The 56,962-nt window shown below is 62.6% G+C and carries 50 protein-coding genes and 1 tRNA gene (2 of these 51 only partly in view); 22 read left to right on the forward strand and 29 right to left on the reverse strand.

Annotated elements, in window-relative coordinates:
• Window positions 1-963, forward strand: partial view of an OmpA family protein gene (locus GMST_RS09790; protein ID WP_183354471.1) — the 3' portion only. Its footprint begins 420 nt before the window's first position; 963 of the gene's 1,383 nt are visible here — the last part of the coding sequence; the start codon falls outside the window, past its left edge; the stop codon is at window positions 961-963.
• Window positions 964-1,335: 372 nt separating this feature from the next.
• Here the strand turns inward: GMST_RS09790 and GMST_RS09795 are convergent, their stop codons facing one another.
• The 5 genes from GMST_RS09795 to GMST_RS09815 form a co-directional block, all read right to left on the reverse strand.
• Complete coding sequence (locus tag GMST_RS09795; RefSeq protein WP_183354472.1) at window positions 1,336-1,920, reverse strand: putative metallopeptidase; 585 nt, start codon at window positions 1,918-1,920, stop codon at window positions 1,336-1,338.
• Window positions 1,921-1,968: 48 nt separating this feature from the next.
• Window positions 1,969-2,268 carry a cytochrome C gene (locus GMST_RS09800; protein ID WP_183354473.1) on the reverse strand — a complete coding sequence of 100 codons (300 nt, stop codon included), beginning with the start codon at window positions 2,266-2,268 and terminating at the stop codon, window positions 1,969-1,971.
• 72 nt (window positions 2,269-2,340) lie between these two features.
• On the reverse strand, window positions 2,341-3,114 hold the full coding sequence (locus tag GMST_RS09805) for an acyl-CoA dehydratase activase (RefSeq protein WP_183354474.1): 774 nt from the start codon (window positions 3,112-3,114) through the stop codon (window positions 2,341-2,343).
• Window positions 3,115-3,474: 360 nt separating this feature from the next.
• A complete protein-coding gene (locus GMST_RS09810; protein ID WP_183354475.1) occupies window positions 3,475-4,461 on the reverse strand; it encodes a 2-hydroxyacyl-CoA dehydratase family protein in 987 nt (328 codons plus the stop codon).
• A gap of 5 nt (window positions 4,462-4,466) precedes the next feature.
• Entirely contained in the window at window positions 4,467-4,805 is a 339-nt protein-coding gene (locus GMST_RS09815) for a hypothetical protein (protein WP_183354476.1), read from the reverse strand.
• Between the two features lie 169 nt (window positions 4,806-4,974).
• On the opposite strand from GMST_RS09815, the gene gcvT reads away from it, so the two are divergent.
• The 7 genes from gcvT (at window position 4,975) to GMST_RS09850 (ending at window position 11,915) form a co-directional block, all read left to right on the forward strand.
• Window positions 4,975-6,066, forward strand: coding sequence for a glycine cleavage system aminomethyltransferase GcvT (gene gcvT / locus GMST_RS09820; protein ID WP_183354477.1), 1,092 nt, complete (start codon window positions 4,975-4,977; stop codon window positions 6,064-6,066).
• A 55-nt stretch (window positions 6,067-6,121) separates the two neighbouring features.
• Entirely contained in the window at window positions 6,122-6,496 is a 375-nt protein-coding gene (gene gcvH / locus GMST_RS09825) for a glycine cleavage system protein GcvH (protein WP_183354478.1), read from the forward strand.
• A complete protein-coding gene (gene gcvPA / locus GMST_RS09830; RefSeq protein ID WP_183354479.1) occupies window positions 6,496-7,833 on the forward strand; it encodes an aminomethyl-transferring glycine dehydrogenase subunit GcvPA in 1,338 nt (445 codons plus the stop codon). Before gcvH ends, gcvPA begins: the two co-directional genes overlap by 1 nt.
• Window positions 7,824-9,263, forward strand: a complete 1,440-nt coding sequence (gcvPB, locus tag GMST_RS09835) for an aminomethyl-transferring glycine dehydrogenase subunit GcvPB (RefSeq protein WP_183354480.1) — start codon at window positions 7,824-7,826, stop codon at window positions 9,261-9,263. The genes gcvPA and gcvPB overlap by 10 nt, the downstream gene beginning before the upstream one ends.
• A gap of 234 nt (window positions 9,264-9,497) precedes the next feature.
• A complete protein-coding gene (locus GMST_RS09840; RefSeq protein WP_183354481.1) occupies window positions 9,498-10,307 on the forward strand; it encodes a lipoate--protein ligase family protein in 810 nt (269 codons plus the stop codon).
• A gap of 100 nt (window positions 10,308-10,407) precedes the next feature.
• Entirely contained in the window at window positions 10,408-11,322 is a 915-nt protein-coding gene (lipA, locus tag GMST_RS09845; protein WP_183354482.1) for a lipoyl synthase, read from the forward strand.
• Entirely contained in the window at window positions 11,319-11,915 is a 597-nt protein-coding gene (locus GMST_RS09850) for a M23 family metallopeptidase (protein ID WP_308936490.1), read from the forward strand. The genes lipA and GMST_RS09850 overlap by 4 nt, the downstream gene beginning before the upstream one ends.
• Before the next feature lie 343 nt (window positions 11,916-12,258).
• Here GMST_RS09850 and GMST_RS09855 read toward each other — a convergent pair whose 3' ends face one another.
• Both GMST_RS09855 and trxA read right to left on the reverse strand, forming a co-directional pair.
• Window positions 12,259-12,783 carry a TlpA family protein disulfide reductase gene (locus GMST_RS09855; protein WP_183354484.1) on the reverse strand — a complete coding sequence of 175 codons (525 nt, stop codon included), beginning with the start codon at window positions 12,781-12,783 and terminating at the stop codon, window positions 12,259-12,261.
• Between the two features lies 1 nt (window position 12,784).
• The gene (gene trxA / locus GMST_RS09860; protein ID WP_183354485.1) at window positions 12,785-13,114 is read right to left on the reverse strand and encodes a thioredoxin; all 330 of its coding nucleotides are present in this window, start codon (window positions 13,112-13,114) and stop codon (window positions 12,785-12,787) included.
• Between the two features lie 170 nt (window positions 13,115-13,284).
• On the opposite strand from trxA, the gene GMST_RS09865 reads away from it, so the two are divergent.
• The 6 genes from GMST_RS09865 (at window position 13,285) to hemB (ending at window position 20,137) form a co-directional block, all read left to right on the forward strand.
• On the forward strand, window positions 13,285-13,959 hold the full coding sequence (locus GMST_RS09865; protein ID WP_183354486.1) for a precorrin-2 dehydrogenase/sirohydrochlorin ferrochelatase family protein: 675 nt from the start codon (window positions 13,285-13,287) through the stop codon (window positions 13,957-13,959).
• Window positions 13,956-14,771, forward strand: a complete 816-nt coding sequence (gene ccsB / locus GMST_RS09870; RefSeq protein WP_183354487.1) for a c-type cytochrome biogenesis protein CcsB — start codon at window positions 13,956-13,958, stop codon at window positions 14,769-14,771. The genes GMST_RS09865 and ccsB overlap by 4 nt, the downstream gene beginning before the upstream one ends.
• Before the next feature lie 63 nt (window positions 14,772-14,834).
• Window positions 14,835-16,139 carry a glutamyl-tRNA reductase gene (gene hemA / locus GMST_RS09875; protein WP_183354488.1) on the forward strand — a complete coding sequence of 435 codons (1,305 nt, stop codon included), beginning with the start codon at window positions 14,835-14,837 and terminating at the stop codon, window positions 16,137-16,139.
• A gap of 104 nt (window positions 16,140-16,243) precedes the next feature.
• Window positions 16,244-17,200, forward strand: a complete 957-nt coding sequence (gene hemC, locus GMST_RS09880) for a hydroxymethylbilane synthase (protein ID WP_183354489.1) — start codon at window positions 16,244-16,246, stop codon at window positions 17,198-17,200.
• Between the two features lie 211 nt (window positions 17,201-17,411).
• The gene (gene cobA / locus GMST_RS09885) at window positions 17,412-18,944 is read left to right on the forward strand and encodes a uroporphyrinogen-III C-methyltransferase (protein WP_183354490.1); all 1,533 of its coding nucleotides are present in this window, start codon (window positions 17,412-17,414) and stop codon (window positions 18,942-18,944) included.
• A gap of 173 nt (window positions 18,945-19,117) precedes the next feature.
• The gene (gene hemB, locus GMST_RS09890) at window positions 19,118-20,137 is read left to right on the forward strand and encodes a porphobilinogen synthase (RefSeq protein ID WP_183354491.1); all 1,020 of its coding nucleotides are present in this window, start codon (window positions 19,118-19,120) and stop codon (window positions 20,135-20,137) included.
• Window positions 20,138-20,787: 650 nt separating this feature from the next.
• Here the strand turns inward: hemB and GMST_RS09895 are convergent.
• Window positions 20,788-21,120 (reverse strand): cupin domain-containing protein, encoded by a 333-nt coding sequence (locus GMST_RS09895; protein ID WP_183354492.1) that lies wholly within the window; start codon window positions 21,118-21,120, stop codon window positions 20,788-20,790.
• Window positions 21,121-21,221: 101 nt separating this feature from the next.
• On the opposite strand from GMST_RS09895, the gene GMST_RS09900 reads away from it, so the two are divergent.
• Entirely contained in the window at window positions 21,222-22,313 is a 1,092-nt protein-coding gene (locus GMST_RS09900) for a ribonuclease Z (RefSeq protein ID WP_183354493.1), read from the forward strand.
• Window positions 22,314-22,460: 147 nt separating this feature from the next.
• Entirely contained in the window at window positions 22,461-22,826 is a 366-nt protein-coding gene (locus GMST_RS09905; protein WP_183354494.1) for a translation initiation factor Sui1, read from the forward strand.
• A 95-nt stretch (window positions 22,827-22,921) separates the two neighbouring features.
• On the opposite strand, the gene yaaA is transcribed toward GMST_RS09905, so the two are convergent.
• Entirely contained in the window at window positions 22,922-23,119 is a 198-nt protein-coding gene (gene yaaA / locus GMST_RS09910) for a S4 domain-containing protein YaaA (protein WP_183354495.1), read from the reverse strand.
• Between the two features lie 96 nt (window positions 23,120-23,215).
• Here yaaA and GMST_RS09915 point away from each other — a divergent pair, with 96 nt between their 5' ends.
• The 5 genes from GMST_RS09915 (at window position 23,216) to GMST_RS09935 (ending at window position 28,950) form a co-directional block, all read left to right on the forward strand.
• A complete protein-coding gene (locus GMST_RS09915; RefSeq protein ID WP_183354496.1) occupies window positions 23,216-23,779 on the forward strand; it encodes an elongation factor P in 564 nt (187 codons plus the stop codon).
• 132 nt (window positions 23,780-23,911) lie between these two features.
• Window positions 23,912-23,987 (forward strand) — tRNA-Phe (locus GMST_RS09920).
• Window positions 23,988-24,828: 841 nt separating this feature from the next.
• A complete protein-coding gene (locus GMST_RS09925) occupies window positions 24,829-26,187 on the forward strand; it encodes a sensor histidine kinase (RefSeq protein ID WP_183354497.1) in 1,359 nt (452 codons plus the stop codon).
• Window positions 26,177-27,316, forward strand: coding sequence for a sensor histidine kinase (locus GMST_RS09930; protein WP_183354498.1), 1,140 nt, complete (start codon window positions 26,177-26,179; stop codon window positions 27,314-27,316). The genes GMST_RS09925 and GMST_RS09930 overlap by 11 nt, the downstream gene beginning before the upstream one ends.
• Before the next feature lie 263 nt (window positions 27,317-27,579).
• Window positions 27,580-28,950, forward strand: a complete 1,371-nt coding sequence (locus GMST_RS09935; protein WP_246399387.1) for a DUF1972 domain-containing protein — start codon at window positions 27,580-27,582, stop codon at window positions 28,948-28,950.
• 68 nt (window positions 28,951-29,018) lie between these two features.
• On the opposite strand, the gene GMST_RS09940 is transcribed toward GMST_RS09935, so the two are convergent.
• From GMST_RS09940 to GMST_RS10025, 18 genes are all read right to left on the reverse strand, one after another.
• Window positions 29,019-29,993: a WD40/YVTN/BNR-like repeat-containing protein gene (locus tag GMST_RS09940; protein ID WP_183354499.1), complete on the reverse strand. Its 975-nt coding sequence runs from the start codon at window positions 29,991-29,993 to the stop codon at window positions 29,019-29,021.
• Window positions 29,994-30,550: 557 nt separating this feature from the next.
• A complete protein-coding gene (locus GMST_RS09945) occupies window positions 30,551-31,633 on the reverse strand; it encodes a glycoside hydrolase family 99-like domain-containing protein (RefSeq protein ID WP_183354500.1) in 1,083 nt (360 codons plus the stop codon).
• A gap of 12 nt (window positions 31,634-31,645) precedes the next feature.
• Window positions 31,646-32,524: an FkbM family methyltransferase gene (locus GMST_RS09950; RefSeq protein ID WP_183354501.1), complete on the reverse strand. Its 879-nt coding sequence runs from the start codon at window positions 32,522-32,524 to the stop codon at window positions 31,646-31,648.
• Window positions 32,518-33,639: a glycosyltransferase family 4 protein gene (locus tag GMST_RS09955; RefSeq protein WP_183354502.1), complete on the reverse strand. Its 1,122-nt coding sequence runs from the start codon at window positions 33,637-33,639 to the stop codon at window positions 32,518-32,520. The genes GMST_RS09950 and GMST_RS09955 overlap by 7 nt, the downstream gene beginning before the upstream one ends.
• The gene (locus GMST_RS09960; RefSeq protein ID WP_183354503.1) at window positions 33,636-34,811 is read right to left on the reverse strand and encodes a glycosyltransferase family 2 protein; all 1,176 of its coding nucleotides are present in this window, start codon (window positions 34,809-34,811) and stop codon (window positions 33,636-33,638) included. Before GMST_RS09960 ends, GMST_RS09955 begins: the two co-directional genes overlap by 4 nt.
• A gap of 10 nt (window positions 34,812-34,821) precedes the next feature.
• Window positions 34,822-36,162 (reverse strand): O-antigen polymerase, encoded by a 1,341-nt coding sequence (locus tag GMST_RS09965; protein WP_183354504.1) that lies wholly within the window; start codon window positions 36,160-36,162, stop codon window positions 34,822-34,824.
• Between the two features lie 19 nt (window positions 36,163-36,181).
• Entirely contained in the window at window positions 36,182-36,856 is a 675-nt protein-coding gene (locus GMST_RS09970; RefSeq protein ID WP_183354505.1) for a class I SAM-dependent methyltransferase, read from the reverse strand.
• Between the two features lie 18 nt (window positions 36,857-36,874).
• Complete coding sequence (locus GMST_RS09975; RefSeq protein WP_183354506.1) at window positions 36,875-38,254, reverse strand: flippase; 1,380 nt, start codon at window positions 38,252-38,254, stop codon at window positions 36,875-36,877.
• Between the two features lie 3 nt (window positions 38,255-38,257).
• Window positions 38,258-39,454 carry a GumC family protein gene (locus tag GMST_RS09980; RefSeq protein WP_183354507.1) on the reverse strand — a complete coding sequence of 399 codons (1,197 nt, stop codon included), beginning with the start codon at window positions 39,452-39,454 and terminating at the stop codon, window positions 38,258-38,260.
• A 90-nt stretch (window positions 39,455-39,544) separates the two neighbouring features.
• Complete coding sequence (locus tag GMST_RS09985) at window positions 39,545-40,411, reverse strand: hypothetical protein (protein WP_183354508.1); 867 nt, start codon at window positions 40,409-40,411, stop codon at window positions 39,545-39,547.
• A gap of 45 nt (window positions 40,412-40,456) precedes the next feature.
• On the reverse strand, window positions 40,457-42,598 hold the full coding sequence (locus GMST_RS09990) for an SLBB domain-containing protein (RefSeq protein ID WP_183354509.1): 2,142 nt from the start codon (window positions 42,596-42,598) through the stop codon (window positions 40,457-40,459).
• A 414-nt stretch (window positions 42,599-43,012) separates the two neighbouring features.
• Window positions 43,013-43,693, reverse strand: coding sequence for an FKBP-type peptidyl-prolyl cis-trans isomerase (locus GMST_RS09995; protein WP_183354510.1), 681 nt, complete (start codon window positions 43,691-43,693; stop codon window positions 43,013-43,015).
• A gap of 94 nt (window positions 43,694-43,787) precedes the next feature.
• Window positions 43,788-47,087 carry a multicopper oxidase family protein gene (locus tag GMST_RS10000; RefSeq protein WP_183354511.1) on the reverse strand — a complete coding sequence of 1,100 codons (3,300 nt, stop codon included), beginning with the start codon at window positions 47,085-47,087 and terminating at the stop codon, window positions 43,788-43,790.
• Between the two features lie 73 nt (window positions 47,088-47,160).
• Complete coding sequence (locus GMST_RS22425) at window positions 47,161-47,553, reverse strand: hypothetical protein (protein ID WP_183354512.1); 393 nt, start codon at window positions 47,551-47,553, stop codon at window positions 47,161-47,163.
• A gap of 65 nt (window positions 47,554-47,618) precedes the next feature.
• Window positions 47,619-51,257: a multicopper oxidase domain-containing protein gene (locus GMST_RS10010; RefSeq protein ID WP_183354513.1), complete on the reverse strand. Its 3,639-nt coding sequence runs from the start codon at window positions 51,255-51,257 to the stop codon at window positions 47,619-47,621.
• 87 nt (window positions 51,258-51,344) lie between these two features.
• Window positions 51,345-51,614: a hypothetical protein gene (locus GMST_RS10015; RefSeq protein WP_183354514.1), complete on the reverse strand. Its 270-nt coding sequence runs from the start codon at window positions 51,612-51,614 to the stop codon at window positions 51,345-51,347.
• Window positions 51,615-51,782: 168 nt separating this feature from the next.
• The gene (locus tag GMST_RS10020) at window positions 51,783-52,904 is read right to left on the reverse strand and encodes a glycosyltransferase family 4 protein (protein WP_183354515.1); all 1,122 of its coding nucleotides are present in this window, start codon (window positions 52,902-52,904) and stop codon (window positions 51,783-51,785) included.
• A 368-nt stretch (window positions 52,905-53,272) separates the two neighbouring features.
• The gene (locus tag GMST_RS10025) at window positions 53,273-53,596 is read right to left on the reverse strand and encodes a hypothetical protein (RefSeq protein WP_183354516.1); all 324 of its coding nucleotides are present in this window, start codon (window positions 53,594-53,596) and stop codon (window positions 53,273-53,275) included.
• 502 nt (window positions 53,597-54,098) lie between these two features.
• Between GMST_RS10025 and GMST_RS10030 the strand changes: the two genes are divergently transcribed.
• Complete coding sequence (locus GMST_RS10030) at window positions 54,099-54,731, forward strand: response regulator (protein WP_183354517.1); 633 nt, start codon at window positions 54,099-54,101, stop codon at window positions 54,729-54,731.
• Between the two features lie 451 nt (window positions 54,732-55,182).
• On the opposite strand, the gene GMST_RS10035 is transcribed toward GMST_RS10030, so the two are convergent.
• Together GMST_RS10035 and GMST_RS10040 are read right to left on the reverse strand one after the other, a co-directional pair.
• A complete protein-coding gene (locus GMST_RS10035) occupies window positions 55,183-55,815 on the reverse strand; it encodes an FMN-dependent NADH-azoreductase (RefSeq protein ID WP_183354518.1) in 633 nt (210 codons plus the stop codon).
• A gap of 131 nt (window positions 55,816-55,946) precedes the next feature.
• Window positions 55,947-56,962, reverse strand: the 3' portion of a protein-coding gene (locus GMST_RS10040; protein WP_183354519.1) for an HlyD family secretion protein. Its footprint extends 64 nt past the window's final position; the window shows 1,016 of its 1,080 coding nt (coding positions 65-1,080); its start codon lies beyond the right edge, outside the window; its stop codon occupies window positions 55,947-55,949.

The following is a 56,962-nucleotide window of genomic DNA, read 5'->3' on the forward strand; positions in this document are numbered from 1 at the left end:
ACCGACAAGATGGCCCTGCGCGGCGATGTGCGGCACCTGATCCAGAAGCACGACGAGCACAGCTACCACGACCTGCAGTACACCGTCGGGCTCGATTTCCTCTTCGGCGGCGTGAAGCCGGCGGCAGCCGCCCAGGCCCGGCCCCCCCAGGCGCTGCCCGAGCAGCCGGCGCCGGCCCCCGCGCCGGCCGAGGTGCCCCCCCCGGTGATCCCTGCCGAGCCGCAGCGCGGCCACTTCACCTACTGCGTGACCCTGCACGGCGAGTTCGACATCGACCGCGCCCTGATCCGCCCCGAGTACCGCGAGGAGATCGCGCTCGTCGGAGACTTCATGAAGAAATATCCGGACACCACGGCGGTCATCGAGGGTCACACCGACAACGTGGGGGATGCCGACTACAACCTGAAGCTCTCCCAGCGCCGCGCCGAGGCGGTGGTCAACTACCTGGTGGACAACTACGGCATCGACCGCTCCCGCCTGACCGCGAAGGGGTACGGGCTCACCCGCCCGGTGGCCGACAACGCGACCGACGCCGGGCGCCAGAAGAACCGTCGCGTCGAGGCGGTCATCGACTGCGCCTTCGACGCCACCAAGGTCGAGCCCCCCGAGCGGCTCTGCATGGGGCTCGTGCTCGATTTCGAAAGCGGCAGCGCGCAGATCAGGGCCGAGGACCGCTCCGAGATCGCCAAGGTGGCCGACTTCATGAAGCGCTACCCGACCACCACCGCGCTCATCGAGGGGCACACCGACAACGAGGGGACGCCGGAAGGGAATATGAAGCTCTCCCAGGAGCGGGCCCAGGCCGTGGTCGACTACCTGGTGCAGAACTTCGGCATCGAGCAGAACCGCTTGGCGGCGAAGGGGTACGGTGCCACCCGGCGCATCGCTTACAACGCGACCCCCGAGGGGCGCGCCAAAAACCGCCGCATCAACGCGGTGATCGACTGCGTGGTCCGGAAGTAGGGGAATGGGTGGGCTAGGCGGACTTCGGGAAGCCTCGGCAGGCAGCGGGAAGAAACGGAAAAGGGAGGAAACCAAGGTTTCCTCCCTTTTTTTCGTGCCTCGGGCAGGAAGGTCGGGGGAATCTCGTTCCCACGCCCCGGCGTCCCTGGTTTTGGCAGCGGACAAAGGCTCAATTCCGGGAAGGACGTCCGCCTGGATCCCCTCTCCCCTTGCGGGAGAGAGGGACAGGGTGAGGGGAAAGGTGCCACGTTCATTGCCGATGGCAGCTTCACCCACCCCCCCGGCCCCCTCCCGTCGAGGGAGGGGGGGATGTGGTAGTCCCGAAGCTTCCGGAAGAACCAGCGTCGGAGCAGGAGCGGTTAGGAAATGGGCTCAAGCGGGGCTTATGCTGAGGCGTGGGGCGGGAAGGCGTCTCGCCACGATGGTGCGGTGCCGCTCGCGCAGGCTGGCCAGGTTCCCCTCGAGGAAGCCGAGCGCAACGCGCTCCTCAGCGGCGCCTGCCAGGTAGGCATCGACCAGTTGTCCCATGTAGAGGTTGTAGCTTTTGGTGGAGGAGCCGTGGGCGTAGTTGCGTCCCGGGAAGCGGCGGATGTCGCCGTCGAAGTCGGGGGAGATGTGGTAGAGCTCGTGGAAGATAGTGATCAGCTTCTCGCGTGGGGAGAGTTCCAGGAAGCGGGGGACCAGGAAGTAGATGACGTAGAGCACCTCCTCGCCCAGGTGCATGATGGTCGGCATGGTGCAGACCACCCGGCGTCTGCCGCGCCGGGTGGTCATCGACTTCTCTCCCCCCGCAAAGCGCAGCGGGTGGATCTTGGCGAGGCTCCCTCCCGCGCTGGGGCGGCCGCTGGAAACGCAGATCAGGAGCCGGTCGGGGAGGACGTGGTTCAGTTCGGGGCAGCTTAGGACGATGTCCCTGATCAGCCGCTCCAATTCGCCGGTTAGATTAAGCGTGCTCACGTCCGACGAACCTCGGGTAGTGCAACAGCGGGAAACGTTACGGGCTGCCTACTTGCCGGCAGCGCTCGCCTTCAGCTTGTGGCAGAACAGGCAGCGCATCGGGCCGTCCTTGGGTTTTACCGGGTGCTTGGCCGGGAACGGCACGCCGCCCGGTTCGAAGTGGCAGGAGGGGCAGGTCTTGTCGACCTCCATCTTGCTCTGGGTTTTCTTGAACAGCTCGTAGGCGGCCTGGTGCTTCTCGTCCACCGGAACCCGCTTGGTTTTCTCTTCGCCGGAGATGGCGTAGAAGACGGCCAGTACGATGACGATGACGCCGATGAACAACCAATCCTTCTTGCTAATTTTCATCAAATCCCTCCGGATGCTTAAGGCTGCCGGTGAAAGTAAACGGCCGGCGTCGAAAATTCAAGGAAAATGTGGCTACAGCGAGGCACAGCCGATGGCGCCGTTGTGCTGCGGGAATTTGGGGATTACGAGCTCCATGGCGCAGCGTTCCCTCAAAAGGGAGACCATCGCGCCGTTTAAGGCGACGCCGCCGGTGATCACCAGGGTCTGGGACGGGAAGCGTTTCAGCATGGGGAGCACCCTCTTCACCAGGGTGAGGTTCACGCCGGCGCAGAGTTGCGGGACCGGGTGGCCGCGCAGGATCTGGCCGATCAGTTCGCTCTCGCCGAAGATGCCGCAGGTGGCGTCCAGGGCGATGGGGCCCTCGGCGTGCGAGGAGAGTTCCTCCAGGGAGACCTCGAGGACCGCGGCCATGTTTTCCAGGTAGCGGCCGCTCGAGGCCGCGCACTTGTCGTTCATGACGAAGTCGTTGAGCCGGCCGGAGACCACCTGGGCCACCTTGGTGTCCTGGCCCCCCATGTCCAGCAGGGTGAAATCGGCGAGGCCGGTCTGGGCGCGGGCCCCGGCGACGTGGGCCTTGATCTCGGAGATCACCTTGGCGCCGTGCAGGTTGATGGTGTTACGGCCGTAGCCGGTCACGGTGATGCTCGCGTTGGCAAGCTCGTCGGGGGTGAAGATGCCGCTTGCTGCCAGGTCGAGGCAGAGCTCCTCGTTCACGATGCTGCCGTACTTCTTGTAGAAGGCGATGGTGTCCAGGTCGGCGAGCCTCACGATCTCGCCCTCACGCAAGAGGGCGAACTTCGCCTTCCTGCTGCCCAGGTCGATGCCTATATGATAAATCTCTGACATGGTCTTAACCTCACAGGGATAAAGTCCTAAGCTAACAGGGATGAATGGGATTGATGGGATAAAACCTTAAACTAACAGGGATGTATGGGATTGACGGGATGTATTCTTCTAAAGGTCCAAACTCTTGAAACTTCCAGACTCGTTTTTTTGTCCTAAACCAAAATCAAAAGCTTGAATGCTCATATAGGTCTTAAAGAGCAGTTTTGCAGCTTTGAGAGGTTTAAGCCGTTATCCTCTTAATCCCCTTCTCCCTGTTGAAGGTTTAGGCCGTTATCCCTTGATCCCCTTCTCCCTGTTGAAGGTTTTAAGCCGTTATCCCGTTAATCCCATTCATCCCTGTTATTATTTGGTGCTATCTGTTTATCCCTGTCGGTCGTCCAGCAGTTCCAGGAAGCCTTCCACCCTGATCTTGGTGCGTGCGTCCACCGCGCTCGGTTTATCCCCCTCGAGGGTCAGGATGGGGAGGTCGATGCTCTTTCTCAACACCATGTCCTCGATCTGCCTGAAGCAGAAGGACTGCACGTAGTGGATCACGCCGTCCACCCGGCGCGCCTTCAGTTCGCGCACGATGTCCTCGAGCCGGTGGAAGATGTCGTAGGGGTAGGTGTAGGCACGGTACTGCTCGACCAGGTCCGGCAGGTCGTAGGGCATGGCGAACTGCCGCTGGGTCTCGTTGAAGACCACCCGCGCCCCCTGCCCCTCGAGGAAGTCGTACAGCCCGCTCAAGATGGGCGGCACCCCGAGGTAGGCCAGGCGGAGCCGGTCCCGCCGCGGCGGCCGGCGCACGGCCTCGGCCAGAAGGGCGTCCACCTCGGCCTCGAACTTGTCCGGATCGCCGTTCATGTCGGAGGTGCAGACCTGGAAGTAGTGGTTCTCCTCGCCGGTCACCTTGTCTTCCTGCCAGGTGAGCCGGTCGATCTCGCGCACCTTGACCCGGATCCGGTCCAGACGCTCCTTGGCCGCCTGCACCGCATCCCAGCCAACCCCCAGATGCCCCATGAGGGTCTCGATCTCACCCCTGAGCAGCTCCGCGCTGCGGCTGGTGGGGTAGGCGAACGGATAGACCTTCACCCCCTGCAGCGAAAGCACCTCCATGAGTGCCTTGGTGTAGCTGCAGTCTCCTTCCGTGACCGCGATCATCTCGGTGAGCCCGCTGGTCACCACGGCGCCGTAGATCCCCTTGATCCAGCCGCAGACGTTGCGGGGGAAACCGGCCAGTTCGGCATCTTCGATGAGTGAATGATTCTCGGGATTGGTGATGAAGATGTTGTTGAGGTCAACGGGGACCGCTCCCGCTGCAATCACGACTTCCAGCGGGATGGTGGAGGTGAAACCTACTTTGCGCAAAAGATTTACTCCGTCTTTATGAAGTACAGGTAGATGATGAAGGCGCCGATGGCGAGCCCGCCGAACGCGAAGGGGAGGGTGCTGGAGAGGGCGAGCGAGTCCCCTTCGGCCGGCATGGTGTAGCGCACCAGCAACAAAAGGGAGATGGCGGTGAACAGGGCGCAGAGCACGAACTTGGAGCGCACCACCACGGCGTAAAAGAGCACGACCAGGAACACCCCGACGAACCAGGGATTGCCCAGGGCGCTTTTCACCGTGAGTCCCTTGAGAAAATCTATGACGTGTGCCGTCTCAAACGGCGAGAGTTTCTCGGTCGCTTTCTCGGCGAGGCTGTTGGTATCCATGAGCTTCCTCCGGTCGAATTCCAGATTATAGACATGTGGCGGAATTTGGCAAGGTTAAAGGCGCAGCGCCGGGGTGGCCAATTCTTTTCACGTGGGAAGAATATTTGTTTACAAAGAGGGATATTTTTCTTAAATTGCGGCCAACCCTGCCAACGAGGAGAAACCGTCCATGGAAGATCTCAAAGCAACTCCGCTGCGCGAACACCACGAGGGATTGAAGGCACTTATGGCACCCTTCGGAGGGTGGCTCATGCCGATCCAGTACGCCGGCATCCTCGCCGAACACAAGTGGTGCCGGGAAAAGGCGGCACTCTTCGATATCTGCCACATGGGCGAGTTCCTGTTCCAGGGCGATATCGTCGCCGACGGCCTCGACAGCGTCTTCACCTTCTCGGTGCAGACCATCCCGGTGGGGCGTTCGCGCTACGGATTCCTGCTCAACGAGCGCGGCGGGGTGATCGACGACCTCATCGTGTTCCGGCTGGCCGAGGACCAGGTGATGATCGTGGTGAACGCCGCCACCATCGACAACGACTTCGCCGTGATCCGCTCGCGCCTCAAAGAGGGCGCGAACCTCACCGACATCTCCGAACGCACCGGGAAACTCGACCTGCAGGGGCCGCTCGCCCGCGAGGTGCTGGTCGAGCACTTCGGCCCCGAGATCGGCACCATCCCCTTCTTCAAGTTCATCAAGACCAGCATCCTCGGAGTCGAGGCCCTGGTGAGCCGGACCGGCTACACCGGCGAGCTCGGCTACGAGATCTTCATCCCCGCACACAAAGTCGTGGAGCTCTGGGAGCACCTGCTTAAGGACCCGCGCGTGGCACCGGCCGGACTGGGGGCCCGCGACCTCCTGCGCCTGGAGGTCGGCTACTCGCTGTACGGCAGCGACCTGGACGAGAACACCACGCCGCTCGCCGCCGGCCTTGCCAGCTTCGTCAACCTCGACAAGGAGTTCGTGGGGAAAAAGGCTCTCCTCGAGGAGCAGCAGCGGGGCGCCGAGCGGGTCAAGGTTGCCTTCAAGGTCAATTCGCGCCGCTCGCCCCGGCACCACTACGAGATCTGGCAGGAAGACGCGGCGGTCGGCACCGTCACCAGCGGCGCCTTCTCTCCCATGCTCGGCTGCGGCATCGGCCTCGGTTTCGTGAAGCCCGGCGCCTCCGCTCTCGGGACCAAGATCTCCATCCGCCACGAGCGCGTGGAGATGGAGGCCGAGGTGGTCGAGCTCCCCTTCTTCACCGGCGGCTCGCTGCGGGCCTAGCGTTCATTCTGAAAACGTCATCTGCACTGCACCATATTCAACCGGAGGTTCACCAATGTCCATGTATTTCACCAAAGAGCACGAGTGGGTCAAAATCGACGGCAACCAGGCAACGGTCGGCATCAGCGCGCATGCAGCGCACGAACTGGGCGACATCACCTTCGTCGAGCTGCCGCAGGTCGGCAAGACCGTGAAGCAGTTCGACACCCTGGCGGGAATCGAGTCGGTGAAGGCAGCCAGCGACATCTACGCACCGGTATCGGGCAAGGTGGTGGCGGTGAACAACAAGCTGGAGGACGCTCCGGAACTGGTCAACGAGAGCGCCGAAGAGGACGGCTGGATCTGCCGGCTCGAGGTCGCCAACGCGGGCGACGTCAGCGCGCTCATGGACGCCGCCGCTTACGCCGAGTACCTCAAAGGGCTCGAGTGATGGGATACTGTCCGAACACCCCGGAGGAGATCCGGGACATGCTCGCCGTCATCGGCGCCTCGAGCGTCGACGACCTCTTCGCGCCGATCCCCAAGGAGCTGAGGGCCAAGTCCTTCAACCTCCCCGCGGGGGTCTCCGAGTTTGAGCTCATGGCGCTGATGCGCGAGAAGGCGCGCCAGGGCGGGACCGAGATCGTCCCGTTCATCGGCGGCGGCATCTACGATCACATCATACCGGCGGCGGTCGATCACCTCTCCGGCCGTGCCGAGTTCTACACCGCCTACACCCCCTACCAGCCGGAGTGTGCCCAGGGGACCCTGCAGGCGCTCTACGAGTACCAGAGCGCGATCTGCCGGCTCACCGGGATGGAGGCTTCCAACGCCTCGCTCTACGACGGCGGCACCGCGCTCGCCGAGGCGGCGCTCATGGCGCTGCGCATCACCGGGCGCCACGCCGTGGTCTTGGACGGCTCGGTCAACCCGCTGCACCGCGAGGTGGTCTGCGGCTACCTGGCGAGCCTCGAGGCCGGCGTCTGCCAGCTCCCCCCCGCGGGGTGCGAGGTCGATCTCGACGGGCTCATGAACTCCATTACCGAAGAGACCGCCGCGGTCATCGTGCAGCACCCGAACTTCTTCGGCAGCGTCGCGGACCTGACGGCCCTCGCCAAGAAGGCCCACGACCAGGGCGCGCTGCTCATCGTCTCCTGCTACCCGATCGCCATGGGGCTTTTGAAGAGCCCGGGCGAGATGGGGGCGGACATCGCGGTGGGCGAGGGGCAGAGCTTGGGGAACCCGCTCTCCTTCGGCGGCCCCTACTTCGGTTTCATCGCGACCCGCAAGCGCTTCATCCGCAATCTCCCCGGCCGCATCGTGGGCGAGACGGTGGACACCCAGGGGCGGCGCGGCTACGTGCTCACCCTGCAGGCGCGCGAGCAGCACATAAAGCGCCACAAGGCGACCTCGAACATCTGCTCCAACCAGAGCCTGTGCGCCCTGCGCGGCCTCATCTTCGTGGCGTCGCTCGGCAAAAAAGGTTTCGCGGATCTGGCCGCCCTCAACTACGACAAGGCGGAGTACGCGAAGTCGGTGCTCGGTGCGGTGAAGGGGGTGAGCCTGGTGAATGCGGCACCCACCTTCAACGAGTTCACCCTGAGGCTCCCCAAGCCGGCCGCCGAGGTGGTGGCCCGCCTGCTCGATGCCGGCGTTGCCGCGGGCGTTCCGGTTTCCGGTTACTACCCCGGGCGCGACAACGAACTGGTGGTGACGGTTACCGAGAAGCGGACCAAGGCCGAAATCGACGCCCTGGCGGCACGACTTGAGGAGGCGTTATGGAATTGATCTACGAAAAGTCGGTGGCCGGCCGCAGCGGGGTGAGGATCCCGGTATCCGACGTCCCCAAGGCGGCACCGCTTCCCGAGGCGCTGCGCCGTACCGAAGCAGCAGGCTTTCCCGAGGTGAGCGAGCTCGACCTGGTGCGTCACTACACCAACCTCTCCCGGCGCAACTTCTCGGTCGATACCAACTTCTACCCGCTGGGTTCCTGCACCATGAAGTACAACGCCAAGGTGATGGAGCAGGCCGGTGCCCTCTTCGCCGACTGCCATCCGATGCTGGCGCTGTTGCCCGGCGGCGAGAAGCACGTGCAGGGGCCCTTGTCGCTGGTCCACGGTCTCGAGCAGCAGCTGGCCGAGATCACCGGCATGGACGAGGTGACCACCCAGCCCCTGGCCGGCGCCCACGGCGAGATGACCGGCATCATGGTGATCGCCGCCTACCATAAGGCGCGCGGCGAGAAGCGCAAGTACGTCATCGTCCCCGACTCCTCGCACGGCACCAACCCGGCGAGTGCGGCCATGGCGGGGTACGAGATCATCACCATCCCGACCGCCCCCTACGGCGACATGGACCTCGATGCCTACCGCGCCGCGATGAACAACGAGGTGGCGGCGGTGATGATGACCTGCCCCAACACCCTGGGGATCTTCAACCCGCACATCGCGGAGATCTGCGAGATCGCCCACCAGGCCGGCGCGCTTGCCTACTACGACGGCGCGAACCTGAACGCCATCCTGGGGAAGGTGCGGCCGGGCGACGTCGGCTTCGACGTCATCCACGTGAACCTGCACAAGACCTTCGGCACCCCGCACGGTGGCGGCGGCCCGGGGAGCGGTCCGGTCGGCGTGAAGAAGGCGCTGATCCCCTACCTCCCGACGCCGCGGGTGGTGAAGAACACCGACGGCAGCTTCGGCGTCGAGTCGCACCCCGAAGGGATCGGCCGCGTCTCCGACTTCTTCGGCAACTTCGGCATCATGGTGCGCGCCTTCGGCTACATCATCCTGTTGGGTGGCGAGGGGCTCATCGAGGTGAGCGAGCAGGCGGTGTTGAACGCGAACTACATGATGGCAAAGCTCAAGGGTGAGTACGAGCTTCCCTTCGACATGACCTGCATGCACGAGTGCGTTTTCTCGGCGAGCCGCCAGCTGAAGGACGGGGTGCACGCCCTCGACATCGCCAAGTACCTCATCGACCGGGGCTTCCACCCGCCCACCGTCTACTTCCCGCTCAACGTCAAGGAGGCGATCATGATCGAGCCGACCGAGACCGAGAGCAAGGCCACCATGGACGCCTTCATCGAGGTGATGCTCGAGGCGGCGCAGCTGACCCGGGAGAACCCGGACGCCCTGCACCAGGCGCCCGAGACCATGCCGGTGGGCCGCCTGGACGAGACCCGCGCGGCACGCGCCCAGCAGGTCTGCTGCGAAGGGTAACAGACGGGTTTTCAGCAAAACAGGGCTCCGGAAGGTAAACTCCTTCCGGAGCTTTTGCGTTAGGGGAGTAGGTGCAACCCAGCCAAAAACCCCTTTAACTGATCGGGTCCCCTATGGTATCAAGAATCGGAGCGGCATTTGGCCGGACAGCCCGCCCCCGACTTTTTCTGCTCTTTTTGTGTCCTTGGTGTCTTTGATGTCTTTTGTGTCTTTTGTGTCTAAGGAGAGCCGCACATGTCGCGCCCCGCGCCGCTTTGGCGACTGATAGATGAAGGACCCCTGGATGGTCCGGCCAACATGGCCCTGGACGAGGCGCTCTTGGGGTGCTTTGACCCGAAGAGTTCGCTGCCGGTCCTCAGGCTCTACGGCTGGGAGCCGCCGGCGTTGTCGGTAGGGCGCTACCAGGACGCCGCGGCGGCGCTCGATCTGGCGCTGTGTGCGGCGGACGGGGTCCCGGTGGTGCGCCGGATGACGGGGGGCGGGATCATCTTCCATGCGGATGAGCTCACCTACAGCCTGGTCTGCGCACCCGAGCAGGTGGGGGACGCCGCGGGGGTGAAGGAAGGTTTCCGCAGGTTGTGCGCCTTTCTGCTCGGGACCTATCAAAAGCTCGGACTCGATGCCGCGTTCGCCACCGACGTGAACCCGGCCGGGGCCGTTTTGGGGCAGCGCACCGCCTTCTGCTTTGCCGGGAAAGAGGACTTCGACGTTTTGGTGCGTGGGCGCAAGATAGGGGGCAACGCCCAGCGCCGGTTGCGGGGGGCCATCCTGCAGCACGGCTCGATCCCGCTCAAGAACCGGGTGCGGGACGGGCAGCGCTACCTTGCCGATCCTGTTGCCGGCCAAACCGATGCGGTAAGCCTTGCGGAACTCGGGCTTATGCCCGAAACCGGGGCACTGAAGGTGCTGCTTATTGAGGCGTTCCAGGAGCGCCTGGGGGTGGTCTTGCAACCGTCGGCGCTGACCGACGCAGAGCGCGCCCTCATGGCAGAGCTCGAACAAACGAAGTACCGCAACTCCGACTGGAACCTGGGCAAGCCCTAAGGCCGCAGGGCTGGTGGCTTCTCTTCTGCTACCTTAACCTCCGATCGGTTCCGTCCGATCTGAACTGATCGGTCCGATCAGCACTGTCAGGTGAACCTTAATGCAAATGACCCGCAAACCCGAATGGCTGCAGAAAAAGATCACCCCCTCGGCGCACGGCGCCATGGAGGGGCTGCTCAAGGAACTCAGCCTGAACACCGTCTGCCAGCAGGCGCGCTGCCCGAACATCACCGAGTGCTTCAGCAAGCACCAGGCGACCTTCCTCATCCTGGGCCGCATCTGCACCCGCCTTTGCGCCTTCTGCTCGGTCACCAAGGAGACCCCGCAGCCGCTCGATCCCGGTGAGCCGGCGAGCGTGGCGGAGGCGGTGCGGCGGCTCGGGCTCACCCACGTGGTTATCACCAGCCCGACCCGCGACGACCTTGCCGACGGCGGCGCCGCGGCCTACGCCGAGACGGTCGCCTGCATCCGGGGAGCCTCGCCCAAAACCAAGGTCGAGCTGCTCATCCCCGATTTGCGCGGCGACTTCGGTGCGCTGGCGACGGTCGTGGCCAGCGCTCCCGATATCCTGGGGCACAACCTGGAAACCGTCCCCAGGCTCTACGCGATCCGCTCCGGCGCCGACTACCAGCGTTCGCTGGAGCTCCTCGCCGAGGCGCACCGGCTCAACCCGGAGCTGAAGACCAAGTCGGGGCTCATGCTGGGGTTGGGGGAGGAGGAGGACGAGATCTTCGAGGTGCTGGAAGACCTGCTGGCCACCGGATGTTCCTACCTGAGCCTCGGCCAGTACCTCGCGCCCAGCAAGCTGCACCAGAAAGTAGAGCGCTTCGTGGAGCCTGAGCTCTTCGAGGCCTACCGGCTGCGGGCCCTGGCCATGGGGTTCTCCCACGTGGAAAGCGGGCCCTACGTGCGCAGCTCCTACCACGCCGACCAGTACGGCGCGAAGGAAGGGGCGGTCCCGGCGTCGGCCGCGCCGGCGGGATGCGGCGGAACCGGCCAGGAGGGGAAAAAGTGACCTGCGGAAGTGCCAGGGGAGGGGGGCGACGCCGGTTTTCGGTAGGGCTTGCCCTGTGCGGGGTGGCGGTGCTGCTGGCCCTGCCGCAGGCGGCGCAGGCCAGCCGCAAATCCCCGGTCGAGGGAGGCGTGGTTACCTCCGGCATCGGCTGGCGTCCCGACCCCTTCGGCACGGGGCGCATGGTCTACCACAACGGCTACGATATCGCGGTTCCGCTCGGCACCAAGGTCTATGCCGTCGAGGCCGGCACCGTGTACTACGCCGGCACCTATCGCGGTTACGGCGAGATGGTGGCGGTGGACCACGGCAACGGTTACGTCACCATCTACGGCCACAACTCGAAGGTGCTGGTGAAGGTGGGGGACAAGGTCGACAGCGACACGGTGCTGGCCCTGTCGGGGAGTACCGGCCGCTCTACCGGACCGCACGTGCACTACGAGTTGCGCCACATAGCGGGCTACCAGAAGCCGCCGCGCCCCTCGTGGGAGGATAACCTGGAAAAGGTGGTGGGAGAGGCCGTGGAAAACGCGGTGAAGAAGCAGCAGGCCCAAGGTGGCGGCGAGCCCTACCTCCCCGAGCCGGAAGGGGACTAACCCAGCTCGCTTCCCGTTCCTTGCCGTAAGTACCTGTCGGTAGAGAGCTCTTTAAAACTCCCCCCTTTGGAAAAGGGGGGCAGGGGGGGATTCGGTTTTCGCGAGAACTGCGGAAGCAGATGACTGACGCCGAACGTCAGTTCTGGTTCAAGTGTCCCAGCATTGCAGGACAGACGAATCCCCCCTGACCCCCCTTTTTCAAAGGGGGGGACGTGAGGTTGCCCCAAGTGTAAGGATTACCACAGACTGCCCCCGGAACTCCTGTCTGAACCCACAAAAAAAGGAGCGGCCCAAAGCCGCTCCTTTTTAAGTACGTCCTTTTAGTTGTCTTGGCCCGAAGCCCTTACTCAGCCAGGAGCCTCTTGATCGCCTCTTCCATGGCGTGGCCGGTCTGGTCCGAGTACCCCTGGAACTTCTCCGCCACCATCCCTTTCTTGTTGATGACGTACACCGTCGGGATGGAGCGCAGGCCGTAGTCCGTCTGCAGGTCTTCCCCGGCAATGGCTACCGGGTAGTTGATCTTGCGGTCGGCGATGAAGGTCTTCACGTCGCGCTCCGCACCCTCGTCCACGCTGACTCCCAGGACCTGCAGGCCCTGCTTGCTGTACTTCTTGTTCAGCGCGTTCAGGTGCGGGATCGACTCCTTGCACGGGATGCACCACGTGGCGAAGAAGTCCATCACCAGGACGTAGCCTTTGTAGTTGTTGAGTGTTACCGGCTGACCGGACGTCGTGGTCAACTTGATGGCGGGGGCTTTGTCGCCCTTTTGCAGGATGGCGGCTGCCGGCCGCGTGGAAAGGAGCAGGCCGGCAACCGCAAGCGGGAGTACTCTGAGCACAAACCTGTGCAACGGGATCAACCTCTTCATGTTAAAGCGCCTTCTTGATCAACGCCTCCAGCTGAGTCTTGGGAATGGCACCGACCACCTGGTCCAGCACCTTGCCGTCTTTCAGCAGAATCACGGTCGGGATGCCGCGCACGCCGTACTTGCCCGGGGTGGCGGGGTTGTCGTCGACGTTCACCTTGCCGACTTTTACACGGCCTTCGTACTCGGAGGCGATGCTATCGATGAGCGGAGCGATGGCTTTGCAGGGAGCGCACCAGGTAGCCCAGAAATCGACCAGGACCGGGATGTCCGACTGGAGCACTTCTTTTTCAAAGTTGTCGTCTGTGAATGTGCATACGTTTTCACTGGCCATTGAACCCTCTCCTTAATAAAAAAAGTGAGTACAACTATAAATGAGCGAGTAAAAAAAGCAAGGGGTAATTGGCTGCCCCGTGGCGCCGCTTCCCTGTTGACTTGAGCGCCTCACTGCGCGATAGTGGCGCCTTAGCGGAGTACCTCTTTAATTCATTAACGGACTTCTCCTTGCGCTATTATCCCATAAATCTCGACGTGAAAGATAGGGTCGTGGTGATCGTCGGCGGCGGTGCCGTGGCGGCCCGCAAGGCGGCGCGTCTGCTTGCCGCCGGCGCGCGGGTTACCGTGGTGGCGCCCACGTTGGTCCCGCGCCTGGCCGAGCTTGCCGCGCAGGGGAAACTCGTGCATCTGCCGCGCCCCTACCTGCCGGGCGACCTGGCCGGGGCGCTCCTTGCCTTTGCCGCAACCGACGCTCCCGAGGTGAACCGGGAGGTCGCCGAGGAGGCGCGCAGCCTGGGAGTCCTCGTCGACCTGGTGGCGGATCCCCGGTCCGGGGACTTCACCACGCCTGCCGTACTCAGTCGCGGTGAGCTCCTGATCACCGCATCGACCTCAGGAGCGAGTCCCGGACTGTCACGGCGGATCATCGAGGAACTTGAACCACTCTTTGATGATGAATACGCTAAGTCTGTGATGCTTTTAGGTCGGGCCCGTGAAAAGCTGTTGACTGAAAAGGGGCGTACCGCATACAATGAGCGGGTTTTTGCCGTGCTGGAAGCGCTTGATCTTCATCGGCTCGTCAAAAATGGCCAGCTGGAAGCCCTGGACCAGATACTCCTGAAACTCTCCGAATCCGGCGCCGCACCGGGTCCGGAAGGGGCGAATAAAAAGGATCCGTCATGAATGCCTTGCTCTTCAACAGTACCCTGGTCATCTATGCAATAGCGACGGTCCTCTACCTGAGCTGCCTCGTGAAGACGGAACCGAAAGTGGGACGCACAGCCCAGTTGGTCCTCGGTGTCGGCTTCCTGGTGCATATCGCCTACACGGTGGACCGCTATTTCGAGGCGGGGCACACCCCGATCACCAACCTGCACGAATCCCTCTCGTTCTTCAGCCTGGCGACCGTCGGCATCTACCTTTTCTGCGAGTACCGCTACAAGGCCTACATCCTCGGTTCCTTCGTGACGCCGCTGGCCCTTTTGATCCTCGCCGTCGCGGCGACCTTCTCCGGGATCATCGCTCCCTTGAACCCGGCGCTCAAGAGCAAGTGGCTCACCGTGCACACCGTGGTCGCCTTCCTGGGCTACGCCGCCTTCGCCATCTCCTTCGGCGTCAGCATCATGTACCTGATCCAGAGCCACTTCCTGAAGAAGCGCCGCCTGGGCCCCCTGTTCCAGAAGCTCCCTCCCCTGGATCTTCTGGACGCCATCAGCTACCGCTGCCTCACCTTCGGCTTCCCGCTCTTGACCTTTGCCATCATCTCCGGCGCCATCTGGGCGGAAACCGCCTGGGGCACCTACTGGAGCTGGGACCCCAAGGAGACCTGGTCGCTCATCACCTGGTTCATCTACGCGGCTCTTCTGCACGGCAGGCTGACCACCGGCTGGCGCGGCAGGAAGGCCGCCATGCTCTCCATCGTCGGTTTCCTCATCGTGATTTTCACCTTCCTCGGCGTCAACCTCTTCCTTGGGGGGCTGCACAGTTACAAATAGAGTTGCGACAGAAGACGCGGCAGCCGCGCTCGGTTGCAATTCTCTAGAAGGGGCAGGACGTTTATGAACATTATCGTGGTAGGGCTCTCGCATAAAACCGCCGCCGTAGAAGTCCGGGAAAAGGTCGCTTTCTCGCCTACCCAGATGGAGAAGCCGCTCCAGGCGGTGGTGGCGCTTCCGGACATCACCGAGGCGGTGATCGTCTCCACCTGCAACCGGGTGGAGATCTACGCCACCACGCGTGACGTCGCGGGCGGCATGGCGAGGCTCAAGCGCTTTCTGGCCGAGTATCACAACGTACCTCTCGAGACGCTGGAGAGCCACCTCTACAGCTACCACGGCGAGGACGCCACCCGTCACGTCTTCCGCGTCGCCTCGAGCCTCGACTCGATGGTGGTGGGCGAGCCGCAGATCTTGGGTCAGATCAAGACCTCCTACGGTTACGCCGCCGAGTACAAGAGTTCGGGGATCATCCTGAACCGCTTCCTGCACAAGGCCTTCTCGGTCGCCAAGCGCGTGCGCACCGAGACGAAGATCGCCTCCTCGGCGGTTTCGGTCGCCTTCGCCGCGGTGGAGCTCGCCAAGAAGATCTTCGGGGAGCTCTCCGACAAGACGGTCCTCTTGATCGGTGCCGGCGAGATGTGCGAACTGGCCGCCAAGCACTTCATCAACACCGGCGTGCGCGGCGTGATGGTCACCAACCGCACCTTCGAGCGCGCCGAGAAGCTGGCCGACGAATTTTCCGCCAAGGCCGTGCGTTTCGACGACCTCTTCGACCACCTCCCCAAGGCCGATATCATCCTCTCTTCGACCGGTGCGCCGCACTTCATCATCCACGAGAAGGACGTCGATGAGGTGCTGCGGCGCCGCAAGATGAAGCCGATGTTCTTCATCGACATCGCCGTGCCGCGCGACATCGATCCCAAGGTGAACAACGTAGAGAACGCCTACCTGTACACCGTCGACGACCTGAACGGCGTGGTGGCCACCAACCTCGAGCAGCGCAAGATCGAGGCTGCCAAGGCCGAGGCGATCGTCGAGCAGGAGATCGGGCAGTTCTTCAAATGGCTCTCCTCGCTGGAAGTCACCCCGACCATCGTGGCGCTCAGGAGCCGGTTCGACGAGCTGAGAAAGGCAGAGCTGGCGAAGACCCTCTCCAACTGGAAGGACCTGCCGCCGGGCGCCGAGAAGAAGCTGGACGCGCTGATGAACGCGTACATGAACAAACTGCTGCACCAGCCGACCAGCGTCCTGAAGCGGACCGATCCCGGCAACCGCAACGACCTCTACGTCGACGCCCTGCGCAACCTCTTCGACCTGGGCGACGCGGCCACCCCCCAGGAGACCATGGTCGACCTCGAGGATTAGGTATCCGCTGTTTTCCCTTAGGTCCTTGAGGTCCCTCGTGTCCCTTAGGTCCTTTACCCGAGCAAAACGACAACCGCATTATCAAAGATAAAGGAGAACCACCGATGGCGCTTAAAGAGCTGAGAATTGGAACCCGCGCGAGCCAGCTCGCGCTTTGGCAGGCAAACTGGGTGAAGTCCGAGCTTGAGAAGCGTTACCCGGATATGACCGTAACCCTCACCAAGATCAAGACCATCGGCGACAAGATCCTCGATGTGCCGCTGGCACAGGTGGGTGGCAAGGGTCTCTTCGTGAAGGAGATCGAAGAGGCGATGCTGCGCGGCGAGATCGACATCGCGGTGCACAGCATGAAGGACGTGCCGACCGAGTTCCCGGAAGGGCTCGGCCTTTACTGCATCACCGAGCGCGAAGATCCGCGCGACGCAGTGATCTCCAACGGCGTGAAGTTCGCCGACCTGCCGCAGGGTGCGAAGATCGGCACCTCGGCACTGCGCCGCCAGGCCCAGCTCCTGAAGGTGCGCCCGGACCTCGAGATGGTGATCATCCGCGGCAACGTGGAAACCAGGATGAAGAAGCTTGAGACCGAAGGGCTGGATGCCGTCATCCTCGCCGCTGCGGGCCTCAAGCGCCTGGGCTTTGCCGACCAGGTGACCGAGTACCTCGACACCGACCTGTCGCTGCCGGCCATCGGCCAGGGCGCGCTGGGGATCGAGTGCAACCTCTCCAACGAAGCGGTGAAAGAGGTGATCGCCTTCTTCAACCACCCGGACACCGCCCACGCCGTACGCGCCGAGCGCGCGCTGCTCTGGCGCTGCGAGGGCGGCTGCCAGGTACCGATCGCGGCCTTCGGCCAAGTGAGCGGCGACGAGCTGGCGCTCACCGGTTTCATCGCCTCGGTGGACGGCAAGGTCTCCGTGAAAGGGACCGTCACCGGTCCGGCCGTTGATTGCGAGAAGCTGGGCGTGAAGCTCGCCGAGCAGCTCCTTGCGGAAGGTGGCCACGCCATCCTGGCCGAGGTCTACCAGCGCGAAGTATCCCGCGAGAAGGAAATCCCGGTTTAACAACAAAAGGCATTACCACAGAGGATCACAGAGGGAAAAGCGAGGACACAGGGGGAGGCAAAGGCGGGGTAAAACCCTCAAGCTTGACTTTCCTCTGTGTACCTCTTGTTGTTCCCCGGTGTCCTCTGTGTCCAGCTTTTTTCTTTTGGTTCTTACTGCAAGAGGCTAATGGCTAACCCCTTAGCCTTTTGCTGTTTTGCTCTGAAACAGGATGGCAATGGCAGGCTCTAAAAAAGGATACGTCTACCTGATCGGCGCCGGCCCGGGCGATCCCGGCCTCATCACGGTGAAGGGGCGCGAGTGCCTCGGCAAGGCGGAAGTCGTTCTCTACGACTACCTGGCCAACGGCGAGCTGCTGCGCCTGGCTCCCAAGGGCGCCGAACTGATCTACGCCGGCAAGGTGGGGGGCGAGCACAACCGGGCCCAGAGCCAGATCAACGACCTCCTGGTCGAGAAGGCGCTGCAGGGTAAGATCGTGGCGCGCCTCAAGGGGGGCGACTCCTTCATCTTCGGCCGCGGCGGCGAGGAGTGCGAGGCGCTGGTGGCTGCCGGCATAGGCTACGAGGTCGTGCCGGGGATTACCGCTGGCGTGGGTGCTACCTGCTACGCCGGCATCCCGCTCACCCACCGCGCGGTGACCACCTCGGTTGCCTTCGTGACCGGTCACGAATCTCCGGGCAAGGCGAGCTCGGAGGTGGACTGGGAGGGGCTCTCGCTGGGGAGCGGCACCGTGGTCTTCTACATGGGGATCCGCAACCTTCCGACCATCTGCCAGAACCTGATGGCCAACGGCCGGGCTCCCGAGACTCCGGTGGCGCTGATCCGCTGGGGAACCAGGCCCGAGCAGGAGGTCCTCACCGGGACGCTGGCCGACATCGCCCAGAAGGCAGAGGCTAAAGGGTTCAAGGCCCCGGCCATCACCGTGGTCGGCGAGGTGGTGAACCTGCGCGAGCAGCTGCGCTGGTTCGACAATCGCCCGCTCTTTGGTCGCTCGGTCATGGTCACCCGCGGGGCCGACCAGGCCGGCGAGTTCACCGGAAAGCTGGAGCGCCTGGGTGCCCGGGTCTATACCTGCCCCACCATCGAAATCGACGAGGCGCCGAGCTACACCGAGCTGGACGAGGCGCTCGCCGGGCTGAACAGCTTCGAGTGGATCGTCTTCACCTCCTATAACGCGGTGAAGTACTTCTTCGGGAGGCTGCACCAGCTGGGGCTCGACACCCGCGCCCTGGGGCGCAGCAGGGTCTGCGCCGTCGGCCCCAAAACCGCCGCAGCGCTCGAGCCGTACGGGATCAAGCCCGATCTGGTCCCCGCCGACTACAAGGCCGAAGGGGTGGTGGCGGAGTTCGCCAAGCTGGACATCGCCGGTCAGTGGGTGCTCTTTCCCAAGGGGGATCGCGCCCGCGAGGTGATCCCGGAGGAGCTGGCCAAGATGGGCGCGCAGGTGATGGCGCCGGTCGCCTACCTGAACCGCACCCCCGACCGGGTCCCCGAGGAGTCGCTTGCCGCGCTCGAGGAAGGGAGGGTCGATTGCGTCACCTTCACCTCGTCCTCGACGGTGCAGAACCTCGCGCGCATCCTGGGCGAGAACCGCTTCCTGCACTTGATGCAGGGGGTCAAGGTCGCCTCCATCGGGCCGGTTACCTCGAAGACCTGCCGCGAGTTGGGCCTCGAGGTGCACATGGAACCGGCGGCGTACACCCTGGACGCTTTGGCGGCGGAGTTGGTGAAATTCGGCTGGTAGAGCGGCAAAAGGTAACAGGCGCCTAAAGGAACCAGTCCCCTCACTCTCACAGCAAGCTGGCACAGACGCGGCGCAATGGAGTACAATCAGTCATTTCAATGAAACAGTAGCATTGAACCAGCAGTATTCGGTCCAGGCGGGTCTTACAGATAACCCACTGAAAGGAGAAAGCAATGTTCTACCCTGTGTACAGAGCGAGACGGCTTCGTGGCAAAGAGATCTTCAGGAACATGGTTCGGGAGACCTCGCTCTCCACGCACGACCTGATCTACCCGATGTTCTCCGCTTTCGGTAAAGGGATCAAAAAAGAGATCTCTTCCATGCCGGGCATCTATCAGCAGTCCATCGAGTACATCGTCGAAGAAGCGCAGCAGGCCTATGAGCTGGGCGTCCCGGCGGTGATCCTGTTCGGCATCCCCGAGCAGAAGGACGCCATGGGGAGCGACGCCTACTCCGATACCGGCATCATCCAGGAGACCATCCGCGAGCTGAAGAAAAACGTCCCGGGGCTCGCGGTCATCACCGACGTCTGCATGTGCGAGTACACCGACCACGGCCACTGCGGCGTGATCAAAAACGGCGACGTCGATAACGACGAAACCCTGGAGCTCCTGGCCAAGGAAGCGCTCTCCCACGCCCGCGCCGGTGCCGACATGGTCGCTCCTTCGGACATGATGGACGGCCGCGTCGCAGCCATCCGCGAGACGCTCGACAACAACGGCTACAAGGATGTGCCGCTCATGAGCTATGCCGTCAAGTACGCTTCCGGCTACTATGGCCCGTTCCGTGAGGCTGCCGAGTCCACCCCGCAGTTCGGTGACCGTCGCTCCTACCAGATGGATCCGGCCAACCGCCTTGAGGCGATCCGCGAGGCCAACATGGACGTCGAAGAAGGCGCCGACATCCTGATGGTGAAGCCGGGCCTGCCGTACCTGGACATCGTGCGCGAAGTGCGCAACGCCTTCAACCTCCCGGTGGCCGTGTACAACGTTTCCGGCGAGTACAGCATGATCAAGGCTGCTTCCAAGATGGGGTGGATCGACGAAGACCGCGTCGTCATGGAGACCATGCTCTCCTTCAAGCGTGCCGGTGCCGACCTAATCCTCACCTACCACGCCAAAGAGGTGGCTGCCCTCCTCAAGAAGGGATACGAGGCTGCCGCCAAGGAACGCTGCGGATGCGGCTGCAAGTAGATCTCTAGAGGCTTAAAAACAAAAGACGCGGGGATCGCAGAGCAAAACCCTTTCATGGTTTCTCTGCGACTCCGCGTCTTTGTTTTTTTGTCCGTTCGTAGCGAGGTGTACCGCGCGGTTTAAAACTTCTCAACCGCTCTTGAGAAGCTACAAATCGCGGTTTAGAAGCTCTCAACCGCTCTTGAGAAGCAGTAAATCGCAATTGAGAGGCTCTCAATCGCTCTTGAGAAGCAGCACATCGCAATTGAGAGGCTCTCAATCGCTCTTGAGAAGCAGCACATCGCGGTTGAGAGGCTCTCAATCGCTCTTGAGAAGCAGCACATCGCGGTTGAGAGGCTCTCAATCGCTCTTGAGAAGCAGCACATCGCGGTTGAGAAGCTCTCTATCGCTCTTGAGAAGCAGCAAATCGCAGTTGAGAGGCTCTCAATCGCTCTTGAGAAGCAGCACATCGCGATTGAGAAGCTCTCAATCGCTCTTGAGAAGCAGCAAATCGCGGTTGAGAAGCTCTCTATCGCTCTTGAGAAGCTACACATCGCGATTGAGAAGTTCTCAACCGCTCTTGCGAAGCTACAAATCGCGGTTTAGAAGTTCTCGACTGCCCCAGACACGTTGCAGAGCCCGGGTTTGCAAGTCCTCTCGCGAACTTTCAGCTATGCCCTGATCATCACCAACAGCATCTTGAAGCGATTAACGGCGCGCAGCGAGTGCGGTTTGTTGGCCGGCATGACGATGATCTCGCCGGCACCCACCTTGTGCACGGTCCCTTCTATGTTGATGTCGGCTTCGCCATCGAGGACCTGTACGAAGGCATCATACGGCGCAGTGTGCTCGCTCAACCCTTCCCCTGCGTCAAATGCAAAGGCGGTGATGGTTCCTACCGGCTTGTCGACCACCGTCCTGCTGACAACGGCACCGTCCTGGTAGCCGGCCAGATTTACCAGATTCATCTTCTCTCCAGTTGCCACACCTTTTTTTTCTGCCATTGTCTTTCTCCTTGAGCTGTGTTCGTTGTCTATGATGGAACTGTAGCGCGCATTGACAGTGACGCAATTGATACAGATCAAGCAAATGGTAAAATCAGCGCATGCCGAGACCCTTTCGCTACCTGGAGCCGACCTTTTTCGCCGGGCTCTTCGACGACCCTCTGCTGCTGGTCCGTATCAGGCCCACCGGCCGCGCACTCCTCTTTGACTGCGGAAAGGTCCACCATCTCGCCAAGCGCGTCTTCACCTCCATCGATGCCGTCTTCATAAGCCACGCCCACATGGACCATTTCATGGGGATGGACAGTGTAATCCGGCACAGCCACGCCTCGCCGCGCACCGTGCAGGTCTTCGGGCCTCCCGGCATCTCCGCACGCATGGCCAACAAGTTCGCCTGCTACGACTGGAACCTGGCCGACTCCTACTGGGGAAACTTCAGGGTGACCGAGGTGGGCGATGCGGCGCAGGAGAGTACCCTCTACCTGGGGCCGAAGGCGTTCGGAGCGCAGCCCGACGGATTTCGCACAGGGGCAGAACTCTACACCAACCGTTTTCTGACGGTGGCGGCGGCGCGCTGCGAGCACCGGATCCCCGTACTGGCCTACAAGGTGACGGAAGGGGAGGCGTTCGTCCTGGATGAACGGCTGATGGCGCTGGAGGGGGTGGTAAAAGGGGACTGGCTGCGGGATCTGGAGCGCCTCTTCCGTGACGGAGCCATGGAGGGAGCTCCCATCGCGTATCCAAGGCAGGTGGGTGACTGTGTCGAGGAGTACCGCGAACCGGATGCCGCCGCACTCTACCGGCGCATCAAGAGGGACGAGGCGCCGGCGAGCATCGGGTACGTAACCGACGTGGGGTTTTCCCAGGAAAACATGGAGAGCCTGGTGGGGCTGCTTCGTGGAGTGGACCTGTTGGTCTGTGAGTGTGCCTTTCTGGCGGCGGACCGGGAGAAGGCGGCAATTTCGCGGCACCTCTGTACGACGGAGCTCAACATGGTGCTCGACCGTCTGCGGCCGCACTTCGTGCTCCCCATGCACCTGTCCAAAAGTTATCAGGCGCTGGGGGGCGAGGCGCTGTACCGCGAGCTCGAATTGCCGGAGGGGGCGACTTTGCTGCGCATTCCTGATCGCCTCACGCCGCGACCCATCCTGGAGAGCGAGGTACCCAATCCGCTTAAGAAGGTCACGGCGTAAAAAGAGGCCGATTTGCCACGGAGGCACGGAGCACAGAGAAAGAACAAACTGGTGCCACCACCACGTGCTGTTCTCCGCCCCCTCCGTGTCTCAGTGGCGAAACGGTTTGTCTTGAAACAGGATCTTCTTTTCTGCTATGAAGAGAGCATGAAAAAAACAGCTTCCAGTGACGCTCCCCTCGTATATTCCTCCGAATTCGGCCGGATGTGCCCCGGCTGCGGAAAACCCCTCAAGAGTTGCACCTGTCGTAAGAATGCGACCGCTCCGGCTGGCGACGGCGTCGTGCGGGTTCGGCGCGAAAGCAAAGGGCGCGGCGGCAAGACCGTGATGGTGATTACCGGACTGCCGCTCGATGCCGCGGCCCTCACCGCCCTTGCCGGAGAGCTCAAGCGGACCTGCGGCTGCGGCGGCACGGCGAAAGACGGCACCATCGAGATCCAGGGCGACCACGCCGACAAGATCATGGCGGAACTCACCAAGCGCGGCTACAAACCGAAGCGCTCAGGAGGGTGAAGCGGCGTTGTTACGTGGCAACCTCCCCGTCACCCTAACCCTCCCCCGCCAGGGGGGGAAGAGGAACCAAGTCCACAGTTAGCCTCTGCCTTTCCTTACTCCACCGAGAAGCTCTTCCCGCCCACAGCCACCCGGTCACCCGGACGCAGCTTCCTGCCGCGGCGCAGTTCCACCTCGCCGTTTACCTGCACCATCCCTTCAGAGATGATGATCTTTGCCTCTCCTCCCGAAGAGACCGCGTCGACTGCCTTCAAAAAACTGTCCAGCTTGATGAACTCGGTATCTATCTTCATGCTGCCTCCGTATCGTTTTTCGGGCCCGGAACCCTGGGCAGTTGAACTTATCACAGATTTCTGCTAAAAAAAGACAATTTCGCAAAGGAGCTACCAATGTACACTACCAACGATTTCAAAAGAGGGCTCGTCATCCAGCTCGACAACGCCCCCTGCTTGATTGTCGATGTATCCTTCCAGTCCCCCAGCGCCCGTGGTGCCAACACCATGGTGAAGACCAAGTACCGCAACCTGATCACCGGCCAGGTGCTCGAGAAGACCTTCCGCTCGGGCGACAAGGTGGACGAGGCGGACTTCGAGCGCCACAAGGGGCAGTTCCTCTACTCAGATGGCGATCGCGGCGTCTTCATGGACCTGGAGACCTACGAGCAGTTCGAGATGGAGGCCGATGCCTTCAGCGCGGTCCAGCCCTTCCTGTTGGACGGTGCCGAAGTTCAGTTGGGCATCTTCCAGGAGCGCATGGTGAACGTCGACCTCCCCTTGTCGGTGGAACTGGTGGTGACCGAAACCGCACCTGCCCTGAAAAACGCCACCGCACAGGCTCAGACCAAGGAGGCGGTGGCCGAGACCGGCCTGAAACTGCAGGTGCCGCCGTACCTGGAAGCAGGCGAGAAGATCAAGGTAGACACCAGGGATGGACGTTTCATCTCCCGGGCCTAGTCTGTCAGAACCATTTCGGGGCTGGAGCAGCGGACGCAAAGAAGTAAGCTTTCCCGCCCCTGAACAAAAAAAACACAGCTAGTAGAAAAGGGTTGACACCCGAAGTGATTCACAGTATAAAGTTGGTCTCTTGCCCAGATAGCTCAGTCGGTAGAGCAGAGGATTGAAAATCCTCGTGTCGGCGGTTCGATTCCGTCTCTGGGCACCACAAAAAATCAAGGGGTTAGCCAATTCTGGCTGACCCCTTTTTGTCATTCGTGGTCTTTCCCGTGGTCTCTGCTGCCCTGCTATCAGGGGCAATGGTCATTTCTTCAACGTTTCGACGCCTTGCGAGTTCCTCTCCCCTAATTATTTTACCTCCAACTGCCGGCTGCACCTCCGTGTCTAGTAGCACGGTTTCCCTATCGGACCATTAAACGCCCGCGCGAACTGCCGCATAAAAACGGCCGAATCCCGCCCCATTCAAGTCTCGACCTCGGTATTCCAGTTGAGGGCTCTTTGGCCCTACCCGCCATATATGGCGGTTGTGCCAGCAGTGAGCGGCCTCCCCCGCACCGTCCTTTCGGCCGGATGCCTTTTTGCCGTTCGCTATCCCCTGTACTACCAGCTTCTTCACGTCGCAAGGCTGCCTGTTTCATGGCGGCCCGTTAATTGCAATACTCACCCGTGGCTCGCCTGAGAGCTGCAGGACGGAGGGCGTCGGGTGATGCTATTGGTCGAGTATTGCAGGAATAGGTACAGTTTGAAAATCGTTACAACAATAACGTTTTGCCATGTTGTCACAGCGAGCCTGACTCCAGCGATAACAAATATTGAATGAAACCTTAAGGTGATATTGTTAATTAGGCAAAGGAAATATTGTTTGGCATCATTGGTGAAGAGTATGGTATTTATAAATAATAATTCAAGTGTGATTGTTGCGTTGATGCTTACGATGTGATGTGCTATCGCTAATGTGGTTGCGCAATGTGACTATGCGTTACAGGCTACTCTGTCTTGCGCCGAGTTCACAGGCTTCTGGCACATTGCCAAATGTAGAGGGGGTCACCATGGGGAACCTAGAGCAGAAGCCTCCGCCGGTCGAAGCAACCATACTGCGGCGCCGTGCCGAAGATCAACTGTCAGCCCGGGTTACTGAAGAGCTCCCCGCGGCAGCCGATGAAAAATCCCGCTGGCTCACCCACGAGTTGTCCGTGCACCAGCTTGAACTTGAGATGCAGAATGCGGAACTGCGCCGGACCAGGGACTCGCTGGAATCGGCGTTGGAACGGTACTCGGCCCTCTATGAGTTCGCGCCGGTAGGCTATCTGACCCTCGACCGCCATGGGGTAATCCTGGCCATCAACCTGCAGGGAGCCGCTCTGCTGCGCATCAAGCGCTCAGACTTGGTGGGGCAGATTTTCGTGCACTCTGTACCGCTCTCCGGACGAACCCTGTTTCATTCTTTTCTGGAGCGGGTCTTTGCCACAAGGAAGAAGGTTTCCTGCGAGGTGTCCTTGGCGCCGGAGCGCGATCTGCCGCGCTACCTGCAAGTTGAAGCAGCGGTTGATCCTTCGGGGGAATGCTGCAACATGGCGATCCTCGATATCACTGACCGCAGACGGACCGAGGAGATGCTGGCGGGCACACTGTGCAGGAGTGAGGAGCTCAACAAGTACCTGGACACCCGGGTGCAGAAGGCCATGGCGGATTTGCTCGAGAAGGAGAAGATGCTGATTGTGCAGGACCGACACGCAGTGATGGGCGAGATGATCAACAACATCGCCCACCAGTGGCGCCAGCCCTTGGACACGCTCGGCCTGATCATCCAGAAGTTGCCGCTGTTTTACGGCTCCGAGGAGTTCACCAGGGATTTCCTGGAGAACAATACGGGGAGGGCCATGAAGCTTGTCTCCTACCTGTCGCGCACCATCGACGATTTCAGAAACTTTTTTCGCTCCGACAAGGAGACGAGCGCCTTCGGACTAAATCAGATCGTGGAGTTTACCATCTCCCTCATCGAGCAGAGTTTCCTGGACCAGCAGATCCGGATTGTCTGTCGCCTGGAGGATGGGTTGACCGTCAACGGCTACCCCGGCGAATTTTCCCAAGTGCTGATGAACATACTGATGAACGCACGCGACACCCTGGTGCAGCGCCAGGTACCCGATGGCAGGATAACCCTGTGCGGTTTCAGCGAGGAGGGCATCACGGTCCTCAACGTCACCGATAATGCGGGCGGCATCCCGGAAGACATCATCGACAAGATATTCGACCCCTACTTTAGCACCAAGGGTCCCGGCCAGGGGGGCGGGATCGGCCTCTTCATGTCCAAGACGATCATCGAAAAAAACATGGGAGGTCGGCTCACCGCGACCAACGTCCAGGGTGGCGCCAGACTCAGCATAGAGGTCAAAAATGGCGAATGACCTGAAGTTCCATTTCTCTATCCTGTATGTGGAAGACGAGAGCGAAACGCGGGAGAACCTTGCGGAGATTATCGGCCGACAGTTTCCCGATGTGCAGCTGTACCTTGCCCAAAACGGTGCCGAAGGGATGCAGTTGTTCATAGAGCACAGGCCCGATTTGGTACTCACCGACATCAACATGCCGGTTGCCAGCGGCCTCAAGATGGCGACTGAAATAAAAGCCGTCAGTCCGGCGACCGAGGTCATTGCCCTGACGGCCTACAGCAATACGGAATATCTGCTCTCGGCCATCGAAACCGGCGTAAGTCACTATTTGCTCAAGCCGGTCGATGTGCGGCAGATTTCCGCGGTCATCGGCAAGGCTCTGGCGTCGGTGCGTTCCGGACGACTGATCGCCCAGCAAAACGAGGTGATACGAAACCTCAATGCCCAACTGTCCCAAAAGGCAGCGGATCTGGAATTTGCCAACGAGGAGCTTGAGACCTTCAATTACACGGTTGCCCATGACCTGCGCTCCCCATTGGCCAATATCAGCGGCTATGCCCAATTGTTGCTGGTAACGCATGCAGGCCAGCTTGACCCGGATGGCAAGGACCATCTTCAGGTGATAAACCGGGAAGTGGACCGCATGAAAATGCTGATCGGCGCGCTGCTGCGCTTCTCCCAGCAGACGCAGAAATTCGCACAGAAAAAGCCGACGGATCTCTCCGCCATGGTTCGTGAAATCCGGGACATCCTCCTCCAGCAGGAGCCGCAGCGGAAAGTGGCCTTCTCCATAGAGGGCGGGGTACGGGGGTTTTGCGATGCGGACCTTGTGCGCATCGCCTTGGAGAACCTGATCGGTAACGCCTGGAAGTTCTCTGCACCCAAGGGTCAGGCCCGCATCGAATTCGGTACCATCAGCAATGAAGACGACCTGGTCTATTACGTCCGCGATAACGGCGTCGGTTTCGATCTGCAACAAGCGGAGCGGCTGTTTGTCCCCTTTCATCGGCTGCACGCGGACCAGGAATTCGAAGGATGCGGCATCGGCCTGGCGACAGCAGCCAAGATCATCCAGCGCCACGGCGGCAGGATCTGGGCCGAAGCCAAGGAGGGGGAGGGGGCAACCTTCTTCTTCACCCTCTGATCCATTATCCCGACGTCAGACCAACTTTTTTGCCCGTCGGGTCGCGGGTGCCGTACCGGTTGCGGCACGCCCGGCACCCTAGGACAAGCTCCGACTGCACCCTCCCCAAACGCCTACCGTAATACCGCTCAACGCCCCCCCTGCGAAACAGACATCCACCCATCTTCAGGCGCTGCCCGGGGTGCTATCATAGCCCAAACCTGAGGCAGGATAGGTTCGTCCGCAGGCCCCGGGCAGGGGCGGGAGGTGGAGATGCAAGCACCATGGCAGATCAGATTCAGGTTGCTGTCCGAACCGAGGATACCGGTGCCGGACCGGCCGGGATGCTGCTCTGGAGGGCGCGGTGCAGTTCCGGCGCGGTTGACATGAGGCTGGCCATCCTGGGAACTCGCGGTATTCCTGCGGGGTATGGCGGCTTCGAGACCTTTGCCGAGCAGCTGTCGGTCAGGCTGGTGCAGCGGGGGGTGGAGGTAACGGTCTACTGCGAGGCCGGCAGCGGGGAGGGGGCTGCGAGCTATCGCGGTGTCAGCCTGGTGTATGTTCCGGTCTGGAGGCTCGGGCCGCTGACCACGATACTGTTTGACATCCTCTGCCTGTGGCACGCCCGGAAGAGTTTCGATGTGGTCTACATGCTGGGCTACGGCACCAGTATCTTCTGCTTCCTGCCCAGGATCTGGGGTAGCGAGGTCTGGATCAATATGGACGGGATCGAGTGGGCCAGGTCCAAGTGGAACCGGCTGGCCAAGGTCTGGTTCAAGGCAATGGAGGCAGCGGCCATGTGGACTCCCAACCGGCTGATCGCCGACGCGGAGGGGATCGAGATGCACCTGCGCTCGCGGCACCGCCGGCTGCCGCCGATAAGCGTGATCTCTTATGGCGCGCCCGTCGTAGTAGAGGAGCCCGACCCGGCACTCATCGCCCAGTGGCACCTGGTGCCACGCGAGTACCTGCTGGTGGTCTGTCGGCTGGAGCCGGAAAACTCGGTACGGGAAGTCGTCGAGGGTTACCTGGCGTCGGGGAGCGCGCTCCCGCTGGTCGTGGTCGGTAGCACCAGTCCGGCTACCGGGTACGTGCGGGAACTGCTGCAGGCGGGAGAGGGGCGGGTCCGCTTCATCGGGGCGGTGTACCACCAGGAAAGGCTGCAGGCCCTGCGCCATCACGCGCTGGCCTATTTCCACGGGCATACCGTTGGAGGGACCAACCCGTCGCTCCTTGAGGCTCTGGGATGCGGCAGCCTGATCATCGCACACGACAACATCTTCAACCGGGAAGTCGCGGGAGAACTGGGGAGTTATTTCAGGGGAGCGGGGGACGTGGTGGGGCAAATCCGCAGTCTGGAGGGGTACCCGCCGCAAACCGCACACCTCTTAAGAGCACAGGCGCGACAGCGGATCGCCGCGGCCTACAGCTGGGACGCGATCACCGATTCCTACTGTGCAACCTTCCCGGGCCGGGCGCCTGGTGAAAGAACCCCACGCGGCCTTGATCGGGCGCCGGCGGCACTCGTTTCGGGGCGTGCACTTGTCCAGGGTGGCGCCGCCGGGAAGGTGACTGCAACCTTGGAGTCGCGGGGCTATCTGCCGCAGAGCGGTGGCATTCAGGGTGCCGGCAAGCGCGTCCAGCGTGGTGTGTGAGACAGGGTGGTGGGGTGCCCCCGTCTCGATTCATCGGGAAGGGGGCAGGGGACGGCCAGGGGCACAGGTTACTGCTCCCGGGTAAGGGTGTAGATTTTATCTCCGCTGGCGGCAGCGACCAGCAGCGAGCCGTCAGCCGAAGAGGCCACCGAGGTCCAGCCTAATCCCGAAGCCTGGGTACCCCAGGTCGCACCGGAATCGGTGGAGCTGTAGAGGGAACCGCTCTCCGCGAGGGCAACCAGGCGGCTGCCGTCAGCAGTCATGGCCACCGAAGTCCACCCCTCGCCGGAAAGTGTCGCGCGCCAGGTAACGCCGTAATCGCCCGACAGATGCAGCGTGCCGGCGCTGTCCACAGCCGCGAGCTGCTTGCCGTCGGAGGCGCTTGCCACGGAGTACCATCCCGTGGCGGATTCCCGCGGCACCCAGGTAAGGCCCGCATCGTCGGAGGTGTACAGCTGCCCCAGGGAGGTAACTGCGGCGACCAGCCGGGTGCCGTCCGCGCTCGACGCCACACTCATCCAGTCCCGTGCCTCGTCCCGGGCGCTCCAGCTAATTCCCCCATCGTTTGAAGTGTAGAGAAATCCCCCCAGATCTGCCGCAACCAGTTTGAGGCCGTCGGATGAAGAGGCGAGCGAGGTCCAGTTACCCTCGACCGCGCGCGCGCTCCAGGTCGCCCCGGCGTCGATTGAGGTGTAAATCAGCCCGGCAAGTTCCGCGGCCACCAGCCTGGTGCCGTCCGCGGAAGAGGCCACCGCGCTCCAGACCCCGCTTAGCTCGCGCTTAGTCCAGGTTTGCCCGTAATCGGTCGAGGTGAAGATGCTGCCACCCTGTTCGGCGGCTACCTGCCTGGCACCGTCGGCGGAAACTGCCACGCTGCGCCAATTCCGCGCGGCATCGTGAGGGGCCAGCACCAGGGCTCGGGCCACTGACGGAGGCGGGGCAGTTGCTGCAGGTTGGCCGGAGCCCCCGGCAGAGCCGCAGGCCTGCAGGAACTGCATCACAAGTACTGCTGCAAGGGTCGCGATGAGGTGGCGGTTTTTCATAGGTAATACTCCTGACGCACTGGCCGTTGTCGGCAAATTCGGTTGATCGGTCAAAACAGCTGACCAACCACACTTTGCAAACCTGGCACCAGTGGACGTCAAGGCGCGAATAGAGTTTAACTGTCTGAAAATATGTAATTTTTACGCCTGTGGGGCTTCGGCGATTGCTGAAGGGCTGTGTGCAGTCAGCGAACAGAAATGTCCGCCGCAACGGAAAAATATCAAGGATTACGGCAGGTAAGATAGGGGGTGGCTTGCCTGAGCACCTGCGGGAAACTGAACAGGTGCCGGCCTGCGGGGGAGAGTGGGTAATCCGGGCGGAAGAGTCAACCAGGGTTCGGGCTGTTGGCGGGAGAAACAGGTCCGGCAAGGGCGCGGGTGAGCGTCCGGGCCGTTGGTCGGTGTCAGAGGGCTTGGCAGGGGAGAGTGGGGCGCGGTATAGCTGGGAGTCAGGTTTGCCGAGAAGAAACGGCAGCCTGCGGCTCCGGACGGATGGCTTTCCGGGGCGCGCAGCGCTGCCGTTGCAGCTGCCGGTTAGGGAAGGAGTTGGAGGTGCATCATTTGGCCTTTTTGGCAGTCGTTGAGCCGAATACCTTCTTGATGGCATCCAGGTAGGCCATGCCCCATTTTTTTGTCGGCTCGATGTAGCTGCCTTCCCCGAACTCGTTCCACGATTCGATCATGACGACCTTGGGGGAGCGAGCATCGGCGTCCAGCAGCTGCTTGGCGCCGCGCAGCATGGTGACGAACTTGTCCGGCGTCGGGTTACTCCGGACCACTGCGGCGCTTCCGGACCACGGGCGGGAATCCCAGCCGGGACTTGCGGGCACGAGGTAGGTGAGGCGTTTGGCTGTCTGCCCTGCGGCGCGATATGCCTCCAGGTAGCCGCTCACCATGACGTCGTAATCTTCGGTTTTGGCCCCCTTCGACTCCACGTAATTCCATCCGGTGTAGGCATCGAACCCAACGTCAAGAAGCGTGCGCTCGAGCGCGTCGCTGGGGGGAGCGTTGGTGGTGGTCACGAAATATATGCCGGGGTAACCTCGCTCCTTTGCCTTGGCGCTTGCCCTGGCCAGGAGGGATTTGGCAGACGACCCGAAGAGCCGGGCATTGGTCTCCAACTGGTCGTAGCTGTACACGAAGATGACCGGCTTGCTCTCCAGCCGGTAATAACTCGCCTGGTTGAAATAGTTGTCCAGCCAGTAGACGACCATGTCGTCGTATTCCTTCATGACCTTTGGGACCGCGAAGTGGTTCGCCCAGAGCAGGCAGAATTTCAACGGGACTTTGCTGCTGACCCTCAGGTAGTTTTTCAGGGCGTGGTCGTACTCGGGCTTGCCGCCGTCCCAGTACCAGTCGTAGGCGAAGAAGGTGATCCCGTACTGGGAGGCCCAGGAGGCGTGCTTGGCCGCGACCCAGGGCTCCTCCTCGGGATAATAGCCCAACAAGGGCTGCCGTTCCGGCCAGGGTTTGCCGGCCGACCTTGAACCGGGGAGCCCCTTGACGTCCTTCCAGTTGATGTAGTCGCTGCGCCAGCCGGGATAGTAGTACACGCCGACATCGATGGCGTTGCCAAAGGAGGCGCTCGCCGCCAGGAGCAGCAGGCACAAAAGGGTGATGCGGGTGACGCGTGTTGCCATGATCGACCTCCGTTAGTAACAGTGCACCATTACCGGTCGCGGCGTCCGGTTGCAATTGAGGATCCCCTTGACCCGGAACCGGTACCCCAGCCCCAGCCCGTCGAGGTACTCAACCATGTGCCGGGCGTCGTCGGGATTGTGATAGGCGGCCAGGGCCAGTTTGGGCCGGAATCTGCGCAGCGTCTGTTCCGCCCCGTGCAAAAGGCCCACCTCGCCCCCTTCGATATCCGCCTTGATGAAATCGAGCTGCTGCAGATTTTCCCTGCGGCAGAAGTCGTCCAGGGTGGTCATCTCCAGAAGCCGCACCCCGGCCCGCCCGGGCTCCGCTGGCCGCTCCTCCCAAATCCTGCAGACCGTGGGGTCGGCGGGATCCTCATAGAAAAGGACCTCAGCGTTCTGCTCGCCCAGAAGGCACTGATGCAGGGATACCCGGCCCTGCTGCCGGGCGTCGGCAAATGTGCGGGCCAGGCAGCGCGAGATCGCCGCGCCGGGCTCCATGCTGTACACCTTTCCCGCCCCCTGCTCCAGGGCCTGCAGCGTGAAGTATCCCTCGCAGGCGCCGCAATCGAGCACCACGTCGCCCCGGTTCACGCTCGTTTGGTCGATGTTGAAGTAGTGGTTGTTGCCGGGTTCGAAGACCTCGAAATACATGTCCACGAGCCTCCACGGGGCTGCCCGCAGCGGCCAGTAAATGACCCGTCCGTCCAGCTCGACCCGCAGCAGTTCTCCTTCCGGGACGCACTTCATGCGCCTGTCGATCTTCCTCTTGCGCCGTCCGTACCACTTGAAGGTCTCGTGGAACACGTCGCTCCAGGTCGTCTGGGGCATCAGCTCGCTGTGCCCAAGCCGCGCCCCGATGATGCGCAGCCTGTTTCCTACCGCTTCTAACATGACAACCCTCCCTGATCCAGCGCCAACCGATACCCCTCGAGGGTCCTCTGCGCGGCCCGGTCCCAGGTGTAGTGCTCCAGGATGCGCTCACTCAGGAGCGGGTCGCTAGGGGCCTCGTAGGCCTTGATGATCGCCTCACGCAGCGATGCGACCGATCCGGGCTCGCAGTAATAGGCCTGATCGCCGAAATATTCCCGGGTGTCGCCCCGGTCGGTTATCACCAGGTTGCACCCCTGTGCCCCGGCCTCCAGCGAGGAGAGCCCGGTGGTCTCCATCCAGCTTGCCAGGACGTGCACCTTGGCCGCGCGGTAGTAGGGCGGCAGTCCGGCGTGGTTCAGCTCGCCGATGATCCGCACGTTGGGCCCGGCCTCCCGTTTTACTTGCTCGAAGTAGGCCAGGTGGTTGGGGGCGGGTTTCCCGATCAGAACCAGCGGCCAGGGCAGGCCCTTCATGGCGCGCACCAGGGTGAGCTGCCCCTTCAGCCCGTCGATACGGGCGACGCTCAGGACGCAGCGGCGGTCCTCGCCGTTTGGCGCTGCACCCACCGGGGGCGGACCGAACAGCTCGTGGTCCACCGCGTTGGGCACCACCACGTAGGGCTTCAGGCGCAGATACGGCAAGTCAAGCCGTGCTCTGGCCATTTCCGACTCGGAGTTGGGCAACAGGACGCCCGCCAGCTCGACGACCCGCCGTTGCAGGGTGCCGTATCCCTTCAGGAGCAGGTGGGCGGTACCCCGGTTCAGCTCGCTGTTGCGGAGCGCGCGGGCCAGGATTTTCAGGTACTCGACCTTTCCCGGCCCCAGGCGGCGTGCCAGCCAGCCTGCCACTCCCCCCCGGGCGCAGCGCTCGTAGTCCCGGTAACTGACGTAGATGGGCGACAGCACCAGGGCGCGGCCCCGGCGACGGGCGTTGCGCGCCTGCAGGTAGAGCTCCTGGGGGCGCGTCAGGTTGAAGAGGTGCACCAGGTCGTATCCGGTGAGATCCGGCTCCAGTTCGGTGCTGATGGTGGCGTGGCAGCCCGCTCTTTCCAGCGCTGCTGCGGTTTGGCGCATCTGGACCGTGTCCCCGCCGGGCACGCTAAAGAGCGTCGTCCTCGACTGCAGCAGCACTCTCATGACGGCTCCCTTCCGGGCAGCAGCGCCTCGCTGCCGCCGGTCCCCGCGCCGGAGGGTGCCAAAAGGGCTCCTGCGGCCAGCTCCAGGCAGGCGCGCCAGTAGCGGGCCCGCGCTCGCATGAGTCCGCGCTCGGAACTGGAGACCAGGCGGGCCCGCAGGGACCAGTGCGCGATGCCGTACAGGGAGCGCACCAGGTATCCGGCGGCCACCAGGCGGAACGCCCCGGGGGAGAAATGCTTCGCGTAGTACTTGAACAGGCTCTCGGTGAAGCGACGGTTCAGCGGTTCGCCGCTTGTGCCGGAACTGCCGCCTCCCTTGTGGACCACCTCGGATTGCGGCACATAGTAACTGTCCCACCCCTGCCGCCTCAGGCGCAGGCACCAGTCGGTCTCCTCCGCATACATGAAGAAGCGCTCGTCCAACAGCCCCACCTGGGCGATGGCCCGGCTCCTGACCAGCAGGCAGGCGCCTGAAGGGTAGTCAACTGCCAGTGGCTCTGTGCAGCTCGCGTCGGGAACCACGTTGGAGCGCCTGGCCGTGCGGAACAATACCCCGGGGAGCAGCTTGTAGACCGGGAACAGGTAGGCCAGGGCGCGGCCCGGCGCAGGAAAATTGCCGTAGCAGATCTGCGGCGCGCCGTCGGGGTAGAAGAGCCGGGCCCCGCAGGCGCCGGCCCGGGGGGTTAGCTCCAGGAACCGGACCAGGTGCCCCAGTGCCTCAGCAGAGCGCATGCTGGCGTCGTTGTTGAGCAAAAGGACGTACTCGGCGCCGCGCCTTCCTGCATAGCGCAGCCCCACGTTGTTGCCCCCCGCAAATCCGAGGTTCCCGCCGCTTTGGATGATGACGAGGGGATGGGAGACACCCGTCGGCAGCTCCCCGGCCAACCGGGCCTCGCGCTCCGGGATGCCACCGGCTTCGGCGGTGGTTCTGTCGTATTCCAGGTAGGGGAGGGGCGCCGAGGCTGCGGCATGACCCGGGGGGGGCGCGGGGGCGGCGCCGCGCTCGGCCCACTCGCGTATGCGCTGCAGCGAGGCGTCCTCGGATGCGTTGTCGATGAGCACCACCTGGAAATCCCGGTAACTGCCAGCGTACAGGGACGCCAGGCAGTCCAGCGTGTCGTGCCAGCCATTCCAGTTTAGTACCAGTATGATGACTCTCGGAGTTGTTTGCATAATAGGCCCGCTAGTGGAGTCTGGGAATCGATTGGTCCGCTCCTGCGTGCAGTAAGCCCCGGCGCCGCCACAGCGAGGTACCCTCCATCCTGCAGGAGCAGAGAAAGATGATCGGATAGGACGACAGCAAAAACCAGGTAAAGCTCACCTGGGTGTACATGAAGGCATAGGGGATGAAGGTCGCCATGGAAACCAGGTATCCGTAGAAAAAGACGCTCCAGGGTGTGCCTCGTTCCCTGATGCGCAACCATGCCGTCCGGTACAATAACCCGGCCAGGAAACTGACGATCAGCACGCCGGGGAGGCCGAAGTCCAGGTAGGGTACCCCGAAAAAGGTGGAGGTCAGGGTGTAGTCCGGTTCGTTTTTCTTAAGGACCGCATTCTGGAACTGCAGTTCGGAATACGGGGTACCCGTTCCCGGGAGGTAGGCCAGCAGGTTGCCGGCCATGATGCGCCCCCCGGAATACGGCGCGAGCAGCGGCACCGTGGCGAGGTACCGGTTCAGGATCTCGTAATTGAGGGCGATGGTGAGGTAGAGCACCGACGCGTTGGCCAAAAGGCCGCGCTCCAGGCCGCTTGTCGAACTCTGTTGCCCGGTCCCGTTGTAATCGAAGCCAAAGCGCGTGACGTCGCGCAGGTACTTGACCCCCGACACGATAAAAAGGAACAAAAGTGCGACGGTAACCAGTTTCTTGAGGGTGAAGGATGCGCTGTCCAAAAGGTAATTCATGGCGATCACCGTCACGATGGGGTAGATCAGCATGCCGCGGGCCACCCAGAGCAAGAGCACCAGGAAATTCACCGCGATGACCGCCTTGAGGGTCCTGCGGGTGCCCCTGCCCAGCGACTTGCCGGTAAAGAGGATCAGGGCGCCGATGGGGATCAGGTGACCCGACAGGACGCTGAAGATGTGCAGGTAGCCGTTTTGGGAGGCCACCATCCGGGCGCGGTCGGGGTCGGCGGAGAGCATGGGAACCTGCCCGGCGATGAGAAACTGCGCCGCGTTGGTAACGAGCGCTAAGCCGGTAAGCCCCACCAGCACCTTGAGGAGCGTGGCCTCGTGCCAGCGCACCTCGAGCTCTACCGGATCAAGCGAGCTGCGGACGCCGCGCAGCGTGAAACTGCCGGCCAGGAGTGCTGCGCTGCCGGAGAGTACCAGGATGTGGGTCGAGTCGGACCAGGGGGTGATGAGGGCGGGGACCAGGCCCAGATTTGCCAGCCCCGCGCCGCACAGCATGGGTGCGGTCAGGACGACCCAGGGGAGCAGGACGGTTTTCCGCCAGGAGCCCGAGAGCATCCTGGTGCCCAGCAGTAGCAGCGCCAATAGGTAAAAGTACGAGCCGTTCAGCATGGGCACTCCCAAAGGTAGGTTAGCCCGGTGCGCCGCCCGTTCCTTTGGCGGCGACCACCAGGTACTGCACCGTCAAAAGATCGGAGAAGTATCCCAGTGTCAGGGCGTTCACTCCCCAGGCCGCCAGTCCCCATTTGCGCTGCGGCCCGGTTTGCCCCAAATGCCTGATCTGGAAGCCTGCACCCTGGAACAGATCCTCGACGGTACTGCGGACAAAGTAGCGCAGGTGGGAAGCGTCGAGGATGCCACCGTCACCATACTGCCAGCGGCCGCCAAAGAGCAGGCCCATGCTCACCTTCCAGTAGCGGACATTGGGGATGCTCGCGATCACCAGGCCGCCTTCCCGCAGCAGCAGCTTAAGTTTTGCCAGGCAGTGCCAGGGGTCCACCAGGTGCTCCAGCACGTCCCCGCACAGGATGATGTCGTAGAAGTTTTCTTCCAGCGCCCCGTCTAGGGTCTCGATGTCGCCGATCAGAAACCGGTCGATGGCGGGGTGCGACTGGCTGCCGTTCTCCGTTTTTACCAGGTCGACGCCGACCACGTAGCATCCCAGGCCGGTTTCCTTGGCCTTCACCAGGGTTTCGCCACTGCCCGCACCAATCTCCAGAATCCGATAATTGCCCAGGGCAGGAATCAACACGAGCATCTCGTCCCGGCAGTTCGAAAAGTAGCTCTCTTGTTTGTCTTGGTACATAGCGTGGCTTCCTTTGGGTTACTTGAAGATGCCGACCGCTGCAGCCGCGAGGGCACTCCTGGTAGCCGCTTCACCCGACACCCGGTTTCTCGGGATCATCCACTGCGCCAGGCGGTGCAAGACGCAGGTGTCGATCACCACCCGGGCCAGGTAGGCCAGGGCGACCCCGCCGATCCCCAGGTTCCGGGCCAGAGTCCAGAGCAGCATCAGGTAGAGCGGTAACTCCAGCAGGTGCAGCTTGGCGGTGAGGTCTGGGCGGCCCATGGCCTGGAGGGCGCTGTAGGGGACCTGACCGATCGCGTTCACCAGCGTGGCGACGGCCAGTATCCTGAAGACCGGCGTGCTCTGGGCCGCGAACTTCGGTCCGATCCAGGCGTTCAGGAAGGGGTGGGCGACCGCGGCCAGAGCGAGGCAGACGGGGGTCATCACCAAAACGACGCAGCCCAAGGTCTTCCGGTACAGCGCGACGAACCTGGGGCCGTCGGTGCTGAAGGAGGCGCTCAGGGCGGGGAACATGACACACAGCAGGCTGCCGGGAATGACCGCCAGGCGTGCCACGAAGTCGTAGGGGGTCGCGTAGTACGCCACGGCGGACATGCTGAGCAACCCGCCGATCAGAAAGCGATCCAGGTAGGTCATCAGGGGGCCCACGATGTTGGTGACCGTGAGCCAGCCTCCAAACCCGAGCAGCTGCCTGACATAGGCCCGGCCGGGCCACCGGGGCTGTCGCAAGCCGGGGACCGATCCGAGGCAAAGGCAGGCATAGGAGCCGAATTCCAGCAGTCGCATCCCCAAAAGGGCCACGGTAATGGGGTAGAGGTCAGGGGCGGTCAGCGACACCAGAAGGGGGGCCGCATACAACAGCGAGCTTACCGGGATGCGTACCAGGTTGATGGCGATGAAGCGCTGCTGGGCCTCCAGTACCCCGCGCAGCCCTGCGCTACCCAAGACCCAGGGGAGCGCCGCCGCAATGAGGTAAAAGGACCGGGTGGCCTCGGCGCGCAGGCCGGCAGGGATGTTGAACAGGTGAGACACCAAAAGCGGGTTGACGAGGGCGAGCAGCAGGGCGCCGGCCAAGCCTAGGGCGAAGAGCATGCCCAGTGAGGACCATACCAGTTTGGGCAGGGCGTCGGTTTCCCGCCGGGCCAGGTTTTCGGCGACGAACTTGGTGGTCGCGCGACCGACCCCCAGGTCGAAAAGACTGAAATAACCGACCGCGAGCCAGATCAGCGTCAAGACGCCGAAACGCTCGGTCCCTAGGTTCCCGATCAGGGCAGGAATGGCCAGGAAGGCCACCAGCAGTGGCACCAGCGATCCCGCCAGGTTGATGATCGTATTGCGTGCCAGCACCCGGCCGCCGGTCAGGGCAGGCTCTTTCAGCTCAACTGATTCGTTCATGGCTTACCCGCCCAGTGACGCGTACTGCTTCAGTTTTTCCAGCCGCTGCCGGTTTCCCGGCTGACGGAACATGGTTTCCCGCTTTTCCAGGAAAAAAGCGAGCAGGATCGAGAACAGCAGGCTTGCGCACCCGAAAACCGCGAGCAGCGACGCCATCTTGGGCTTCACGCTCTTCTCGGGCACAACCGCCGGGTCGATGACCTGGATCACGGCGGCTTCCCGTGCCTCGTCGAGTCTCGCCACCTCGTACTGCTTGAGGAGCATCTCGAAGAGGGCCTCGTTGAACTTCAGGTCCCTGAGTTTGCGCAGGTACTCGGTGCCGACCGAGGGCATGCGCCCGGCCGGCATCAGGGGGTCGCTGCCGCTCCCGGTTTTGGATTCCAGCTTGGCCAGCTGGGCCTTCATGCCGTCCAGGGTCTCCTCGGCCTTCTGCAGGTCGGGATTGCTCGGCTTGGCGTAGGTCTTCACCACTCTCAGCTCCACTTCCTTGGAGGCGATTTCCGCCCGCAACTGGGCGATGTTCTTGATGACCGCCTTGACCTGCTCGTCGACCTGCAGGGTGCCGGTGCGTTCCTGGAACCCCCGGACCCCTTCCTCCGCCTTGGTAAGCGATTCCCGGGAGCCCTTTAACTGGTCTTCGAAAAAGAGCCTGCGCTGCGCCGCTTCGGTCACCGCGAGCCCCTTGGTCAACCATCTAAGCTCCGTCACGAAGGCGTTTGCCAGGTCGGCTGCCTGCTGCGCTTCCCGGTCCTCCACTGCGATGACGATGACGTTGCTCTTGGCGTCAGCCTGGACCCTGAGGTTCTTGGTGAGCTTTTTCCGGGCCGCTTCGAAGGTCTCTTCGTGGTAGCGCTTTTTGAGGTCGAAGCGCTTGATGATGTTGTCCAATACGCTCCTGCTTTGCAGCATCCCCAGGTACAGGTCGGTCTGGCTGTTGCCGCTTAAAACGCCGCTCAAGCCCGTCAAGCTGCTTCCGACCTGGCTCAATAGCTGGGACGCCATCCCCGCGCTCCCCTGTTGAGGGGGCAGGATCCTGGTTTCGGCACGGTAGCTCTTGGGGAGCGTGAGTCCCAAAAGCGCCGCGAAGGCGAGACAGGAGAACGTCACCCCCAGGATGAGTCGTTTCCATTTCAGCAAAACGATCAGGTAGTCGAGCAGGTTGATTTCATCCTCTGCGTGTTCCAACCGTTCAGCCGGCAAGGTGTTCTCCTTGTAATACCTGAATGCTCGTCATCGACGCCCGGTGGTGTCAGCTGGACGCTGCCGCTCGTCCGGTGCCCGGTCGGTGGGTTACTGCTTCTCGATAACCTCGAGCCCGTTCCAGAGGTTCTTTCTGATCCCTTTCCCGGTGTCGATGGAGAACAGTGGAGCGGTGAGGATGCGCCCCTGTACCGCGCGTCCCGAGACGGTGGTGATGTCGTAGAGGCGCCAGTCCGATTGGTTCGCCGTCTGGCCGACCGGCAGGGGAGGGCGCGCACCCGGGTGTACGACGGCGGGCTGGATGCGTAGCAGGTCACGGATAGGCAGTTCCACCTCCTCGCCCCCCGCAGTCAGCACCATGATGGCGTCGTCGGGGCGGTACAGGTTGAGCCCTACCACGGTGCCGATGATGCTCTCACCCTCGACGCTGGAGCGGACACGGCTCCCTATGGTGAGGCCGGGAGCGGAGGAAACCTGGCCCGCCTCGATGGAAGCGATCACGCGCAAAAGGAAGCTCTGCCGTCTGCCGCCTGCCTCCACCTCGAAGCTCGGCCCGTTCAACAGGACCCCTTCGATGCTCTGCCCCTGGAGCATCTCGAAGCGCAGGATGTTGCTGGTCAGGTGCCGGGGGATGTCCGCCTGCGCGGGGGTGACGAGCATGGTCTCCCCGGTGGGCAGAATGCGCCGCACGTCCCTGAGTCGCACCAGGCGGTTGCCCGATTTGGGCGTTATGACGGTCAGGGTGTCGGTGTCGGGTACGATCCGCGTCAGGGTCCCCTCCACGCGCTGGTTCTTCTTCTTGATGATGACCGGCTTGCCGATCTCGATGCCGTCGGCCCAGGACGGGACAGCCCACAGGCAGAGGGCGGTGCAGAGCAGTCGCGCGACGAGCCGGGCCGGGGCACGCCGGTTGCGGGGTGCGATTCCAACGGCGGGTAGGGCGGTATCGGCTGGCATGGCGGGTCCTCCTTCGGGTGCTCCGGTTGACTGAAGCGTGCTGTCCTAGAATATGGTCACCAGGACCCCCGCGGAGACGGCGATCTGGAACAGGATCTGGGTGATGTCCTTCAGGTTGCGCATCCAGGCCACGCGCTCGATCTTCTCGGGGACCACCACCGTATCCCCGGAGCCCAGGCGGGCCCCCGAGCTGAAGAAGCCGCCGCCTGCCTTGAGCGCGGTGCCGTTGGCCTGCAGGATGAACGTGTTGCCCGGGTCGGCGTTGGGCGTCGCGCCGCCGGCCAGTTCGACGTAATAGCCGCTGTCCCGGTCCTTTTCGTAGACGAAGGCGCTCTGGTTGTAGACCGAGCCGATCACCTGCACGGTTTTGGGGTCCGACGGGATGGTGATGGTGTCGCCCTGCTCCAGTTCGATGTCGTAGGCGGAGCCGCGCAAACTGGAAAGCTCCGTGATATTGAGGGCGATGCGTCCCTTGGCCCGGACGGTTTTCAGCTGCTCGATGAACTGCCGCTTCTGCTCCAGTTCCAGCTGCACCAGCTTGGCTTCCTCGGCGTTCGCCGAGGTGGCCACCTGTGCGGTCCCGGAACCGCTCAACTCCCGCTGCAGCCGTTCCACCATCTCGTTGATCTGGCGCTGCTGCTGCTCCTGCACCCTTTCCCGGGAAAACTGGGCGCCGCGCAGGTAGGCCCGGCCGGTAAACCCGCCGGCCCGCTCGATCAGCGAGGAGAGCGTCTCCCCCTTTTTGAAGGTGTAGGTGCCGGGGAAGAGCACCTCGCCGTTGAGCGTTATGGTCCGGTACAGGCTCCATTCCGGGACGGTGCGCACCTGCAGGTAATCGTTCAGGCGCAGCGCCACGTTGTGCTTGGGGTCACCCGCCTGGGCCTTGACCAGGTCGACCTGGAAGCGCTCGGTCTGCGGGCCGGCCTGGGACGCCGTCACCCGGGTCACCTCGGCCTGGTCGAAGGTGTTGTAAAGCAGTCCCCCCGCCCGTGCGATGAGCTCCTTGACCGTGGTCACGCCGGAGTTAACCCCGTACTCGCCGGGGCGGGCCACCGCGCCGGCGATGGTGACGGTATTGGCCGTGTCGGTTACGGTGAAGATCTGGGCCAGGTCTCCGTCCTGCAGCAGGAAGTTCTTTGCCGGGTTCTGTTCGATGTCGCGCAGGTCGCCTTCGAACAGAACCCGGAAACTGTGCTCCTCGACCCGCTGCATCTGCAGCCGCCCGGTGAAGGCGATGCCCGTGATGCCGCCTGCCATCCTGATCAGGTCGAGCAGCCTGGTCTCCCCCTTCAGCTCGTAGATGGCGGGAGTCCTGACGGTCCCCGCGATGCCGACCAGGGGGCCCACCGGCGGGATGAAGATCACGTCCTCGGGCATGAGCCGGATATCCCGGGACTTGTCCCCCTTGAGCAGGAAGTCGTAGAGATCGAAGGTGGCCACGGTGCGGCCGTTTCTCTTGACCTGGATGTCGCGCATCGACCCGGTCTTGGAGGGTCCGCCCCCCTCGAACAGGGCGTTGATGATGCTGGAGAGCGAGGAGACGGTGTAGGCCCCCGGCCTGCGCGCGTTGCCCACCAGATAGACCTGGATGCTGCGCAAGGCACCCATGCTCACGTTCATTTCGAAGCCGGAGTAGTATTTGGCGAAGCGGTTGTGCAACAGTTCCTTCAGTTCCCGAAAGCTCAATCCGGTCACCCCGAAGACTCCGGTCTTGGGGAGGCTTATGGTGCCGTCGTTACTGACGACCACGCTCCAATTCCCTTCGACACGGCCCCAGACCTCGATCCTGATCTCGTCTCCGGGGCCGACCACGTAATCCGGGCCCACCGGCACCTGGGTGACCGGGGCGAAGGTGGAGGGGGGCCTCTGGAAGAGGTCGTAGCCGAACTGGCCGATTTCGAGGGCTGCGGGTCCCTTGCCGGTGGCGTATTTTTCGAACGCGGAGCGCTCCGCGGGCTCGCGAGACGCTTCGGTTGGGGGCAGCGAGGCGATTGGTCCGGGGCTCGGGCTGGCAGCCTTCGATTCCGGCTTGCCGGACTGGGCGGGGGCGCTGCCCGCCGCTCCGGCTGAGGCGCCCGGCGCCTGCCCTGTGCTGGCGCAGGCAGTAAGCGGGATGAGGAGCATCGCCAGGAGCAGAGTGGCGACAGTCACCAGGGAAGGGTGTCTTTTCACGACGGGTTGCAGCATAGAGATCGTCCCGATGGAGGAATGGCTGAGTGCATTGGCCCTGCATCCCTATGTGCAGGTATGATTCACATAGGGATGCGGCGGATTGTAAGAGAGAATTCCGTTAACGATTTTGTGTCGTGGGGGGGCCCGTTATGCTGAAGAAGTATAGCTGGACCTAATCCTTTCTAGAATCGGCGCGTGTCCGATATTGGAATAAGCGGTTTTTATTCAGAGATGAGAGTTCGTCCTATGGATTATCTGCGCGAGGTCGTTGCGGAGGGAATAGAATCCGGCGGGTTAACGGTGAGCCGGGAGGTAGGGAGCCTGCCTCCACGGTTGCCGTACTTGGCGCCCGGCCGCCATGTTCCAAGCAGAACTTGGAGGGATCGGCACCGGGTACAGGGTACCCGGTGCCCCGATTTCTTGAGCCGATTAGTCTAGAGGTTTGTTTTTCTTGACCTCAAGCAGCTCCACCTCGAAGGCCAGCGGGGTACCCGGCAGGATCACATTGGTCACCCCGGCCTCCCCGTAGGCGAGCGTCGCCGGGCAGACCAGCCTGGCCTTGCCGCCCGCCTTCATCTTCTGCAGCCCCTCTTTCCAGCAGGGGATCATGCCGTCCAGGCGGAACTCCGCCGGGGTGCCGCGCTGGTATGAGCTGTCGAACTCCTCCCCGGTCGGGAAGGTACCGCGGTACTGCACCTTTACCATATCGGCGGGGCCCGGCGTGGCACCGCTCCCCTCGGCCCGTGCCAGGTAGATCAGCCCAGAGTCGGTTTTCAGGGCGCCCTTTTCCCGGGCGGCCTTTTCGAGGAACTCCCGGTTCAGCGGTTCCTGCCGTTCGACCTGGGCCTTGACCCGGGCCCGGGCCAATTGCTGCATCCTTTCGCCGTAGGCGGACATTTCCACCCGGGGCTTGCTCCCCGTGACCCCGTCGCTCATCCCCTGTTTGACGATCTCGAGTTCGGCCGGGGTGAGGTTGAATGCGGTGAGCTGACGGGATACCACGAGGCCCACGGCATAGAGGGTGTTTTCGTCATCGTTTTTTGGGCCCTCCTGGGCCAAGGCGGGAGTGGCGAAAAGGACAATCAGTGCGGCAAGCGCAAATCTGTTCATGGATTAGGTTCCTTTTGGGCTAAGGGGGGGGGGAAGAGAAGGTGCGTCCCCTACGAGCGGCGTACCTTCTTGAATTACCGCAGTTCTTCAAGGATTACCATTTGCCGACGACTGGCTTGTCCCCGGGGATGCCGAAGGCGAAGATCGCGTCGGTGAGGGGAGTCCAGGCCCCGTTGCCGGTCAGATTCAGATACCACTGGCCGTTTCTGAAGACGCCGAGCTTGGTTTTGCCGCTGGCGTTCCAGTCTCCGGTAACCGGAATGTCGCCCGGAATGCCGAAGTTGTAGATGACATCCGTGGCGGGCGTCCAGCTGCCGTTGCCGGTCAGGTTCAGGTACCATTGCCCGTTTCTGAAGACACCGATCTTGGTTTTCCCGGTTCCGTTCCAGTCGCCGGTCACCGGGATGTCCCCGGCAATGCCGAAGTCGTAGATGACGTCCGTTGCCGCATTCCAGATGCCGTTACCGTCCAGGTCCAGATACCATTGATGGTTTCTGAAGACGCCGATCTTGGTGGCCCCGTTGCCGGTCCAGTCCCCGACCACCGGGACGTCTCCCGCGATGCCAAAGAAGAAGGTTTCGCCCGGATCGAGCGTGTTGTTGCCGTTTAAGTCCAGCCACCAGGTTCCGTTGCCTTTGTAGGCGCCTGCTTTGGAGGTGCCGTCCCCGGTCCAGTCGCCGCTGATCGGGGTGTCCCCGGCGGCGCCGAAGGTTAGGATCTGGTCGTTGGGAAGATTAAAGGCATGGTTGCCGTCGCTATCGAGATACCACTGCCCGGCGCCGCGGAACACGCCGAGACGGTCGTTGGGCTTAAGGATAAGCGGCCGCATCAGGTCGAATTCCTCGTGCCCCAGGATATGGCAGTGCCAGACGTACTCCCAGCCGAAGTTGGTCTGCGGGTTCATGGCCGACACCGGTATGGTGACGTCCAGGGGGCGCATGCTGTCGGGAATGGTGAAGGGGAGGATGGGTGCGGTCGGCCGCATGGCGACGACGATGTCCTCCATCGGGTTCATGCGTACCGTCTCCTTCCATCCCATCTCGCTCGGGTCGGGCGCGCTGATGGAGCCGTCCCAGGCGACGCGGTTCACCACCTGGACGTCGGTCAGGTGGAAGTGGATGGGATGGGAATCGATTCCGTTGTGGGTGACCTTCCAGAGCTGGACCTGACCGTTGCCGATGGTCTCGGTTGCGGGGGCGATGTAGGGAAGCGGCACCGCGGGGGTGAGCCCGTTGGGCGCCTCGGTGCCCAGCATGGCGCTGATCCGGCCGTAGGTGGGGTCAAAGCCCTCGTTGATCGATTTCCCCTTGAAGGGGACCGACGCGCCGGCAACGGTCAGTGCGGTGTCGGTCAGCTTCGCGTAGGTGGCCGCCGGCACGATGTGGGCCGGTTGGCCTGCCGTGTAGGCGGTTGCCAGCTTGGCCGGCAGGGTAGTGAGGTTCACCGTGGTGACCGGCGCCGTGGCGGGGGTCGCAGTTACCCGGAACTGCATGATGGTCCGGGTGTTGGGGCCGAAACCGGCCAGGGTGGTCGGCGACCCGCCGCTTAGGGTCTGGTCCGGGTTGCCCGTGTAGTAGTCGTAGCGCGGGTCGCCGCCGGGCAGTGCCGCCGGGGCGTCGTTGTAGAGGATGACGGTGGAACCCGGGGCCAGGGTCGAGAAGTCGATGAGCACGTCGGCCCGCTCGGCCGGCATCATGAGCAGCGTCTTGTTGGCGACACGCCCCGCCGGGTCGAAGGTGATCGGCTGGTTGGCAAGCACGACCGGCGCGGGCAATAGACCGCTCTCGGTTCCGATCTGGACCATCTGCGGCCCGGCGTAGAGCGGATCCGGTACTCCGCCATCCCGGCCGTCGGTGGGCCAGGTTGCCGGGAAGCAGCCAACCGGTGTGGCCGGAGGCACTGCGGCCGGATCACAGGTGCAGTTGGTGGTGACCAGCGCGCTGCAGAGCTGGCGCGGGATGGCCGGGACCATCTTCACCTCGGTGCAGCTCCCCGCGGCAGTGGCGGCGCCGGCGCAGACGGTGCCGGCTGCCGTTGACCCATAGTAGAGCTGCAGGTTGAAGGAGCGGTCGTTGGCCGCGTTCAGCAAACGGAACCGGTAGGCCTTGGGCTCGACGGTGACGAAGGGGTAGGCGGTGCCGTTTACCACCGGCGTGTCCATGAATGCCTCGGGGACCGTGGAGAGCGCAGGAAGAGTGGGGCTGGTGGCGGGTGAGGGGGGCCAGACCAACGGGCCGTAATCCCAGCGCCCGGTCGGCACCAGGCCGCCTGCAGCCGACTGGTTGGGTTCATAGACGTGCGGGAACCAGAGGTCTCCCGGCGCTCCCCAGGAGGCGGTGTTCCACAGGGCGTCCTGGACCGCTACGTCGGAGGGGACGAAGGTTTTGTCCTGGATCACCAGCGGGATCCCGTACTTGTATTCGCAGAGTACCGAAGGGGTGGTCTGGCTGCCGGCGCAGATGTTGGGGATGTCCCGTGCGGCGATCAGGGCCTCCTCCTGCGGGTCGGTGATCAGGTAGCCCGCCGCCTCGCCGGCATAGACGTTGAGACGGGTGATGCCGTAACTGTGGTCGTGATAGAACATCATCCTGCCGCTTTGCTGGTTGGTGTAGAAGTAGGTTCCCAGGCCGTCGCCGGGAGCGGGAGCGGGGATCGACTTGCCCGCGCCGATCATGTCGGGCACGTTCTGGAAGGCGAGCCCCTTCTTGTAGCTGGTCGGGTCGGCCGCCGGGGTGATCCACTGGTGTGGCGTGCCGTCGCTGATCCAGGGGGTGTGGCCGCCGTGCAGATGGAGGTCGGCACGGTTTTGCGGATAGAGCTCCGTGGTTCCCAGGCCGCCGGTGCCGGCTCCCATGACCGTGGTATCCACCGGGAGGAACAGGTTGCCCAGGGCACCCGTACCCAGGAGGTTTTCAAACAGGATGCGCACCGGCTTGTCTTTGGTGGCGAGGATCAGGGGCCCGAGGTAATGCGGGCTCTGCAGCTTGAGGTCCGTGGCGTTGACCTGGTTGTAACCCCTGAGCCTGGTCGCCTTTGCTAGGTCCGTGTGCATCTTCTGGGTGTAGTCCTTGACGCCGATCACGTAGTAGTCCGACCCGGGATAGGTCAGGGTGTCCGGCTGGGCGATCGGTATGTAGGCGCCCAGGGCATTTTCGTTACAGGTACCGGTTCCTGCCGGGGCGCTTACCGTGCACCCCGGGAGTCCCGCTCCGGGGAGCTTGTCGACGAACTTCCTGAGGGCCGTGCCGGTGTTGTGGACCACCGCGCCGACCGTATAGCTCCCCTGTGGGCTGTTGGCGTAGTAGGTGCCGCCGCCCGGCCCCGCGTGGGCTGAGTTGCCGACGGCCAGTGCCAATAAAAGCTGTGACGTGGTAATGAGTCGTGCCTTGTGCATGGTTTCCTCCTGAGGGGGGTAATGTGCAGTTCTTTTCCCTAGTGATAGGGGCCGGTGCCGTCGCACACCGGCTTCACTGCTGGCTGTCAATGATCGTCTGACGCTTGATTTCCTTCATCCGCTCCACCCTTTGCTTGTCGCGGGTACGCTGGGATATCGCCGGTTTCGCTGCAGCCGGATCCAACGGTGCAGGTACCTCCGCCTGCTCGGTCCCGGGCGAACCGGTAGCCTGGGGGCCGGTGGCGGGTGGGACTGCGGGAGCCGGTGCTGGCGCCCCGGCCGGCTGTGGCTCGGGGGCCGGGTTCGAGGAACGCTGCTGCTCGGGGAGCGGTTGGACCGCTGCACCCTTGCTGTCGCCGTCACAGGTCGCCAGGTAATGGTCCGGAAACTCCTTGACCCGGCAATCGGTGCCGGCAAACAGCAGTTGGGGCAGCAGGACCATTCCGGCCGTAAGAAAAGTTTTCATCGGCTACTCCGGATAAGCACTGGGCGCTGTCTTGCAACAACGCCCAGTTGTTCAAGCTGCAATTGCTACCACTTGCCTACCACCGGTTTGTCGCCGGGAATGCCGAACGTTTTGATGGTATCGATGCCGGCGTCCCAGGCCGCATTGCCGTTCAGGTCCAGGAACCATTGCCCGTTTCGGTACACCCCGATCTTGGTCTTGCCGTCGCCGTTCCAGTCTCCGGTGATCGGGACGTCGCCCGGGATGCCGAAGAAACTGAACTGGTCGGTTCCTGCATCCCAGGCACTGTTGCCGTTCATATCCAGGTAGACCTGGCCGTTTCTGAACACGCCGACCTTGGTCTTGCCGCTGGCGTTCCAGTCGCCGGTAATCGGGACGTCCCCGGCGATGCCGAACTGGGAAATCTGGTCGATGCCGGCATCCCAGGTGCTGTTGCCGTTCATGTCCAGGTACCAGGTGCCGTTTCTGAACACGCCGATCTTGGTGGCACCGTTGCCGGTCCAGTCGCCCACCACCGGCACGTCGCCGGCGATGCCGAAGCTGAAGGTTTCCCCGGCATCGAGCTTGCCGTTGCCATTTTTGTCCAGCCACCAGACGCCGTTGCCCTTGTAGGCGCCTGCCTTGGCGTAGCCGGTGCCGTTCCAGTCGCCGGTTATCGGGATGTCGCCGGCGGCTCCGAAGACGGAGACCTTGTCCTGGGCATCCCAGGCGCCGGAGCCGTTGGCGTCGAGGTACCACTCGCCGGCGCCCCGGAACACGCCGATGCGGTCGTTAAGTTTCAGGACGAAGGGGCGCATCATGTCGTCTTCCTCGTGGCCCAAGATGTGGCAGTGCCAGGTGTACTCCTGGCCGAAGTTGGCCACGGTGTTGACCACGGTGGTGGGCACACCGGTCAGCGGGTCGAGGCTGGCGAAGCTCGTACCCACCAGGGTGGACGGGCTCAGCGGGCGGATGCTGTCCGGTACCTGGAAGGGGAAGGTGGGTACCTTGGCCCGCATGGCGACGATGATGTCCTCCAGCGGGTTCATGCGGACCGTGTCCTTCCACCCCAGCTCGTTGGGGTCGGTGGGCCGGATGGCGCCGTCCCAGCCCACGCGGTTCACCACCTGCACGTTCACCAGGTGGAAGTGGATGCCGTGGGTGTCCACGCCGTTGTGGGTGATCTTCCAGAGCTGGGGCTGGCCGCGCGAGATGGTCTCGGTGGTCGGGTCGATGAAGCCCAAGGGTACCGTGGTCTGGATCAGGGCGCCGGTGAAGGGGAGCTCGATCCCCAGGGTGGAGTTCATGCGCCCCTGCGGGTCGAAGAGCTCCTGGATCGCCTTGTTCCCCATCGCCATGGTGATGGGTGCGGTGGAACCGTAGGGGGTGAAGGTGAGCGAGAGGTCCTGGATGCGCGCCAGGGTGTCCGTGGTCGCGCCGCCGGTATAGCCGATCGTGTTGTAGGCCGATTCCGGAACTACCGGCGCGTCCTGCGAAGCCTTGAAGATGGTCGGCAGGGCAGTCGTGAGCGAGGTCAAGAGGGTCGGGTTGTAGTCGTCGGTCGGGGCGGTCGAGCTGGGGCCGGCCGCCACGCGGAACTGCATGATGGTACGGGTGTTGGGGCCGTAGCCCGGTGGGGTCGGGGAGGCACCACCCTGATTGTTGGCGCCTGCGGTGGCCGAGTAGTCGGGGTTGCCGGTGTAGAAGTCGTAGCGCGGGTCGCCGGCCGGGACCGGCGCGGGTGAATCGTTGTAGAGGATGATGGTCTTGCCGGCAAAGTTGGAGAAGTCGATGACGACGTCAGCCCGCTCGGCCGGAGCCATGAAGAGGGTCTTCTCCAGCACGTTCAGGACTACGATGTTCCTCTTGTTCTGTTCGAAGCCGACCGGCGTGTTGAGGTGGACCACCGGTCCCGGCAGGATACCGCCCTCGGTGCCGATCTGGATCATGGCGGGCCCGCGCAGCGTGGGATCGGGCACCCCGGAAAGCCTGCCGTCCAATACGTCGGGAATCATCCCCGGTGTCTGGGACAGCCATAAGGGAGGGAAGGGGATCGCCGCGTTCTGCAGTGCAGGGACCATCCTCACCTCGGTGCTCCCCCCGATGCTGACGCTTGGGGGGGTGACATAGCCGGAACCTCCGCTGGTCACGGTAACGCTGGCCACGTTGCCAAGGCCGTTCACCGTCGCGGTCGCCCAGGCGCCGGTGCCGCCGCCCCCCACCAGGTGGACCATGGGAGAGGAGTTGGGCGGGTAGCCGGTCCCCTGGTTGCCCAGTGCGATGGCGGTGACCATGCCCCCAACCACCGTCGCCGTTGCCGTTGCGGGGGTCGTGTAGCCCGCGTCGGCCACGTAGAGCTGCAGGTTGAGCATCCGGTCGTTGGTGGCGTTCAAGATCTTCATCCGGTAGGGCGCCGGTGCCACCTCAAGGTAGGGGTAGGGCTGGCCGTTCACCACCGGGGTGTCCATGAAGGCCTCAGGCACGTGCGAGACCGCCGGCGGGTAAGGGGTGGCCGTCGGGAATACCGGCCAGAACCACGCTCCGTAGTCCCATCTGCCCAAGGGGTTCGCGCCGGTGAGGCTCGACGGGTCCTGGTTCGGCATGTATACGTGGGGGAACCAGAGGTTGCCTCCCCCGCCCCAGTTGGCGGTATTCCAGAGCGGGTCGGTCACCTGGGTGAAACGGGTGGGGTCCTTGGCAACGCCCACGGGGGTCACGGAGTTGTCGTAGACGAAAGTCTTGTCCTGGATGACGAGCGGAATGAGGTGCGGCAGGTCGGTCGGGACGCCGGCCGTGGTGAGGGCTGCCTCCTCGGCCGGGTCGGCCAGCAGGTAACCCGCCGCCTCGCCGCCGTAGACGTTGAGGCCGGTCAGCCCCAAGGCATGGTCGTGGTAGAACATGAGCCGGCCGCTTTGCTGGTTGGGCCAGTAGAAGGTCGCGGAACCCGCGGCCGGCAGCGGCATGTCGGGTACGTTCTGCTGGCTGACCCCCTTGACAAACGGGGTGGTCTCCCCGGCGGGGGTGATCCACTGGTGCGCCGTGCCGTCGCTGATCCAGGGGGGCAGGCCGCCGTGCAGGTGGATGGTGGCGCGGTTCTCGGTGTAACTGGCGCAGGTGGCGCCGACCGCTTCAGGGTTGCAGGGTGCACCGCCTGCGGTCAGGGGCCCCATCCCGGCGCCCATGATGCTGGTGTCGACCGGCAGGAAGAGGTTCCCCGCCGCCCCGACAGGAAGCCGGTTGGTGAACTTGATCCGCACCGGCTTGTTCTTGGTGGCGATGATGAGCGGCCCCAGGTAGTGCGGGGTGCCGACGGCAACGCCGTTTACCTCCTGGATATAGCCTCTGAGCTTGGTGCCGCCAGTCTGGTTGGGCCAGGTTCCGACCACGGGCGGCAGGTCCCGGTGCAGCTGCTCGCGGTATTCCACCAGCGCGATCTCGTAGTAATCGTCGCCCGGGAAGCCGGGCAGGGTGCCGGGCGTCGCGATCGGGATGTACTGCCCGAGGGTGTTGGGACCCAGGGCCGTGCCGGCCGTGCGCGCCGCGGCGCCCAGGCCGGGTAGTGAATCGATAAACTTCCTCAGGGGCGGGCTGTAGGCGAAGTTGGGCTTGGTGTAGTCGACCCCCGGGGTCAGTGTCGGGGCCGCGCGTCCCACCTCGACCCCCCAGGGTGAGACAGCCATTGCCAAAGCCAGGCCGGCGATCAGGTTCCACCTAGTTCTGTTCATGTTTCCTCCTTAGTTGCAGAGCTACTGCTCGGCATAAGGCCTTTAAAAATCCCCGGGTGGGTTATCCGTCCGTGGGGGCCGTTGCCGCTACTTCTTGATGCTGCCGTCCGGATTGGCCTTCTCGATGAGGTCGCGCCGGGTCTTGCCGGCCTCGTCCACCTTGACCCTGACCTGGTTGCGCCTGGAGAGCTGCCTTGCGCCTCCGGACGCGGCCTGGCCGCTGTTCCTCACCTCGGGCGTTTCTTTCGTGCCGGCAGTTCCCGGTGCCGCGGGGGGAGCAGTCTCTTGTGTGCCGGCCACAGCGGCCAGCAAAAGCGTGAGCGAAATCCAGATTGCAAAACCGACCCAACGTGCCATGTTAAGCCTCCTTTATCCGTTGCTGCTGAACCTGCCCTTGCCGGCGCTGCCTGCCGGTAGGTAATGGGGGGAGCCCGCCCCGTTTCCTGCCGGCAGGCAGCGCCGGAAGGAAACGTAACCATGCTCCCGGGCAGCCTGCCAAAAATACTATGCCGTCCGGTACCGGGGTTACATCCGTTCCTCGGCCCCGAGTGGCGACCCGGCGAGCTTCATATCGGAGAGCGCTGCCGCATCCGCTTCCAGCAGGCCGGCGGCGGGTGTCCTGGGGTGGCTTGCCGCGGGCTCCCCTGCCCCCTGGGACAGGCTCCAGGCGAAAAGGCCCAGCACCGACGAGGCGTACAGCACGACCATGAGGTACGCTGTGGAGCTCTTGCTGGTGAGGTAGAGTGCCACTGCGCCGAGTAGGGTTGTGACCATCCAGAAAAGCAGGGTCGCTCTGACCGGTGAGATCCGATTGAGCACCATGAGGTAGTGCAGGTGGAGGTTGTCCGCCTTGAAGGGGTTTTTACCCTGCGACAGCCGCACCGACAGCACCCGGACGGTGTCAAAGATGGGGGTGAGTAGCAACAGTACCGGGAACAGCGGGTCTACCCGGGCTCTGGGGCCCTGGGTCAGCATGATCGCGGTGACCGCAAGCGAGAAACCGAGGAAGAGGCTTCCGGTGTCCCCCATGAAAATCTTGGCATGGGGAAAGTTGTAGAGCAAAAACGCACCCAGGGCTCCGACGAAGGAGAAGCAGACTGCCGCCAGGGGGAGGTTGCCGGAAGCCAGGGCGGCAAGGCCCATGAACAGGAACGCCAGGAGCGACACGCCGCCGGCCAGGCCGTTGAGCCCGTCCAGAAGGTTGATGGCGTTGACGATGCCGATAATGCTCAGGTAGGTGAAGGGGATGGCGAACCAGCCAAGCTCCACCTGCCCCAGGGCACCGTACAGTCCGAGCCGCAGCACGCAGACCTGGCCGCCGAAGATGACCACCGTTGCCGCCAAAAACATCACTGAGAACTTGGACTTCCAGCCCAGCGGCCGCAGGTCGTCCACCATTCCCAGCCCGACCAGCAGGGCCGAGCCGACCAGGTACCAGGCCAGCGTCCTGCCCCCGTTTTGCTGCAGCACCATCGGGAGCACGCCGGCAAAGAACGCCAGGCCGCCCCCGCGTGGCGTAACCTTGCTGTGCAGGCGACGCTCGCCGGGGCTGTCAACGCAGCCGAAGAGCGTCGCCAGATAGATGACGATCGGCGTGAGGACTGCGGTGAGCATGAAGGAGGCGAGGCATGGGGCAAACAAAGTCATAAAAATATCCTCATAAAAGCCTGGCAATTTATCAATGTAGACCAAAGCCTGGGCTGGGGGAGGTGCACTCAATAGGCTAACGGCATGCCGTGTAAAGACTATACGCTACGTGGCCTTGACAGATATTGGGAGGCTATCCGAATTGCACATAGGCGTTTGAGCCATAACTGGATAGGTGTTTGAGTATTAGAAGCGCAGTTTCGGAGTAGGCGGGTTGGAAGGGGGGATGTTTTCGGTGACGCGCGCAGGTGCCCCGGCTCTGGGAGTCGGGCGCGGCAGCCTGGCCGTCGTCCGGCTGTCTCGGGAGGGCTGCGGTTCCTTGGGGTACCGTGTCACAACCGCCAGACAAGCGGGATCAGTGAAAAGGATCAGTGCAAAAGGGTGAACCGGGAGCCCGCCCTGCACCAGGGGAGTTCCACGCGTGTGGTTCCACAGCGGCAGGCCAGGTGCGGCACCCGGGCGTGCAGGTAGGTGGTGTAGCGGAAGAAATCTGCTTTATACCAGGTTTCGCAACCGTTGTCGGGGTAACAGATGGTCCCCCGCGAGCCGCAGTTCGGGCAGATAAGGGAGAGTCCTTCGACAATTTCCACGTTGAGGTCCAGGCGGCAGGAATCCTTGGTAAACCCCACTTTGGTAATCCGCCAGGGGCCGGAAATACCGAGGGCTCCGGACAATACCTCAGTCGCATTCATCGTACCTCCTCCGTAGCATAAGGCCGCAGGCTTGCTGCCGTGACGTTGTAGTAGCACCGACAGATAAGATACTGGACTGCCTACCGTGCGAATTTTACTTTTGCCTTATCCAGTATTGAGCGTATCGTGAGTATAACTATGTGGGGATGGTATCGGACATGGGAGGATGTCTGTTATTGGCATCAGTTGTTTGGCACTTGGCAGGTTGCATTCACGGTGACTCCTGGTGCAGGGGCGGGAAGCGTTTTTCAGAATATAGGATCAAAACGCAATGCCGTGCGGGTTCAACTCTTACCCGAATCAGGGGCCGGTCCTAGGTGAAAACAAGACAACCACTCATGCCTGCTCGCAAAGCAACCTGTTACTATGTAGCGTCGAGAGAGTGGGCTCATTCCCTCCTCTGGCAATGAGGGACGGTTGACGGCGTCCAGGCGGGGCCGTCGAATCCTAAAAACGACGGCGGTACAGTTGGGACAGCGCTAGTAGCACAGGGAGGCTCGGCATGACCACCAGGATTCTTGTAGCCGACGACCATGAAATTTTCCGGGAAGGGCTCAAGCGGATTGTAGAGACGTCGGTGGACATGACCGTTGTCGATGAGGCGTGTAACAGTCAGGAATTGCTCGGCAAGGTGCAGCAAAACGACTATGATATCGTGATTCTTGACATCACCATGCCCGGAAGAAACGGGCTCGATGCTCTGGTCGAGATCAAACTCATCAAGCCGAAGTTGCCGGTACTGGTACTGAGTGCCCATCCCGAGGAGCAGTACGCGCTTCGCTCCTACAAATCTGGTGCATCCGGCTACATGACCAAGGGGACCCCTTCCGCGGAGTTGCTCGACGCCCTGCACAAGATTTCGCTGGGGAAAAAGTACGTCAGCAGTGCGCTGGCCGAATCTCTGGTAAACGGGCTCAGCGAACCGAGCGCGCAGGGGCTGTTAAACAGCCTTTCAAACCGTGAGTACCAGGTGATGAGCCTGATCGCCTCCGGTAAGACGGTGGGCAAAATCGCCGTTGAGCTCTGTTTGAGCGTCAAGACCGTGAGCACCTATCGGGCCCACATACTCAAGAAGCTCAATCTAAAGAATAACGCGGAGCTGACGCGGTTTGTCATAGAAAAGGACTTTTTATAAGGCTTGCTGCAGAAATGGGAGTGCTTCAAGTCTTGGTCCAGTTTGTCACTACCTCCTGGCTATCAAAGAAGCAGGCGGCGGCGATTGCTTCAGGCGTTTGCATCGGGGAACTACCGCAACGCCCCCTGCTCGACGTCGAGAAGGGGGCCTAGCTGCCTTTTTTTGCCCCGCACGTCCTCACGTTATGCTTACCACTCGCGATCCTGAGTGGCGATAGTTCGTCTTGCACAATTTCGTACGTTATTCGCGTTGCGTGTCTTTTGTGCCACCTTCAATGGTTCAGACCGTTCAATACTGCGAGCGATTTGCTGGGGGCGAGAGTGGCGAAACGGTGGGCAACGGTCACTTTTCCCTTTTATAGAGCAAGGCTATCAAAACGACACAGAGCCAGCAGATCAACGTTAAACCTACGACTATCTTCATAGGGAACTCACCGTAAATCCCAAATTCTTCAGAAAATGCCGGCGATAGCTCGGGCCTTGATAACTGCCGCGGACCTGAAGGCTTCGGCATGGTCGGGCATGGCGTCGACGCCTTCCACTACGATCGATTCGAACTTTTCAACCCCCATAAATCCCATGATCGCTTTCAGATAGGGCACCGAATGGTCCTCCTCCTTGCCAAAGTGGAATCCGCCATTTGAGTGAATGTGGAGGCACTTCCTGTCCTGATCTTTCAACAGGCCGACAGCGCCTGTAGGGGTGTACGTGAACGTCTTGCCGACCACGCAGACGGCGTCGATGTACATTTTTAATTCCGCTGGAAACCCGAGGTTGTACATCGGTGTTACGAACACGTACTTGTCTGCCGCAATGAATTGGTCGGCGTGTTTCCAGATCCGGTTCACTTTGCGATGCTCGTCATCGGAAAGTGACTCGAAACTCGCGCCATTGCGAAGTTTGCCCCAGCCGGACAGCACATCGGCATCTATGCGTTGGATGTTGTCCCGATAAAGGTCGAGGGTGTGAACTTCGTCATTCGGGTTCTCCCTAAGGTACTCTTCCAGGAATTCCTTACCTACTAATAGGCTGGTTGAGTACTCAACGGGTTTGAGGTTGCAGGTAACATAGAGTAATTTTGCCATGATCATCTCCTTCTTCGTTTTTCTGCTGTTTCAGCGTTCGTCTTGCGCCTTCCTGCCTGTTGGACGTCTGAGGCATACGTGTTCCTATAGGTGCACTATCCACTGCATGCTCGATGCATATCTGTTCTGTGTTATCCCTCCTCGGCGTGTTTCTGCCGCGTATGGGCGCTGCGCAGGTCTGTCATTATCTCGATGGTTGGCTGTACCGACATGCCGATGCGCAGCTGCGCGCTGGCGGCCTGGCCGGGGTTTATGGCGATCCGCACCGGGAGTCGCTGAATCACCTTGGTGAAATTGCCCGTGGCATTCTGGGGCGCGACGGGGGCAAAGGACGCACCGCTTGCCGGGGCTAAACTGGCGACGCTGCCTTGAAGAACCACGCCGGGCAGCGTGTCGACCCGGATCGAAACTGCCTGCCCCGGCCGGATACGGGCGAGCTGGGTCTCACGGAAGTTCGCCTCGATATACACTTTGTCCAGAGGCACCAAGGCGAGTAGCGGCGTGCCGGTGGTAACAAAAGCGCCTTCACGCACGGAACGGCGCGCCACCGTTCCGTCTATCGGGGCGATGATTTTGGTGTAGGAAAGGTTGAGCTCGGCAACGGCCTGCGCGGCCCGCGCCCGAGCCAGGGAGCTTTCCGCTTTTTTAAGATCAGCTTCCAGTATCGAGGTCTGCTGCCGAGCTGCTTCAACACCGGCCCTGTCGCGGTCGAGCGCAGCAAGGTGCACCTGCAATTGGGCCTCGGCATGCTGAGCTTCCTGGTGGGTGCCTGCGCCATCGGTGGACAAATTGCGGTAGCGCTGGGCATTTGCCCTGGCCAAGGTTATCGAGGCCTCATCGGACCTGACGGCGGCCTGGGCCTGCTGAATCGTCGAGGCATTACGTGTAATGGTTCCCTTCAGGCTTTCTATGGCGGCCTGTGCCGCTCCTGTCTCTGCCTGGGCGCTCTGCAGCGCGACTTTCAGATCTCGGTCGTCTATCTCCGCCAGTACCCGGCCCGCCTTGACGGTCTCGTCGTCATCCACCAGAACACGAGCTATCTGCCCGCTGACCCGGGGAGCAACCAGGGTAAAGTCGGCCCGCACATATGCATCGTCGGTTGATTGCTGGTCCGCGTCCGACGGTTGACGATTGAGAAGATAGGCTC

This window comes from Geomonas silvestris, assembly GCF_014193515.1.
Classification (GTDB): domain Bacteria; phylum Desulfobacterota; class Desulfuromonadia; order Geobacterales; family Geobacteraceae; genus Geomonas; species Geomonas silvestris.

What these genes read in the sequence shown, in the direction of transcription:
- hemC (WP_183354489.1), top strand. Translation starts at nt 16,244, where the DNA reads ATGGCGCTTAAAGAGCTGAGAATTGGAACCCGCGCGAGCCAGCTCGCG.
- GMST_RS10030 (WP_183354517.1), top strand. Translation starts at nt 54,099, where the DNA reads ATGACCACCAGGATTCTTGTAGCCGACGACCATGAAATTTTCCGGGAA.
- hemA (WP_183354488.1), top strand. Translation starts at nt 14,835, where the DNA reads ATGAACATTATCGTGGTAGGGCTCTCGCATAAAACCGCCGCCGTAGAA.
- GMST_RS09990 (WP_183354509.1), bottom strand. Translation starts at nt 42,598, where the DNA reads ATGCTGCAACCCGTCGTGAAAAGACACCCTTCCCTGGTGACTGTCGCC.
- GMST_RS09970 (WP_183354505.1), bottom strand. Translation starts at nt 36,856, where the DNA reads ATGTACCAAGACAAACAAGAGAGCTACTTTTCGAACTGCCGGGACGAG.
- GMST_RS10000 (WP_183354511.1), bottom strand. Translation starts at nt 47,087, where the DNA reads ATGCACAAGGCACGACTCATTACCACGTCACAGCTTTTATTGGCACTG.
- GMST_RS09905 (WP_183354494.1), top strand. Translation starts at nt 22,461, where the DNA reads ATGAAAAAAACAGCTTCCAGTGACGCTCCCCTCGTATATTCCTCCGAA.
- GMST_RS10015 (WP_183354514.1), bottom strand. Translation starts at nt 51,614, where the DNA reads ATGGCACGTTGGGTCGGTTTTGCAATCTGGATTTCGCTCACGCTTTTG.
- GMST_RS09895 (WP_183354492.1), bottom strand. Translation starts at nt 21,120, where the DNA reads ATGGCAGAAAAAAAAGGTGTGGCAACTGGAGAGAAGATGAATCTGGTA.
- GMST_RS10020 (WP_183354515.1), bottom strand. Translation starts at nt 52,904, where the DNA reads ATGACTTTGTTTGCCCCATGCCTCGCCTCCTTCATGCTCACCGCAGTC.
- GMST_RS09915 (WP_183354496.1), top strand. Translation starts at nt 23,216, where the DNA reads ATGTACACTACCAACGATTTCAAAAGAGGGCTCGTCATCCAGCTCGAC.
- GMST_RS09945 (WP_183354500.1), bottom strand. Translation starts at nt 31,633, where the DNA reads ATGGCAACACGCGTCACCCGCATCACCCTTTTGTGCCTGCTGCTCCTG.
- gcvT (WP_183354477.1), top strand. Translation starts at nt 4,975, where the DNA reads ATGGAAGATCTCAAAGCAACTCCGCTGCGCGAACACCACGAGGGATTG.
- GMST_RS10010 (WP_183354513.1), bottom strand. Translation starts at nt 51,257, where the DNA reads ATGAACAGAACTAGGTGGAACCTGATCGCCGGCCTGGCTTTGGCAATG.
- ccsB (WP_183354487.1), top strand. Translation starts at nt 13,956, where the DNA reads ATGAATGCCTTGCTCTTCAACAGTACCCTGGTCATCTATGCAATAGCG.
- hemB (WP_183354491.1), top strand. Translation starts at nt 19,118, where the DNA reads ATGTTCTACCCTGTGTACAGAGCGAGACGGCTTCGTGGCAAAGAGATC.
- GMST_RS09965 (WP_183354504.1), bottom strand. Translation starts at nt 36,162, where the DNA reads ATGCTGAACGGCTCGTACTTTTACCTATTGGCGCTGCTACTGCTGGGC.
- GMST_RS09950 (WP_183354501.1), bottom strand. Translation starts at nt 32,524, where the DNA reads ATGTTAGAAGCGGTAGGAAACAGGCTGCGCATCATCGGGGCGCGGCTT.
- GMST_RS09955 (WP_183354502.1), bottom strand. Translation starts at nt 33,639, where the DNA reads ATGAGAGTGCTGCTGCAGTCGAGGACGACGCTCTTTAGCGTGCCCGGC.
- GMST_RS22425 (WP_183354512.1), bottom strand. Translation starts at nt 47,553, where the DNA reads ATGAAAACTTTTCTTACGGCCGGAATGGTCCTGCTGCCCCAACTGCTG.
- gcvH (WP_183354478.1), top strand. Translation starts at nt 6,122, where the DNA reads ATGTCCATGTATTTCACCAAAGAGCACGAGTGGGTCAAAATCGACGGC.
- GMST_RS09815 (WP_183354476.1), bottom strand. Translation starts at nt 4,805, where the DNA reads ATGGATACCAACAGCCTCGCCGAGAAAGCGACCGAGAAACTCTCGCCG.
- GMST_RS09855 (WP_183354484.1), bottom strand. Translation starts at nt 12,783, where the DNA reads ATGAAGAGGTTGATCCCGTTGCACAGGTTTGTGCTCAGAGTACTCCCG.
- gcvPB (WP_183354480.1), top strand. Translation starts at nt 7,824, where the DNA reads ATGGAATTGATCTACGAAAAGTCGGTGGCCGGCCGCAGCGGGGTGAGG.
- GMST_RS09930 (WP_183354498.1), top strand. Translation starts at nt 26,177, where the DNA reads ATGGCGAATGACCTGAAGTTCCATTTCTCTATCCTGTATGTGGAAGAC.
- GMST_RS09840 (WP_183354481.1), top strand. Translation starts at nt 9,498, where the DNA reads ATGTCGCGCCCCGCGCCGCTTTGGCGACTGATAGATGAAGGACCCCTG.
- GMST_RS09900 (WP_183354493.1), top strand. Translation starts at nt 21,222, where the DNA reads ATGCCGAGACCCTTTCGCTACCTGGAGCCGACCTTTTTCGCCGGGCTC.
- GMST_RS09995 (WP_183354510.1), bottom strand. Translation starts at nt 43,693, where the DNA reads ATGAACAGATTTGCGCTTGCCGCACTGATTGTCCTTTTCGCCACTCCC.
- GMST_RS09960 (WP_183354503.1), bottom strand. Translation starts at nt 34,811, where the DNA reads ATGCAAACAACTCCGAGAGTCATCATACTGGTACTAAACTGGAATGGC.
- GMST_RS09940 (WP_183354499.1), bottom strand. Translation starts at nt 29,993, where the DNA reads ATGAAAAACCGCCACCTCATCGCGACCCTTGCAGCAGTACTTGTGATG.
- cobA (WP_183354490.1), top strand. Translation starts at nt 17,412, where the DNA reads ATGGCAATGGCAGGCTCTAAAAAAGGATACGTCTACCTGATCGGCGCC.
- GMST_RS10035 (WP_183354518.1), bottom strand. Translation starts at nt 55,815, where the DNA reads ATGGCAAAATTACTCTATGTTACCTGCAACCTCAAACCCGTTGAGTAC.
- trxA (WP_183354485.1), bottom strand. Translation starts at nt 13,114, where the DNA reads ATGGCCAGTGAAAACGTATGCACATTCACAGACGACAACTTTGAAAAA.
- GMST_RS09935 (WP_246399387.1), top strand. Translation starts at nt 27,580, where the DNA reads ATGGCAGATCAGATTCAGGTTGCTGTCCGAACCGAGGATACCGGTGCC.
- GMST_RS09985 (WP_183354508.1), bottom strand. Translation starts at nt 40,411, where the DNA reads ATGCCAGCCGATACCGCCCTACCCGCCGTTGGAATCGCACCCCGCAAC.
- yaaA (WP_183354495.1), bottom strand. Translation starts at nt 23,119, where the DNA reads ATGAAGATAGATACCGAGTTCATCAAGCTGGACAGTTTTTTGAAGGCA.
- GMST_RS09805 (WP_183354474.1), bottom strand. Translation starts at nt 3,114, where the DNA reads ATGTCAGAGATTTATCATATAGGCATCGACCTGGGCAGCAGGAAGGCG.
- lipA (WP_183354482.1), top strand. Translation starts at nt 10,408, where the DNA reads ATGCAAATGACCCGCAAACCCGAATGGCTGCAGAAAAAGATCACCCCC.
- GMST_RS10025 (WP_183354516.1), bottom strand. Translation starts at nt 53,596, where the DNA reads ATGAATGCGACTGAGGTATTGTCCGGAGCCCTCGGTATTTCCGGCCCC.
- gcvPA (WP_183354479.1), top strand. Translation starts at nt 6,496, where the DNA reads ATGGGATACTGTCCGAACACCCCGGAGGAGATCCGGGACATGCTCGCC.
- GMST_RS09925 (WP_183354497.1), top strand. Translation starts at nt 24,829, where the DNA reads ATGGGGAACCTAGAGCAGAAGCCTCCGCCGGTCGAAGCAACCATACTG.
- GMST_RS09975 (WP_183354506.1), bottom strand. Translation starts at nt 38,254, where the DNA reads ATGAACGAATCAGTTGAGCTGAAAGAGCCTGCCCTGACCGGCGGCCGG.
- GMST_RS09800 (WP_183354473.1), bottom strand. Translation starts at nt 2,268, where the DNA reads ATGAAAATTAGCAAGAAGGATTGGTTGTTCATCGGCGTCATCGTCATC.